Below are 44,706 nucleotides of genomic sequence, written 5' to 3'. Positions count from 1 at the left end.
GCGGCGCTGCGGGCGCTGCCGGGGACGGCGGCCACGCCGGCGGTGTTCATGACCGCCAAGGTGCAGCCGCAGGAGGTGGCGCGCTATCGCGCCCTCGGCGCCGTCGACGTCATTTCCAAGCCCTTCGACCCGATGACGCTGTCGGATGAGATCCGCGCCATCTGGGGCCGGCGCGAAGGGTGGGACACAGGGTCGTGACCCAGGACGCACTGCAGGCCCATCTCGACCGGCTGCGGGCGAAGTTCGCGACCGAGCTGCCGCAGAAGCTGGCCGAGGCCGAGGCGCTGCTGGCGGCGGTGCGGGCCGGCGACGCCGAGGCGCTGAAGGGGCTGCGCTTCATCGTGCACCGGCTGCACGGCACCGGCGGCACCATGGGCTTCGCGGCGCTGTCGACCGCGGCGGCGGCGCTGGAAGCACGGCTCGACACCTGCCTTCAGGCCGGCGGCGCCGGGCCGGACGACATCACGGCGATCGCCGCTGGGCTGGCGGCGCTGAAGGCGGCGGCCTGAGCCGGCTCAGGCGGTCTCGACGACCTCGATCTCGGCGGTGATCTCGGCCACCTTGCCCAGCATGATCGAGGCGGAGCAGTACTTCTCCTTGGACAGCGCCACGGCGCGCTCGACCTTGGCGCGGTCGAGGCCGCGGCCGGAGACGATGTAGCGCAGATGGATTTTGGTGAAGACCTTCGGGTCGGTCTCGGCGCGCTCGGCCTCGACTTCGACCCGGCAGTCCGCCACCGGCTCGCGCGCCTTCTCCAGGATCATCACCACGTCAAAGGCGGTGCAGCCGCCGAGGCCGAGCAGCAGCATCTCCATCGGCCGGACGCCGAGATTGCGTCCGCCGCTCTCCGGCGCGCCGTCCATGACCACGGCATGGCCGCTGCCGGATTCGCCGAGGAAGGTGCGGCCTTCGACCCAGGTGATGCGGGCTTTCATCTGAACTGCTCCAGGAACCGATTCGACGCGGCACCCTAGCAGCGCCTGCCCAGGCCGTCAGCCGGGCGGCATGGTCATCGCCCCCGGCCGCTCGGCGATCTCCAGGATCAGCTTGCGCACCACCGCCTCGGTGAAGCGGGCATCGGCGTCGGCGGTGATGACGAAGGCGCCGGGGCCGCCGATCACCTGGTCGCGGAAGAAGTCCTCCAGCGTGCCACCGGCCCAGCCCGGCCGGCCGCTGCGCGACAGCACGGCGAGGCCGTTGATGGTGATGCCGGCGGCCAGAGCCTCGGCCCGGACCTCCGGCAGCGGCCGGCCGCCGCGCTGGCCGGCATCGGCCGATACGTCGATCACCTTGCGCAGCCCCTCGTGGCCGTTGCCCTCGATCAGCCGCTGCGACAGGTCGATGGCGTTGCTGATCGAGTTCCAGCCGAACGCGCGCCGGGGTGCCGCCGCCAGCGCCGCACCGAAGGCGGCGGCACTGGCCGGCCCGTCGATCACGGTCCAGTCGACGATGACATGCTGCGAGTCCGCCCCACCCCATTCCACAAAGGCGACCGCGATCCGGCCGGTGATGCCGCCGCGGATCGCCTGCTGCACCCGCGGGTCGGCCAGGGCCTTGGCGTAGCCTTCGCGCTGCAGCCGCAGTTCCTCGTCGTCGATCGAGCCGGAGCCGTCGGTGGCGAAGACCAGCTCGACATCGACATCGATCTCCTGCGCCGCGGCGGGGACCGCGCACAGCGCCAGGGCCAGGGCGAGACCGCGATGCAGCACCGGCGCCTCCCGCTTCGATGGGATGCCGCCAGCATTCCGGCTGCGGTCGGGTCTGTCAAACGTCGGTAGGCTGCAATCCGAATCCGGGCTTTGCATCGCTGCCGCTTTGCAGTATGGTCCGCGCCGCTTCGGGTCCTCGGGCCCGAGTCCATGGCCTGCACTCGTAGCTCAGCTGGATAGAGCGCCGCCCTCCGGAGGCGGAGGTCACAGGTTCGAATCCTGTCGAGTGCGCCATCCCTCCCGGATCAATTCGGACTCAGCGGACCAACCGCCAGAGCTGCTCCTCCGTGTCGTTGCGGTGGCGCCGATGGCCGTAGCGGCGGTCGTCGTCGCGATATCGGCGCTGGCTGCACCGATCCCGGCGCCAGTCGCGGCCGCGATTTCATGAGGGGCATCCTGCTGCCTCCGTGGTCCATCCAGAAGACGCACGGGCGAGGGCACGGGCTCCGTCGAAGCCGCTGCCGGCCCTGCACAGGCAGGATCGGAGGTATGACTCGACGACGGCGCAGGAGCACTTGCCGCCGAGTGCCCTACTTCGGCGGGAAGAAGAGGCGCTGCACGTTGTTGTCGCGGTCGTTCCCGCCGCGGTTGCCGCGGTTACTGTCGCCATTGTCCGAGCGGCGGACGTTTTCCGAGTTGTTGCGGTTGCGGTTGTTGTCCGGGCTCCGCCCGTCTTTCCCGAACAGGCGCCAGAAACGATCCTCAGCATCGCCGTCGCGATTGCTGCGCTGCCGGTTTCGGCGCCGGTCATTGTCGTCGTCATCGTCCCGATCGCGGTGCCGATACCGATCGCGGTCACGGTAGCGATATCGGTTATCATCGCGATAGCGGTACCGGCTGCGGTCATAGCCCCAGTCGCGATTGTCGTCATCGTACCAGCTGGAATAGCTGTCGCCGTAGTAGCCGCCACCATAGTAGCTGGGCCCTGTCTGGCACGACGCTACGAGCGGGGCGGACGCTGCGATGGCGACCGCGACCAGCCCCGTGCGGAACAGACCACTGCCATATGCCACGACGCTCTCCCTCGTCGTTCATCTCTCGCCTGATCAACACCTGAGTTTGTGGCGGAATTCCGTCGCGTCGAAAGCCAGGCCCCGGCGCCGGTTGACCCAATCGGGTGATCCCGCGGTTCTGCGACTTCTGTCATACTCGCGTCCATTCAAGACGCGCTTTGCCGATATTTTCCTGGTTCAAAGCCACGATTTGGAGACGCGAGCGGCACCGCGGAAATGCGCCCCGCCCGTCCCGTTCCCTGCGCGGCCGGAAAGCCTGCGGCCGGATTGGTACGCTCAACACAGGCTCCAAGGGGGAAACATCCATGTCCGGCTATTGGAGTCTCAATGCCGAGATCGATCGCTCGACCGGTACCTTCAACATCCTGATCGATTATTACGTCGATCCGTATATCGACCCGGAAACCTCCGAATATTTCGGCAACACTTCCTGGGGAATGACCTATAACCTGGCCGACAGTCCCTCCGCCATCCCCGTGGGGAACGGAGTTGGGACGGAGAACGGTTTGGCCATGGTCGGCCTCGGGCTGGACTCCGGATCGAACGTGACCGCCTATGTCCTCGGCTTCCAGGCGACCAATGATTTCAGTGCCGAGGGGATCGCGGCCACCTGGAACGTGTTCACCGCTGCCTACGCCGCCACGCCGCAATCGGTCCTGGGCTCGGCGATCGACGACATCCTCATCGGCGGCGCCGGAGCCGACGTGCTGCGCGGCTTCGAGGGCGCCGATCTGGTCGACGCCGGGGCCGGCGACGACGTCGTCGACGGCGGCGCCGGCAACGACCGGCTGAACGGCCTCGACGGTGACGACATCCTGATCGGCGGCACCGGCGACGACATCGTCTGGGTCGATGCCAGCGGTGACATCGTGATCGAGCGTGCCGGCGAGGGCTATGATCGGGTGATCGCCCTCACCAGCGTCACGTTGGCCGACAATGTCGAGGAGCTGACTCTCGACGGCCTCGCCAGCCTCAACGGAACCGGCAACGCGGCCAAGAACCTGATCTTCGGCAACGCCGGCGCCAACACACTCACCGGCCTCGACGGCGACGACATCCTGAACGGGAACGGCGGTGACGACGTGCTGCGCGGCGGACAAGGGGCCGACGAGCTCGCCGGCCGGGACAACGGGACCGCGCTGGGCGACACGGCGACCTATACCGACAGCAGCGTCGGCATCGTGGCCGACCTCGCCACCGGCCTCGGATCCGGCGGCGCGGCCCAGGGCGACACCTATATCGAGGTCGAGAATATCGACGGCAGCCAGGGCGCCGACACCCTGGTTGGGAACACGGGCGGCAACAACCTGCGCGGCGTCGGCGGCGACGATGTGCTCCGCGGCGGCGCCGGGGCCGACACGCTCGACGGCGGCGCCGGCACCGATACCGCCAGCTACTACACCGGCTCGGCAGGCGTCTCGGTCAGCCTGGCCACGGGCAGCGGCAGCAACGGCGAGGCCCAGGACGATTCGCTGACCGGGATCGAGAATCTCTCCGGCAGCCAGGGCAATGACAGCCTGGCCGGAAACAGCGGCGCCAATGTGCTGCAGGGCTGGAACGGCGACGACGTGCTCGCCGGCGCCGACGGCAAGGACACGCTGACGGGAGGGGCCGGGGCGGACCGCTTCGCCTACGGCACCGCAGCGCAGAGCGCGGTCGGGGCCAATGCCGACCGGATCACCGATTTCAGCCATGCCCAGGGCGACAAGATCGACCTGGCGGCGATCGACGCCAGCAGCGTCCTCGCCGGCAACCAGGCCTTCAGCTTCATCGGCACCGCGCTGTACAGCGGCATCGCCGGGCAGCTGCGCTACGCCTCCAACGGCACCATCACCACCATCGCCGGCGATCTCAACGGCGACGGCACCTCGGACTTCCACATCCAGCTGACGGGGGCCTATGCCCTGGTGGCCGGCGACTTCGTGCTCTGATCCGGGACCGGGTCAGGCGGCGTGGCGCGGGGCCGCCGCGCCGAACAGACCGGCCACCACCTCGTCGGCGATGGCGAAGCCGGTGCTCATGCCGGTGCCGCTGGTGACCTGGACCACCCGGGTCGCCTCGTCCGGCGCCTCGGCGAAGGCCTCGGCCGGGCCGGAGGGGTAGATCCCGACCCAGCGCTCGGTCACCGCCGGCTGCGGCACGTCCAGCAGCTCGGCCATGTGGCGCAGGATCAACCCTTCCACCGCGTGCGGCGCGAAGGGGTCGGGCGAGTCGTCGTGATGGTGGGAGTCGCCGACCACCAGCGAGCCGTCGGCCGACTGCACCACGATCAGGTGGATGCCGTTGGCCAGCGTCTCCGGCACCTCGGCCGCCAGCCGCGCCTTCAGGGGCGCCGCCTCCGGCAGGTCGGCATAGCCGCGATAGCGGGCGAAGCTGAGGTCGCCCATCACCGCCGCCGGCAGCCGCCAGGCCGGCGGCGCCAAGCGCAGCATCTGCAGCTTGCACAGGGTGGTGCGGCGACGGGCCATGATCTCCGGGAACAGCGACCGCAGGTCCGGTCCGGGGCAGACCACGATGCGGTCGGCCAGGATGGCGCCCTCGCTGGTCTCGACCCGCGGCGCCTGCACCGCGCGGACCTGGACGCCGCGGCGGAAGACGACGCTATAAGCCGCCTCCAGCCAGGCGGCCAGGCGCGGGATCGCCTCGCGCGGCTCGATCCGCAGCTCATACGGGCTCCACAGCCCGCCCACCAGCCCCTCGGCCCGCGCCATCGGCAGACGGGCCGCCATGCCGGCGGCCGGCAGCAGGGTGCAGCGCTCGCCCATCCCGGTGCGGGCGAAGGCCTCCAGCACGCCCATCCCCTCGGGCGTCCGGGCCAGCAGCGCGGTGCCACGATGCAGCACCGGGATGCCGGCCTGCGGCGCCACCTCGGCCCAGACGTCGCGGCTGCGCATCGCCCGGCGCCAGGTCGGGCCGGCCGACTGGCCGGTGACGGTGACGAAGCCGAAATTGCGGATCGAGGCGCCGATGGCGCGCGCCTCGCGGTCGATCACCACCACCCGGTGGCCCCGCCGCGCCGCGGCCAGGGCATGGGCGAGGCCGAGGATGCCGGCGCCGACGACGGCGAGATCATAGCGGTTCACGGCGCGTCCCCGACGGCGATGCACGCCTCGATCCGCTCGATCGCGGCCGGCACGTCGGCGATGCCGTCCACCACCTCATGCGCGCCGGCCGCCCGCAGCCGGTCGGCCGCGACGCGGCGCAGCTGCGCCTGCCGCTCCGCCGGCAGAGACGCCCATTCCGCCTCGGTCAGCCCGACCTCGTTGCCGGTCACGGCCACGGCGATCGTCCACATGCCGGCGTTCAGCCCCTCGGCCACGTCGACCAGCGTGTCGCCGATCTTGACCGCCGCCTGGACCGGATGGATGTCCAACTCGATCAGCGCCTTCAGCGCCATCGCCGGGCCGGGGCGGCCGGATGGGGTCTCGCCGGCGCAGACGATGACCTCGGGCGCATAGCCCTGCCGGGCCGCCTCCGGAATGACAACGTCCATCACCGGACGCGGGAAGCCGGTGGTGGTGCCGATGCGGATGCCGCGGGCCTTGAGCGCCGCCATGGCCTCGACCGTGCCGGGGATCAGCACCGCATGTCGCTGCACCGCCGCGACCTGCAGCGGCAGGAAGCGCTCGTAGACGTCGTCGACATCGGCCGGCACCGGCGGCCGGCCTTGTGCCTGTTCCCAGGCCGCCGCGACCTGCGGCATGTCCAGCAGCGCCCGGATGTGGTCCCACTTGGCCATGCCCATCGGCAGCCGGGCGGTGGCCAGCGGCACCGCGACGCCCATCGCCGCGAAGGCGTCGACCAGCGAGGTGATCGGCGCCTGGCAGCCGAAATCGACCGTGGTGCCGGCCCAGTCGAAGATCGCGGCCCGGATCGGGCCGTCATAGCGGCGGCGTTGGATGAAGCTCATGGCGCGCTCCCCGACATCGTGGATGGCCGGAGAAAGCCAGAGAGTCTAATATTGATCCAATTCATATTCTCCATATGGATCATTGATGAGCTCAACACTGGCCGTCCAGCTGCGCGCCTTCCACGCGGTGGCAGCGGAGGGCAGCTTCACCAAGGCGGCGCGGGCGATCGGCGTGTCGCAATCGACCCTGTCGATCGAGGTCAAGGCGTTGGAGCAGCGTTACGGCGTGCAGCTGTTCCGCCGCTCCGGCCGGACCATCGAGCTGACCCTGCTGGGCGCCGAGCTGATGACCTACACCAACCGCGCCTTCACCGCGCAGGCCGAGGCGGTGGAGCTGCTGCAGGGCACCAGCCGGGTGCCGACCGGCACGCTGCGCCTGGGCGCGGACGGGCCGTTCCACGCCATGCCGCTGATCGCCGCCTTCACCGCCCGGCATGACGGGGCGCGGGTGCGAATGACGGTCGGCAACGCCCAGCGGGTGCTGGCCGACCTGGTCGACATCCGCCTCGACGTGGCGGTGCTGGCGCGGGTGCCGGGCGACCCGCAGCTGCACGCCTTGCCGTTGTGGCACGACCCGGTGCATGTGCTGCTGCCGCGCGATCACGCTTTGGCCCGGATGCGCGTCGTGCCCGCGCATCTGATCGCGCGGGAGCGGCTGGTGATGCGTGAGGCCGGGTCGATGACGCGGGAGACGGTGGAGCGCGCCTTCGCCGCGGTCGACCTGCCGCTGACGCCGTGGATGGAGGTGGAGGGCCGGGAGGCGTCGCGCGAGGCGATCGCCGCCGGCCTGGGCATCGGCTTCATGTCGGCGGGCGAGCTGACGCCCGATCCGCGCTTCGTCAGCCGCCCGATCGGAGGCTGCCGGGTGGAGATGGACGAGTATGTGGTGTGCCTGCGCGAGCGCCAGCGCCTGGCCATCGTCCGCGCCTTCCTCGACATCGCCGCCGAGGCCAGCCGGGCGCGGCGCGAGGCCACGCCCGGGTCCGGTTAGGCCTGCTGGCTGAAATCCGGCGGCGGCGTGCTGAAATCGACCAGCGGCCGCACCTCGACGAAGCCGATCCGGGCCAAGGGGTGCGTGGCGGCAACTTCGGCCGCTTCCTCGATGTCCCGCGCGTCGATCACCACGAAGCCGCCGAGGACCTCCTTGGTTTCCATGAACGGACCATCGACCGCCGAGGCCTTGCCCTCGCGCACCTTCACGGTGCGGGCCCCGTCGGGCAGCTCCAGCGCCTCGCCGGCGACGAAATGGCCGCTGGCCTTCAGCGTCTCGTCATGGGTGGAACAGCCCTCCAGCGCCGCATTGGCCTCAGGGCTGCCGCCGAACAGGGTCTGCGGATCGTAGTAGATGAGGCAGGCATAGCGCATGACCGGTTCCTTCTGCTTGCGCTGTGAATGCCCCTAATCGTCCGTCCCGAACCGGATTCGACAGGCCTCCGATTTTTTCCGCTACGCCAGGTGGCAGGCGACCCTGTGGCCCTCGCCCAGCATGCGCATCTCCGGCACCTCGGCGCGGCAGCGGTCGGTCGCCAGCGGACAGCGGGTGTGGAAGCGGCAGCCGGCCGGCGGGCTGGCCGGGCTGGGCAGCTCGCCCGTCAGCACCGTGCGGTCGCGCGGCGCATCCGGGTCGATCGCCGGGATCGCCGACAGGAGCGCCCTGGTGTAGGGGTGCAGCGGCCGGTCGAACAGCGCGTCGCGGCCGGCGGTCTCGACGATCACGCCGAGATACATCACCGCGATCTCGTCGCAGAGATGCTCGACCACCGCCAGGTCGTGCGAGATGAACAGGAAGGTGACGCCCCGCTGCTCCTTGAGGTCGGCGAACAGGTTGATGATCTGCGCCTGGATCGAGACGTCGAGCGCCGAGACCGGCTCGTCCGCCACGATCAGCTCCGGCTTCAGCGCCAGGGCCCGGGCGATGCCGATGCGCTGGCGCTGGCCGCCGGAGAATTCATGCGGGTAACGAGCATACTGGTAGGGCGCGAGGCCACAGATCCGCATCACCTCCAGCACCGTGTCGCGCAGCTCGGCCCGACGGACCAGGCCGTGGGCCAGGAGGGCCTCGCCGATCGCGTCACCGACCCGCACCCGCGGGTTCAGCGAGCCGTAGGGGTCCTGGAACACCAGCTGCATCTTCGGCCGCAGCGCCTTCAAACCCCGCCGGCCGATGGCGTTGATGTCCCGCCCCTCGAAGCGCACGGTGCCAGCCGTCGGCTCGTACAGCCCCAGCACGGTGCGGCCGAGCGTGGACTTGCCGCTGCCGGATTCGCCGACCAGGCCGAAGCTGGTGCCGCGGCGGATGCGGAGATCGACCCCGTCGACGGCACGGACATGGCCTGTGACCTGGCCGAACACCCCGTCGCGGATCGGGAAATGGGTCTTGAGCCCCTTGACCTCGAGCAGCGGAGTTTCGGTCATATTGCCACCGACTGCGCCAGGAAGCAGGCGGCGCGGTGCGGCGCCCCGGCGGGCTCAAGCGCCGGGATGCCAGTGCGGCAGATATCGGCCGCGGCGAAGCAGCGGTCGGCGAAGGCGCACCAGGCGGGCAGATGCGCCGGGCTGGGCACCTGCCCCGGGATCGAGTCGAGCCGGCGGCGGCGCTGCCCCGGCACCGGGCGCGAGGCCAGCAGCCCGCGGGTGTAGGGATGCTTCGGCCGCAGCAGGATGTCGCGCACCGGCCCGGTCTCGACCACCCGGCCGGCATACATCACCATCACCCGGTCGGCGAGCTCCGCCACCATGCCGAGGTCGTGGGTGATCAGCATCAGCGCCGTGCCCTGCTCGCGCTTCAGCCGGCCCAGCAGCTCCAGGATCTGCGCCTGGATAGTGACGTCGAGCGCGGTGGTCGGCTCGTCCGCGATCAGCAGCTTCGGGCCGCAGCTGAGCGCGATCGCGATCATCACCCGCTGCAGCATCCCGCCCGACAGCTGATGCGGATAGCCCTCGACGATCTGCGTCGCCCGGGCGATGCCGACCCGGTCCAGCAGTGCGATCGCCTCGTCCCAGGCCGCCTTCGGCGTCATGCCGCGATGCTCGACCAGCGGCTCGACGATCTGCTCGCCGATGGTCAGCACCGGGTTCAGCGCGCTCATCGGCTCCTGGAAGATCATGGCGATCTCGTTGCCGCGCAGGCCGCGCATCTCCTCCGGCTTCAGCCCCAGCAGGTCGCGGCCGCGATAGAGGATGCGGCCGCCGGCGACCTTGCCGGCCGGGCGTGGCAGCAGGCCCATCAGCGACAAGGCGGTGACGCTCTTGCCACAGCCGGATTCGCCGACCACGCCGACGGTCTCGCCCTCGGCGATGCCGAAGCTGACCTCGGTCACCGCCCGGGCGACGCCCTCCTCGGTGCGGAACTGGACCGACAGGTCCTGGAACTCGACCAGCATGGCGCTACCGCTTCATCTTCGGGTCGAGCGCGTCGCGCAGCCCGTCGCCGAGGACGTTGATCGCCACCACGGTCAGGAAGATCGCCACGCCCGGCGGCACCCACAGCCAGGGCCGGCGCTGGAAGTCGACGAAGCTGTTGGCGGTGTCCATCATGTTGCCCCAGGACGGGGTCGGCGGCACCACGCCGAGGCCGAGATAGCTGAGATAGGCCTCGTTCAGGATGGCGTCGGCGACGCCGACGGTGGCGACCACGATCAGGATCGGCACGGTGTTCGGCAGCAGGTGGTGAAACAGCCGGCGATACAGCGGCAGACCCAGCACCTCGGTCGCCACCATGAAGTCGCGTTCGCGCAGCGACAGGATCTGCGACCGCACCAGCCGCGCCACCCGGATCCAGTTCGGCAGGCTGAGCATGAGGACGACCAGATAGATCCGCTGGTCCGGCGGCACCTTCAGCTCGGACAGCACGGCGCCGAGAATGATCAAGAGCGGCAGGGTCGGGATCGTCATCACGATGTCGGCGCAGCGCATGATCACGGCGTCCACCAGCCCGCCGAGATAGCCGGCCACCGCGCCGGCGATGTAGCCGACCACCACCGACAGCAGCACCGAGGCGAGACCCACGGTCAGCGAGATCCGGCCGGCCGCCATCAGCCGGGCCAGGATGTCGCGGCCCAGGAAATCGGTGCCCAGCCAGTGCCGCAGGCTGGGGGGGCGGTTGGGGCTGAGCGCGTCGGTCGCGTTCAGGTCCCAGGGGCTGATCCAGGGCCCGACGACGCAGACCAGCACGATCAGCAGCAGCACCGCGGCCGCGACCAAGGCGGTGCGGTTGCGCCTGAGGCGCCACAGCGCGTCGCCGAGCGGCGAGCGGGTCACGGCGAGGCGGCCGGCAAGCTCCGCCAGCTCGGCCTCGCGCGCCCGGCGGCGGCGGAATGGGTTCAGCAGCGACGTGAACGCCATGGCCTAGCGCCGCCGCAGCCGGATGCGCGGGTCGGCCGCGGCATAGGCGATGTCGGCGATCAGGTTGCCGAGGATGGTCAGCGCCGCCAGCGCCATGGTGAAGCCCATCAGCACCGGATAGTCGCGCGCCGCCAGCGTGTCGATCTGGATGTGCCCGGCCCCCGGCCAGTTGAAGATCTTCTCTGTGACGATGGCGCCGGAGAACAGGCCCGGCAGCTCGAAGCCCAGCAGGGTGATGATCGGCAGCAGGGCGTTGCGCAGCGCGTGCTTCAGCACCACCGTGCGCTCCTTCAGCCCCTTGGCCCGGGCGGTGCGGACGAAGTCCATCGCCAGCGATTCCAGCATGCTGGCGCGGATGTAGCGGGTCAGGCTGCCGGCCTGCAGCGCGGTCAGCACCAGCACCGGTAGCACCATGTGGCCGGCGATCTCGACCACCAGCGGCCAGCCGGTCGCCTCGCTGCCGGTGCTGATCATGCCGCCGACCGGCAGCCAGCGCAGGTCGACCGCGAACCATTTGATCAGCAGCAGGCACAGGAAGAAGACCGGAAAGGACATGGCGGCGAACACCGCCAGCGTCACCAGCCGGTCGTACCAGGAATAGGGCTTCACCGCCGCCGTCACCCCGGCCAGCAGCGACAGGGTCCAGTACAGCAGCATCGCCGTGCCGGCCAGCAGGAAGGAATTCCAGACATACTGGTTCAGCAGAGTCCCGACCGGGGTCTGGTACTGCATCGAATAGCCGAGATCGCCGGTCAGCAGCCGGCCCAGCCAGTCGAAATAGCGGTCGAGCACCGGCCGGTCGAGTCCGTAGAGCGACTTCAGCTCCGCCGCCCGCTCGGGCGTCAGGTTGATGTTGCCGTCGATGAAGTCGCCCGGGGTCAGGGCGAAGACGAAGAAGATCAGCGCCGACGCCCCCAGCAGCATCGGCACCGCCAGCAGCAGGCGGCGGATGATGAAGTTCCTCATGCCCCCTCCCGGTGCCGGGAGGGGACACAGACGCCGCGCAGGCTCACTGCACGATCTTCAGGTTCGGCAGGCTGGCGACGATGCCGTTGTAGATGTCCGGCTTGAAGCCTTCGACCCGGGCATCGGTGGCCGACAGGATCTTGCGATAGGCCAGGAAGATCACCGGCGGGTCGTCGGCCAGCGCCTTGTACAGCTGGTGGTAGATCGGCTTGCGCTTCTCCGGGTCCAGCGTGGCGTTGCCCTCCAGGATCAGCCGCTCGACCTCGTCGTTGCGGTAGCCGAGCCGGCCGACATCACCGGTCGACAGGAAGTCCTCCACCCCCTCATGCGGGTCGTTGATGGTCGAGGTGCGGAAGGTGGCGAGGTTGTAGTCGCCGGCCTTGCGCTTGGCCAGGAGGGCGTTGAAGTCCGACACCTCGGGCACCAGGTCGACGCCGATCGCCTTCCAGTTCTCCTGGGCGATCGGGATCAGCGCGTCGTTGAACAGCGACTTGGTGGCCAGGAGGCGCAGCGACAGGCGCTGGCCATCCTTGGTCCGGATGCCGTCCGGCCCGGGCTTCCAGCCGGCCTCGTCCAGTAGCGCCGCGGCCTTGGCCGGGTCGTAGGCATAGGGGTCGACGGCGTCAGCGTCATAGGCCCAGGAGATCGGCGCCACCGGCTGGGTCGCGACCTGGCCATAGCCCTGATAGACCACCGTCACCAGGGTCTGGCGATCGAGGCCGTAGGTCAAAGCGTGCCGCACCCGCGGGTCCTTCAGCAGCGGATCCTTCGGGTTGAACTCGATCATGCTGTAGTCGCTGGAGCCATACAGGTTGATCGTGGCGAAGCCCAGGCTCTGCAGCGCGTCGACATTGTCCTGGCTGACCGTGAAGCCGTCATAGTCGGTCTCGCCGGTCTGGAACAGCTGCAGCTTGGTGGCGTCCGAGGTGATCCGGTATATGAAATGCTCCACCGCCGGCTTGCCGCCGTAGTAGCCCGGGTTGGCGTGGAACCGCACCTCCTGGCCCGGGATGAACTTGTCGAAGACATAGGGGCCGGCGCCCAGCGGGTCGCCACCCAGAGCGCGGATGCCGTCGAGCTGGCCGCGGGCGAACCCTTTGCCGTAATGCGCCTTGGACAGCACCGGGCCGCCGAGCAGGGCCAGCGTCTTGGCCCCGGGCCGGGTGGTGGTGATTTCGATGGTCTGCGGGTCGATCACCTTGATCCCGGAAATGCTGTCGGCCTTACCGGCCTTGTACTCCGCCCCGCCGGCGATCGCCGCCGGCATGATGTCGGTCTCGCTCTCCAGCGTCGGGTCGTGCAGCACGGTCAGGGTGAAGGCCACGTCCTCGGCGGTCAGGGCCGAGCCGTCGCTGAAGGTCAGGCCGGGCCGCAGCCTGATGGTGTAGACGAGGTTGTCCGGGCTGACGGTCCAGGATTCCGCCTGCTCCGGGATCAGCTTGCCCTCGCTGTCATAGTTGATCAGCCGGCCGAAGATCACGTTGGTGACGTTCTCGTCCCAGCCATTGGTGAAGAAGTAGGGGTTGAACACGCCCTGCGGCGCGCTGATCGAGGCGACGACGGTGTCCTTGCGGGCCTTGGCCGTCGCCGGAACCGCGGCCGGATCGGCCGCCGCGGTGATGCCGTCGGGCAGCACGTCCTGGGCCAGGGCGGGCGGGCCGCCTGCGATGGCGAGCCCCAGGGCCAATGCGGCCAGACGGGGTGTGCGATGAGAGCGCATCGAAGGGTGTCCTCCTCGGGCGGGAAGCTTCGGCGTGACAGGCTGTGAAATAAAAGTCAACTACACGCATGTGTAGAAAAATCCGGGCCGGATGGTGCGCGATCAGCCCTTCGGGCCGCGCTCGATCCGCACCAGCCAGCGGGTCCGGCCGGCATCCTCGGGCTCCACCGACAGCACGCGATGGCCGCCTTCCGTCGCCGAGCGCGGAACATTGATCAGCGGCTCACCCGCATTCAGCCGTATTTCCGCCACTTCGCCGGGCTTCATATCTTCCAGCAGCAGCTTGGTTTTGACGAAAGTGAAAGGGCAGACTTCCGCCGTTACATCGAGAGTCCGGACCGGTGGCGCATTGCTCATGACGCTTTCTCGATTTTCATGTCGATTCGTGTTGCAGTCCAGTACTGGGGGACTTATATACCCAACACTCGTGCCGCGGGAGTATGAACATGAGCAATGAAACGCCGTCCAACGATTTGATGAACCTTACGAGCCAAATCGTCGCGGCACATGTAGGAAACAATACCGTTGCGATCTCCGACCTGCCCGGCCTGATCGAGCAAGTCTTTCGCGCGCTCAATGGCCTCGGGACTGAGCCGACCCCGGTCGCCGAGAAGCCGCAGCCGGCGGTTCCGATCAAGAAGTCGGTGACGCCGGACTACATCATCTGTCTCGAGGATGGCAAGCAGCTGAAGATGCTGAAGCGCCATCTGAAGACGGCCTACAACATGTCCCCGGACGAGTATCGCGAGCGCTGGGGCCTGGCGGCCGACTATCCGATGGTGGCGCCGAACTACGCCAAGCAGCGCAGCAAGCTGGCCAAGCAGATCGGCCTCGGCACCCGCGCCCGGCGCGACTGACGCGAATCGCGGCGGTCCGTCGCCCGGCGGACCGCCCGGTTTTCCGGCCCGGCGACGGCGCCGCGGCCCTGTCCACGAAATCAGCGCACATTTGTAACCGTTCTGCTTTATAATTGGGCGAGCGCTTGTGCGGTGACGCAGAATCACCACGGCGCATCGGGGGAATTAGAGCGGACGGATTCAGCATGGCAGTCACAACCTTCGTCGATGACCACGGGTTCAGCCTGCGCGCGGGCAATCTCGAGGTCCGGCTGGCCGAGACGGAGGAGGAGATTTGGGCGGCCCAGGAGCTGCGCTATGCCGTTTTCTACCAGGAAATGGCGGCCCAGCCTTCGGCCGAGATGGCGGCCGCCGGCCGCGACTTCGACACCTATGACGACGTGGCCGACCACCTGCTGGTGATCGATCACGCGCGCGGCAAGGGCCCCCAGGGCGTGGTCGGCACCTACCGGCTGATCCAGCGCGACGGGGCGGCCAGGATCGGCGCCTTCTACTCCGCCAGCGAATATGACATCGCCAAGATCGAGGCCCATCCGGGCCGGATCCTGGAGCTCGGGCGATCCTGCGTCGCCGGCCCCTACCGCTCCGGCGGCACCATGCAGCTGCTGTGGCGCGGCATCGCCGCCTATCTGTTCCAGCACGACATCGAGATCATGTTCGGCTGCGCCAGCCTGCCCGGGACCGACCCGGAAGCGCTGAAGCTGCCGCTGTCCTACCTGTATCACTATCACCTGGCGCCGCCGGCGCTGCGGCCCAAGGCCCTGCCCGAGCGCTACACCGACATGCGGCTGCTGCCGCTGACGGAGATCGACCAGCGCGAGGCGATCGCGGCGCTGCCGCCGCTGATCAAGGGCTATCTCCGCCTCGGCGGCCATGTCGGCGACGGCGCGGTGATCGACCAGCAGTTCGGCACCACCGACGTGGCCATCATCGTCAAGACCGACCTGGTGACCGAGAAGTACTTCAAGCACTACGAGCTGAAGCGCGAGCAGCGGCCGATCCTGGCCTTCCGCAAGGACTGACCGGCGCGATGGCGGGCACCCGTCTCGGGTCGAAGCTCCGGGCCGTGGCCCGGCTTGCCGTCTACGTGCCCTGGACCGTCATGCTGATGCCGGTGCAGGCCCTGGCCGTGCGCTTCGGCTGGCGGCTGCAGACCAGCCTGCCGGTATTCTATCACCGGACCTGCTGCCGCATCCTCGGCCTCGACGTCGAGGTTCGCGGCGCCCAATCGGCCGCGGCGCCGACGCTGTTCGTCTCCAACCACCTGTCCTATCTCGACATTGAGGTGCTGGGGTCGCTGATCCCCGGCAGCTTCGTCGCCAAGACCGAGGTCGGCACCTGGCCCTTCTTCGGCGCCCTGGCGCGGCTGCAGCGCACCGTCTTCGTCGACCGGGGCAAGCGCGGCTCGGCCGACATCCAGCGCGACAGCCTGCAGGCCCGGCTCGAGGCCGGCGACAACCTGGTGCTGTTCCCCGAGGGCACGTCGAGCGACGGCAACCGCACCCTGCCGTTCAAGAGCGCGCTGTTCGCCGCCGCCGGGCTGCGCATCGACGGCAAGCCGCTGACGGTGCAGCCGGTGTCGCTGGCCTGCACCACGCTGGACGGCATCCCGCTCGGCCGCCGGCTGCGCCCGATCTACGCCTGGTACGGCGACATGGACCTGCTGCCGCATCTGTGGAATGTGGTGAAGCAGGGGCAGCTCACCATCACCGTGATCTTCCACCCGCCGGTGACGCTGGAGGATGTCCGGTCGCGCAAGGCGCTGGCGGACCATTGCTGGCGCGCCATCGCCGCCGGCGTCTCCGACGCCAATGCCGGCCGGCTGACGGGTGCGGCGGACGACGACATGGCCGATCAGCGCCGCGCCGCATGAGCCAAGGCTTGATTTCCGCGGGCATCGCCGTGATCTATCATCGCAATTCCATCGAGATGTGGACCAGACCGGACCCGCGCGCGTGAAGACCGCAGCCAGCAAGAAGCTGTTCATCAAGACCTGGGGCTGCCAGATGAACGTCTACGACAGCGGTCGTATGGCGGACATCTTGGCGCCGCTCGGCTATGCCCTGGCCGACAGCCCGGAGGAGGCCGACATGGTCATCCTCAACACCTGCCACATCCGCGAGAAGGCGACGGAGAAGGTGTTCTCCGACCTCGGCCGGCTGCGCCCGCACAAGCAGGCGAAGGCTGGTGAGGACCCGATGATCGTCGCCGTCGCCGGCTGCGTCGCCCAGGCCGAGGGCGAGGAGATCGCCCGCCGCGCGCCCTGGGTCGACATGGTGTTCGGGCCGCAGACCTACCACCAGCTGCCGGAGATGGTGGCCCGCGCCCACCGCCAGGCCGGCAAGCCCCTGGTCAACACCGACTTCCCGGTGGAAAGCAAGTTCGACCACCTGCCCGGCGAGCTCGGCGTCCAGGGCGCCTCGGCCTTCCTGTCGGTGCAGGAGGGCTGCGACAAGTTCTGCACCTTCTGCGTCGTGCCCTACACCCGCGGCGCCGAATATTCGCGCGACGTCGCCGGCATCCTGGCCGAGGCGCGCCGCCTGGTCACCGCCGGCGCCCGCGAGATCACCCTGCTGGGCCAGAACGTCAACGCCTTCCATGGTGACGGGCCGGACGGATCGGTCTGGGGCCTGGGCCGGCTGATCCGCGCCCTGGCCGAGATCGACGGCCTGGACCGCATCCGCTACACCACCAGCCATCCACGGGACGTCGACGACGATCTGGTGGCGGCGCATCGCGACGTGCCGCAGCTGATGCCGTTCCTGCACCTGCCGGTGCAGAGCGGGTCGGACCGCATCCTGGCGGCGATGAACCGCAAGCACGACGCCGACATGTACCGCCGCATCGTCGACCGGCTGCGCGCGGCGCGGCCGGACCTGGCGCTGTCCTCCGACTTCATCGTCGGCTTCCCGGGCGAGACCGACCGCGACTTCGCCGACACGCTGAAGCTGGTCACCGAGACCGGCTTCGCCCAGGCCTACAGCTTCAAGTACAGCAGCCGTCCCGGCACCCCGGCCGCGGCGCTGGAGGACCAGCTGCCCGAGGCGGCGAAGGACGAGCGGCTGCAGGCGCTGCAGCAGCTGCTGTGGGCGCAGCAGGCCGCCTTCAACCAGGGCATGGCCGGGCGCGTGGTGCCGGTGCTGCTGGACCGCCAGGGCCGCCGGCCAGGACAGCTGCACGGCCGCAGCCCGTGGATGCAGTCGGTGCATCTCGACGCGCCGGCCCGCCTGCTCGGCACCGTCCAGCCCGTCCGCATCACCGAGGGCAAGCTGTTGAGCCTGGCCGGGACCGTCGTGCTGGCGGATGCGGAGGAGGCGGCGTGACCGCCCGCGGCTCCGAGGGGCCCGGCGTGATGCCGGCCCGGCCAAAGCCCGCGACCCAGCGCGCCGAGATCAGCTTCGACGACAACCGGCTGCTGCCGCTGCTGTATGGCGAGCACGACACCCATCTGCTGCGGATCGAGCATCAGCTCGGCGTCTTGCTGGCCTCGCGCGGCAACACCGTCACCATCAAGGGTTCGGCCGAGCCGGTGGAGCAGGCCCGGCTGGTGCTCGAAACGTTGTGGCAGCGCCTGTCCCAGGGCCAGGGCGTCACCGGCGCCGACATCGACGGCGTGATCCGGCTGGTGCGCGACGCACCGGCCGGCGACGGATCGGCGCTGCGCAGCGACCTGCTGAAATCCGACGGCGCCATCGTCACCAGGCGCAAGCGCATCGGCCCACGCTCGCCGACCCAGGCGGAGTACATCGAGGCGCTGGCGCAGAGCGAGATGGTGTTCGGCGTCGGCCCTGCCGGCACCGGCAAGACCTATCTCGCCGTCGCCCAGGCGGTGTCGATGCTGATCGCCGGCCGGGTCGACCGCATTGTGCTGTCGCGCCCGGCGGTCGAGGCCGGGGAGCGGCTGGGCTTCCTGCCCGGCGACATGAAGGAAAAGGTCGACCCCTATCTCCGCCCGCTCTACGACGCCCTCTACGACCTGCTGCCGGCCGAGCAGGTGGCCAAGCACATGGAGACCGGCGTGATCGAGATCGCGCCGCTGGCCTTCATGCGCGGCCGCACCCTGGCCCATTCCTTCGTCATCCTCGATGAGGCGCAGAACACCACGGTGATGCAGATGCGCATGGCGCTGACCCGCATGGGCGAGGCCAGCCGCATGGTGATCACCGGCGACATCAGCCAGATCGACCTGCGCCCCGGCGACAAATCCGGCCTGGTCGACGCGCTGGAGATCCTGGACGGGACCGAGGGCATCCGCATCGTCCGCTTCACCGACCGCGACGTGGTGCGCCATCCGCTGGTGGCCCGGATCGTGCGCGCCTATGAGGCGGCGGACCGCGCCCGGAAGCCGCAGCCGTGATCGACCTCGCCGTCTGCATCGACGCGCCCGGCTGGTCGGCGCTCGGCCCCGAGTTCACCGACGAGATTTCACTGGCCGCGGCCCTCGAGCCCCTGGTCGAGGCCACCGTCTCCGCCGGGGCGGGTCCGGGCGCCGCGATCGAGCCCGGCCGCCCGGCCGAGCTGTCGATCGTGTTCGCCGACGACGCGACGGTGCAGCGGCTGAACCGCGACTATCGCGGCAAGGACGCCCCGACCAACGTGCTGTCCTTCGCCCTGACCGAGGCGGAGGAGCCGGATTTCCCAGGCGCTCCGCTGGTGCTGGGCGACGTCGTGCTGGCGCTGGAGACGGTGCTGGCAGAGGCTGCCCGGGACAACAAGGCCGCCGTCGACCATGCCCGGCACCTGGTGGTTCATGGTATCCTGCATCTGCTCGGCCACGACCACATGACCGACGCCGAGGCCGAGGCCATGGAGCGGGTCGAGACCGTGGTCCTGGCCCGCTTCGGCATCGCCGATCCCTATTCCGATTCGCCCGACTCGCTGCCCCACCCTGCCTGAGGCCATGTCCGACACCTCTTCCGGTCGACCTTCCCGCTCCTCCGACGCGACCCCGTTGCGCAGCTGGCTGCGCAGCCTGCTGCGCGGCAAGAGCGAGGATGCCTGGCGCGAGACCATCGAGGAGCTGATCGAGGACGGCGACGAAGGCGAGGACGAGGCCTCGATCGCGCGCCACGAGCGCGTGCTGCTGGGCAACATCCTGCGGCTGCGCGGCCGCACCGCCATCGACGTGATGGTGCCGCGGGCCGACATCGTCGGGGTCGAGGTCGACACGCCCCTGCCCGGCGTGCTCGACATCCTGGCGCGCGAGGCGCACAGCCGGATGCCGGTCTATCGCGACAACCTGGACGACGCGCTGGGCATGATCCACGTCAAGGACGTGGTCGCGGCGCTGAGCCGGACCCGGGCCGGCGACATCGACGCACCGAAGTCGCTGACCGATATCCTGCGCCCGGTCCAGATCGTCGCACCGTCGATGCCGGTGCTCGACCTCCTGCTGCAGATGCGCGAGAAGCGCCAGCACATGGCGCTGGTGATCGACGAGTTCGGCGGCATCGACGGGCTGATCACGATCGAGGATCTGGTCGAGGAGATCGTCGGCGAGATCGAGGACGAGCACGACATCGACGAGCCGCCGCAGCTGGTCGAGAAGCCGGACGGCACGTTGATCGCCGATGCCCGCCTGCCGATCGAGGCCTTCGAGGCCAAGGTCGGCGCGGTGCTGGAGGAGGATGAGCGCGACGACATCGACACGCTCGGCGGCCTCGTCTTCGCGCTCGCCGGCCGGATCCCGGCGCGGGGCGAGCTGTTGACCCACCCCAAGGGGTTCGAGTTCGAGGTGATCGATGCCGATCCGCGCCGGATCAAACGCCTCCGCATCCGCCGCAAGGACGGCGCCGACGCTGCGTGAGGCGACAGCCGGGCCGCTGCCCGGCCACGGGATCGAACGCCTCGCCGCCCGCATTGGCGGGCTCGGCCGCTGGCGGCGCTTCGGGGCTGCCGTCGGCCTCGGGGTGCTGGCCAGCCTGTCGGTGCCGCCGCTCTATGCCGCGCCGGTGCTGTGGCTGGCCTTTCCCGGCCTGTTCTGGCTCTTGGCCGGCGCCCGCGGCGGCTGGTCCGCCTTCCTGACCGGCTGGGCCTTCGGCTTCGGCTTCTTCGTGCCCGGCCTGTACTGGGTGTCCTGGGCGCTGACCGTCGAGCCGCGCTTCTTCTGGATGATCCCCTTCGCCATGGCCGGGCTGCCGGCGCTGCTGGGGATCTTCACCGGCTTGGCCGGCCTCGCCTTCCACTGGCTGCGCCGCGCCGGCTGGGGCGGTCCCCTGGCCCTGGCGGTTGTCTGGGGCCTGGCGGAATGGCTGCGCGGCCACGTCCTGACCGGCTTCCCCTGGAACCTGATCGGCTACACCTGGGTCGGCTGGCTGCCGGTGCTGCAGGGCGTCTCGGTGATCGGCATCTACGGGCTGAGCGTCCTGACCGTGGCCGCCGCCACCCTGCCGGCGACGCTGGCGGGGCCGAGACGGCAGGGCTGGGCCGCCACCGCCGCCGGCATCGCCCTGTTCGCGGCGATCGCCGGCTGGGGCGCCTGGCGCCTGTCCGGCGACGACAGCGCCATGGTGCCCGGGGTCACCCTGCGCCTGGTGCAGCCGAACATCTCCCAGGCCGACAAATGGTCCGGCGACAAGCGGATCGAGAACTTCAACAAGCAGCTGGCGATGTCGGCCGCGCCGGGGATCGAGCGCGTCAGCGCGGTGATCTGGTCCGAGACCGCGGTGCCCTTCACCCTGTCCTGGGAGCCGGAGGCGCAGAAGGCGCTCGGCGCGATCCTGCCGCAAGGCGCCCTGGCCCTGGTCGGCGCCACCCGGGCCACGCCCTACGGCACCGAGCCGCTGGAGGCCTGGAACAGCGTCTACGCGGTCGACCGCGCCGGCACCATCCTGGCGACCTACGACAAGGCGCATCTGGTGCCGTTCGGCGAATACGTGCCGCTGCGCAGCCTGCTGGCGCCCTTCGGCATCGAGAAGATCACCGCCGGGTCGGTCGACTTCTCGCCCGGGCCGGGGCCGCGCACCATCGACCTGCCCGGCCTGCCGCCGGTCAGCCCGCTGATCTGCTATGAGGCGATCTTCCCCGGCGCCGTGCTGGACCCCGCAGGGGCCCGGCCGGGGTGGCTGCTGAACGTCACCAATGATGGCTGGTACGGGCTGACCACCGGGCCGCACCAGCATTTCGCCATCGCCCGCACCCGGGCGGTCGAGGAAGGGCTGCCGCTGGTGCGCGCCGCCAACACCGGCATCAGCGGCGTGGTCGATTCCTACGGCCGGGTCAAGGGCGAGATCGCCCTGGGCGAGGCCGGCATCCTCGACGCCGCCCTGCCGGCGGCGTTGGCGGAGACGCCCTATGCACGCTGGGGCGAGGCCGGCTTCTGGCTGCTGCTGCTGCTCGGGCTGCTGGCCGGCCGCATCGGCCGGCCGGCTGCATCGATCGTGCGCCCAGCCACCGCCAGACTTCCTTGATGTTGCCCGGCTTCGCGCATTAGGATGCGCGCCTCGCGAAACGATCGCACCCGGCCCCTTGCGAATTGCTGCGGAGTAGTGCGTGGCCGCACCCGACGCCCCGAAACGGCCCCGCGGTCGTCCCCGGAATGACGAACCCAGCCCGCTCGACATGCATATCGGCGGCCGCATCCGCCTGCGGCGAACCCTGCTGGGATACAGCCAGGCCAAGCTGGCGACGGCGATCGGGCTGACCTTCCAGCAGATCCAGAAATACGAGCACGGCTCGAATCGCATCGGCGCCAGCCGCCTGCACCAGCTCAGCCGGGTGCTGGAGGTGTCGGTCGACTTCTTCTTCGAGAACGCGCCACCACCCGCCGACGCGTCGGCGCAAGGCCTGGCCGAGGAGGCCGAGCCCTACGACGCCGGGCCCGACCCGATGCAGCGCCGCGAGACGCTGGAGCTGATCCGCGCCTATTATCGGGTCGAGGACCAGTCGACCCGGCGGCGCGTGCTGGACCTGCTGAAGGCCATGTCGGGTGCCCGCGCCGACGAGGCCGGCGGCGAGGAAGGCTGATCCCGAATCGCCTGCACTTGACCGCGCCCGTGGCCCCTGCGAAAAGACCCGGTCGCCGCCGCACGGTGTTTTCACTCCCATCATTCATGGCAGCCAGGGGTTCGACGTGGCCAAAGGCAACTACATCTTCACCAGCGAATCGGTCTCGGAAGGACACCCCGACAAGGTTTGCGACCGGATTTCGGATTCCATCGTCGATCTCTATCTCGGCGCCGATCCCCAGGCCCGCGTGGCCGTCGAGACCTTGGCCACCACCAACCGGGTGGTGATCGCCGGTGAGGTCCGTGGCCCGGCCTCGATCACCCCCGACCTGCTGGAGAACGCGGCCCGCCAGGCGGTGCGTGACATCGGCTACGAGCAGGACGGCTTCCACTGGCGCAACGCCCAGGTCGACGTGCTGGTGCACCAGCAGTCGGCCGACATCGCCGTCGGCGTCGACGCGGCCGGCAACAAGGACGAGGGTGCCGGCGACCAGGGCATCATGTTCGGCTATGCCTGCCGCGAGACCGAGGCGCTGATGCCGGCGCCGATCCAGTTCTCGCACCAGATCCTGAAGAGCCTGGCCGACGCCCGCCATTCCGGCAAGGCGCCCCAGTTCGGCCCCGACGCCAAGGCCCAGGTGTCGCTGCGCTACGAGAACGGCAAGCCGGTCGCCGCGACCTCGGTCGTGGTCTCGACCCAGCATGCCGACGGCCTGGACCAGAACGAGGTGCGCGAGATCGTCCGCCCCTATGTGCTGGCGGTCCTGCCCGAGGGCTGGATGTGCGACGAGCCGCATTTCTACGTCAACCCGACCGGCCGCTTCGTCATCGGCGGCCCGGACGGCGATGCCGGCCTGACCGGCCGCAAGATCATCGTCGACACCTATGGCGGCGCGGCCCCGCATGGCGGCGGCGCCTTCTCCGGCAAGGACCCGACCAAGGTCGACCGCTCGGCCGCCTATGCCGCGCGCTACCTGGCCAAGAACGTGGTCGCGGCCGAGCTGGCCGACCGCTGCGTGATCCAGCTCAGCTACGCCATCGGCGTCGCCCACCCGCTGTCGGTCTACATCGACACCCAGGGCACCGGCCGGGTCGATGAGGACAAGCTGTCCGACGTGCTGCAGCAGCTGGTCAACCTCAGCCCGCGCGGCATCCGCACCCATCTCGGCCTGAACCGGCCGATCTATGCCCGCACCTCCTCCTACGGCCATTTCGGCCGGGCGCCGGAGGCCGATGGCGGCTTCTCGTGGGAGCGGACCGACCTGGTGGACGATCTGCGCGGCGCCTTCTGATCCGATGACCGAACCGGACGGCGGCGCTGAGAGGCGCCGCCACTTCCACGGCCGGCGCCAGGGGCGAAAGCTCCGCGCCGGCCGCGCTGCTTTGATCGAGACCCTGCTGCCGCAGCTGACGGTGGCGCTGCCCGAGCAGGGCGGCGCGCTGGACCCGGCCGCCCTGTTCCCGCGCCCGCCGCGCGAGCTGTGGGTCGAGATCGGCTTCGGCGCCGGCGAGCACCTGGCCTGGCAGGCGGCGTATCACCCCGATATCGGCTTCATCGGCTGCGAGCCCTTCATCAACGGCATGTCGACGCTGCTGGCAGCGGTGGAGCGCGACGGCCTGGACATGGTCCGGGTCTGGCCCGACGACGCGCGTCCGCTGCTGGACCGGCTGCCGGACGGCTCGGTCGGCCGCCTCTTCCTGCTGTTTGCCGACCCCTGGCCGAAGCTGCGCCACCACAACCGCCGCTTCATCCAGGACGACACCGTGGCCGACCTGGCGCGCCTGCTGAAGGATGGCGGCGAGCTGCGCATCGCCACCGACGATGCACCGCTGCTGGACTGGTCGCTGGAGCGTGTCCGCCGCAACCCGGCCTTCGCCTGGACCGCCGAGGGCCCGGCCGACTGGCGCGAGCGGCCAGCCGACTGGCCGCCGACCCGCTACGAGGAAAAGGCCCTGCACGGCCGGCCCTACTATCTGCGCTTCCAGCGCCGGCCGAGAGGCTGAGCGCTACTCCTTCGTCGCGCCCGCCATCATGCCGCTCATGAAAAAGCGTTGCAGGGCGATGAACAGGGCCAGGATCGGCAGGCTGGACAGCACCGCCATCGCCAGCAGCCGCGGCCAGTCGATGTCCCACTGGCCGACATAGTTGGCCAGCGCCAGCTGCACGGTCCAGCGCGACTGGTCGTTCACCACCAGGAACGGCCACAGATAGTCGTTCCAGCGCCAGACGAAGGTGAAGGCAGCCAGCGTCGCGATCGCCGGCTTGCACAGCGGCACCACGATGCGCCACAGGATGCGCCATTCGCTGGTGCCGTCGATCCGTGCCGCCTCCAAGAGGGTGTCCGGGATGCCGCGCATGTATTGCCGCATCAGGAACACGCCGGTCGGCGTCGCCGCGGGCGGGATAATCAGCCCCCACAGGCTGTCCAGCAGCCCGAGCCCCTTCAGCACCATGAACATCGGGATCAGCACGACCTGCAGCGGGATCATCATGGTCGCCATGATCAGCATGAAACACAGCCCGTCGCCCGGGAACCGGTACTTGGACAGGGCGAAGCCGGCCATGATGCTGATCACCACCGACAGGATGCTGGACCCGACCGCGACCACCGCCGAGTTGGTGAAGAACAGGTCGAACCGCGCGGCGCCGAGGGCGCTGGCGAAGTTGTCGAGCGTCCAGTGCTGCGGCAGCAGCGTCGGCGGCCAGGCGAAGATCTCCATCGGCGGCTTCAGCGAGCTCGCCACGATCCACAGCGGCGGGAACAGGAAGAACAGCAGGACCAGGGCGACCAGGCTGCCCCTCAGGCTTTTCGCGCCCATGCTCACCGCTCCTTCGCCATGCGCAGCTGCAGCACCGTCAAGGCCATCAGAATGGCGAACAGCGCCATCGACTGGGCGGCGGCGAAGCCGGCCGAGGCCGGCTTGGTGAAGCCGGTCTCGTAGATCGCCTGGATCAGGTAGACCGTCGCCCGGCCGGGGCCGCCATGGGTCAGCGACACCACCACCTCATACACCTTGAACGCCTCGACCGAGGCCAGGACCAGGGCGATCAGCATGGTCGGGCGCAACAGCGGCAGGGTGATGCGGCGGAACATCCGCCAGGGCGACGCGGCGTCGATCGCCGCCGCCTCGTAGTAGTCGCCGGGGATCATCATCAGCCCGGCGATGAAGATCATCATGTAGAAGCCGGCATTGGCCCAGACCCAGACGAAGACCAGCGCCGCCTGGGCCAGCAGCGCGTTCTCCAGCCACGGCACCGGGGCCATGCCGGCGAGGTCGAGGATGAAGTTGATCAGGCCGGAATTGTAGCCGAGCAGCCATTTCCAGACGATGCCGACGATCAGCAGGCTGGTCATATAGGGGAAGAACACCACGGCGCGGATGGCGCCGACGCCGCGGAACGGCCGGGCCAGCAGCAAAGCGAGGGCGAGCGACACCACGATCACCAGCGGCACCGCCACGCAGACGAAGCCGACGGTCTTGATCAGGGTGCCGGTGAATTCCGGGTCGCTCGCCAGCGCCAGGTAGTTGTCGAGCCCGACGAAGACCGGATGGGTGGACGGCGCGCGCGGCGCCACCACCAGCCCGCGCTTGAAGAAGGAGGTCCAGAAGCCCTGGACCAGCGGAAACAGCGTGAACACGGCGAGCAGCAGCAGGGTCGGCGCGACCAGCGCATAGGGGAACAGCCGCGCCCCCAGGCCCCGGCCCGCCGCACCGTCCCGGTCGGGGCGCGCCACGCCCCGATCCTTCGTCCCGATACCGCCGAGCAGGCTGGTCATTGCTCCGCCTTCAGCGAGTCCTCGGCAGCCTTGACGATGATGTCCATCGCCTCGGCCGAGCTGATCTGCCCGGCCACGCGCTGGATCAGCGCCTGCTTCATCGGGTCCCAGACATACTGCATCGCCGGGTTGCCCTGGTCGGTACCGGCATAGACCGGGCTGGCCGCCAGCTCCTTCTGCAGCGCCGCCAGCGCGGCGCTGGCCTCGGCGTCGCCGTAGTCGATCGGGCCGGTCTTCAGGCTGGCCGGGATCATCATCAGCGGCCCGGCGAATCTCGCCTGCACCTCCGGCGTCGAGAACCAGCGCAGCACCTGCAGCGCCTCGTCGACATGCTCGCCGGTGTTGAAGGCGACGATGTAGTCGCCGCCGACGACGCTGGAGGCCACCTCGCCATGCGGCGTCGGCCCGGCCTGCCAGGCGAAGCCGGCATCCGTGACCAGGCTGCCGATCTGCCAGCTGCCCGACATCCAGGCCACGGCTTGGCCGTGCAGGAAGATCTGCTTCGGGTTGTCCGCGCTGGATCCCTTCCACAGCCCCGGCGGCATGTAGCCTTCAGTGATCTTGACGAAGCCGTCGAGGATCTCGGCGCCGCGTGCCTTGTCCAGCACCACCTTGTAGGGCGGCGCTTCGCTGAAGACGTGCTGGCCGTTGTGGTAGAGATAGGTGATCCAGCGGCTGGGCGAGACGTCCCAGACCAGCGGATAGCGGACCCCGGCCTTCTCCGACACGGTCTTGGTCGCGGCCAGGAACTCGTCCCAGGTCCAGCCCTTGGCCGGGTCCGGAATCGCGACCCCGGCCTTCTGAAAGGCCTCGGCGTTGAGGAAGATGCCGGTGGCGGTGACGTCGAGCGGCGCCGCGATGATCTGGTCGCCCAGCTGCGCGCCGGTGGCCCAGGCCTTCACGAACTGATCGAGATAATCCTTGCCGAAATCCGGGGCGAGGTCGGTCAGGAAGGGCCGGATCACCGGCCGCATGCTGGTGGTCTTGGCGAGGTCCGGCGCGGTGCCGGAGGCCGCCCCCTGGGCCAGCTTCTGGTCATAGCCGTCATAGGGGACAAGCTGCAGCTTGAAGGTGGTGTCCGGGTGCTGCGCCGTGTACTCGGCCAGCAGGCCGCGCAGCACCTGCTCCTCCTTGTCGCTGTTGGTGGTCCACATCACCGACAGCTCCGCCGCCATGGCCGAACCGGCCAGGCCTGCGAACGCGGCGCCGGCCAGAAGCGCGGTACGGATGGATCGCGTCATGTCGAAAGCCTCCCGTTGCGGCCGGTTCACGGCCTTTGGTGATCCCCCGCCTGTCCGGCGAGGATCTGCGATGCGAATTCCAGCGCCACCCCGGCGGGCAGGCCGCTCCAGCCCTGCAGCAGCGAGCCGCGGCCGAAGGGCGGGCTGAAATATTCGACGGCGCCGAGCCAGCCATTCTCCAGGCAGCTCTCCCACCAGCGCAGCAGCGGGTAGCGCCAGCCCGGCAGGCCGCGGCGCAGCAGCTCGCGCGCCAGCACGCCGTCCCAGTAGGGCCAGTCGGAGCCGTTGTGATAGCGGAAGGCGAAGGCCGATTTGGCCCGGGTGTCGCGCCGCCGCTTGTAGGGCGGGAAGGCGCACAGCACGCCCCAGTCGCCATAGGGCTGGTCGGCATTGGCGCCGCTGTAGAGCCAGCGCTGCATTGACTTCAGCGTCGCCTCGGCCCGGTCCGGCGGCAGCGCGTCGGAGCGCAGCAGGGTCAGGCTGTCGATGGCCAGATGGTCTTCGGTGAAGCCGTCGTCGTTGCGGTATTCGGCGCACCAGCCGCGGTCGGCCAGCCACAGGCGACGGCCGACCGCCTCGCGCGCCCGGACGGCCACGCCTGCGGCCTCGGCGGCCAGCTCCGGGTCGCGGCCGCGGCCGAGCCGGGCGATGGCGTCGAGCGCGCCGACCCACAGGCCGAGATCATAGGCGACCAAGCCCTGGCGATAGACGTTGTCGGCCCAGTCGCGCTCGTGGTTCGGCTTCACCGGCAGCCCGTCGCCGGCCGCGTCGAAGCCGCGATAGCGCCGGTAGATGGTGCGGATCATCGGCCAGTGCCGCTCCGCCGGACCGGTGTCGCCGGTGGCGCGGACATAGTCGGCGATCATCAGGATGAAGAACAGCGGGCTGTCGAAATGGTCGCTCCACCAGTCGCCCGGTCGCAGATGCTCCTTCGAGATGAAGGGGTCGGTGCGGCGGAACACCTCCCAGGCGACGGATTGCTGCGGCCCGGACAGGATCACGGCGCTCGGCGCCTCGCCATCCGGCTGGATCCCCGCCGCGAGCATGTCGATCTCGTCGCGCACCGCCTCCGGCGCCAGGGCCAGCAGCGGCTGCACGGTCCAGTAGCCGTCGCGATAATAGGTCCGGGCCGGGGCGGAATAGGCCTGGCCGGCGGCGAGGCCGGCGAACCGCCCGGCCGGGTCGCGGCGGATGCTGGACAGCGCGGCATGCGCCCCCTGTTGCACCATGCTGCGCAGCACCGGATCCGCCGCGGGCAGCCGGTCGGTGGCGCGGATATGGGCTTCGGCCTCGGCCATGATCGCCGCGGCCGAAAGCGCCAGCGCCGCCTCGGCTTCCGCCCGGTCGGTGCCGGCGGCGACGACCAGGTCGCCGCCCCGCGGCTGCAGCACTACGCAGCCCCAGGGCAGGTCGACGATGCGGCGCCCGTTCTCGCGCCGGACCGTCCCCGGCCGGCCGGCATCGCGGTGCCACCAGGCGCAGCGCGGCGCCGGCGTCACCCGTGCCGCATCGGGCACGCCGCGCAGCAGCAGCGCCGGCGCGCTCTGCGCCACGTGCAGCGACCAGCCGGCGCCCTCTGCCCGGTTCGGGCCGTAGGTCACCGGCCCCGGCGGGGCGCCGAGCGACAGCGTGGCGAGATGGCCGGCACCCCAGATCGACACGCTCAGCCGGCCGTCAGGGAGGAGATCACCCTGCAGCCGCGGGGCCATGAAGGGCAGGTGCACCGGCGCCTTGGCGCGTATCAGGCCGCTGGCGAGCGGCGCGAGGGGCCTGGCCGGACGATCGAGCTCGACAGCCGCCATGATCAAGCCGACTCCGCCAGCGGGGCGAGCGCCCGGCCGTCATCCTCGCGGAAGACGTGGCAGCGCCCGGGCGGCAGGGACAGCGGCAGCACCGAACCGATGGCGACCGAGAGCTGGTCCGGCACATGCAGGACGACGCTCTCGGCAGCACCCTCGACCGCGCCGTAGACATAGGTCTCGGTGCCGACATTCTCGCTGTGCTGGACCAGCATCCGCACCGGCCCGTCATCGCCGAGGCGCAGATGCGACGGCCGGATCCCGACCGAGACTGCGGCGCCCGGCGCCAGCCCGCCGGCATCGACCGGCAGCGCCACGATGCCGAGGCCCGGCGCGTCGATCACCGCCCCCGTCTCCGTCCGCCCCGCCAGCGTGCCCGCGAACATGTTGATCCGCGGCGAGCCGATGAAGCCAGCGACGAATTTGTTGGCCGGGCGGTTGAACAGCTCCAGCGGCGGGCCGAACTGCTCCAGCCGCCCGTCGCGCAGCACGGCGATGCGCCCGGCCATGGTCATCGCCTCGACCTGGTCGTGGGTGACGTAGATCATGGTGGTGCCCAGCTCGCGGTGCAGCTTGCTGATCTCGGCCCGGGTCTGCACCCGCAGCGCGGCGTCGAGGTTGGACAGCGGCTCGTCGAACAGGAACAGCGACGGGTTGCGCACGATCGACCGGCCGATGGCGACGCGCTGGCGCTGGCCGCCCGACAGCTCCTTCGGCCGGCGGTCGAGATAGGGCTCGATCGCCAGCATCTTCGCCGCCGCCAGGATGCGCCGCTCGATCTCGGCCCGCGCCATGCGCAGGTTCTCCAGCCCGAAGGACAGGTTCTGGCGCACCGTCATATGCGGGTAGAGCGCGTAGGACTGGAACACCATGGCGATCTCGCGCGCCGCCGGGCTGGCCGCGGTGACGTCCTTGCCGCCGATGCGGATGGTGCCCTCGGTCGGCGTCTCCAGCCCCGCGATCAGCCGCAGCAGGGTGGACTTGCCGCAGCCCGAGGGGCCGACGAAGACCACGAACTCGCCGTCGCGGATCTCGAGGTCCATGCCGTGGATCACCGGGACCGGGCCGAAGGTCTTCTTGATGCGGTCGAGGGTCAGGGACGCCATTCCGTCAGCTCCGGCTGTCAGGGGCCAGGTCGGGTGTGTGGGTGACGTGCCGCAGCACCATCGCCGTCCGGTTCCAGCCGGACGGCATCAGCGTCGGCCGCCGCAGCCGGATCTGGGCCAGGCCGAGATCGTCGACATGCCGGGCGTAGAGCGCCGGCATCCCGCCTTCGTAGGGCACCAGCCCGACGATCCGGCCGTCGGCGCCGCGCACCCAGGCGTTCTTGCGGCCCTCCTGCCCCGGCTGGGGCGCCAGGTCCGCGGTGGTCGGGCGCAGGTCGTAATGGCCGACCGGGTCCAGGCGTCCCACCACCTGCCGCAGGTCGATATTGGCGAGGGTGACCGGGCCGACCGGGCGGTCGGGCAGGCCGACCAGCACCACCGCGCCCTGGGCCCGCCCGGACAGGCCGTCGATCACCACGTCGCGCACCGCGCCGGGCTCGACCCCCGGATGGCGGCGGGCGATGGTGATCGTTACCGGCTCACCGCAGCCCCAGAAGCCCTCCGGCGTCTGGTGGCAGTCGACCGTCACCCCGCTCACGCGGATACGCTCGATCACGCCGCCGTCGCGCGAGAAGATGCCGAAGGCGCGGTTCGAGGCGGCGACCACGCAATCGGCGAAGACAACGTCGCGGATGTCGGCCCAGGTCTCGGTGCCGATCTTCAGCGCGCAGCTCTCGCTCTCGATCACGCAGCCGGTGACCACGATCCGCTCGCAGTGGCGCAGCCGGGCCGGGTCGCGGCGGGTGGTCTTCAGGCAGATGCCGTCATCCGCGGCGCTGATGAAGCAGCCCTCGATCCGGGCATCGCAGCAGCCGTCGAGGTTGATGCCGTCGGTGTTGGGCATGCGCTTGTCGTTGCGGATTTCGACATTGCGCACCACCGCCCGGCGGCAGCCGACCAGATGGATCGTCCACATCGGCGAATCCTCGATGCCGATATCGGCGATCTCGACCCGCTCGCAATCCTCGAACACCACCATGCGCGGCCGGCGGTCGACCGGCAGATGCGTGCCCAGGCTGCCGGCGCCGGCGACGCGCCAATGCCGGCTGTCGCCGACCAGCAGGCCGGGACCGGTGATGCCGATGTCGCGTGCGCCTGCGGCGGTGATGAAGCCGCGGTCGGAGTCCTCGGCGATGCTGTCGACTGCGGTGTCGACATAGCGATCCCAGCCCGGCGCCGCCGCCAGCCGGGCACCCGCCGACAGATGCAGCCGCACCCCGTCGAGCAGGCGCAGCCCGCCGCTGGTCCAGTCGCCCGGCGGCACCATCACCACGCCGCCGCCCCGGGCATGCACCGCGGCGATGGCGGCGCTGATCGCCTCCGTCAGGTCGTTCCCGGTCCCGGGGAGGGCGATGGCGACGGGATCAGGCGGCATCGGTCAGCATCCTCAGGGTGACGGGCAACGGCAGCTCGCCCGGCAGGTCGTTGGCACCGAACAGCGCGTTGTGCAGCCGGTTTAGCCCGACCGCGAGCGAACCGATCAGGGTGGCGCGGTTTCCCAGGCTGCTGCATTCGACCGGCGGCGGGTCGATCAGGCAGCGGCGGAGCTCCGGCTCGATCAGGTCCCGCATCTCCGGCCGGATGCCGATGCTGCCGCCCAGCACCACCCGCTCCGGATCGACCACGGCGCAGATCGCGGCGATGGCCAGGGCCAGCAGCCGCGCGGTCTCCGCAAGCGTGTTGCGGGCCGGCGCCTCGCCCACGGCGGCGCGATCGAAGATGTCGCGCACCGTGAGCCCGGGCTCTCCGCCCGCCGCCTCGTAGCGGGCGACGATGCCGCTGGCGGCAGCGGCGGCCTCGAACACGCCTTTGGCCCGCAGCTCCGGATCGAAGGGGTCGCCGCCGAGCGGCAGGTAGGAGACCTCGCCCGCCGCGCCGCGGGCGCCGCGCAGCAGCTTGCCGTCGACCAGCACCCCGGCACCGATGCCGGTGCCGATGGCCATGAACACCAAAGAGGCGGCGTCCCGGCCACGGCCCTGCCAATGCTCGCCGATGACGCCGAGATTGACGTCGTTCTCGACCCGGACCGGGCAGCCCAGCGCCGTCTCCAGCGCGCCGCGCACGTCGAAGCCGTCGAAATCCGGGATGTTGGGGGCGAGGCGGATGCTGCCGGAGGCCGGGTCGAGCACGCCGGGGCTGCCCAGCACCGCGACCTTGATCCGGCTGCCGTCGATGCCGCTGCGGGCGATCAGCCGGTCCCGCAGCGCCACGATCTGGGCCAGGATGGCCTGGCCGCCGGTCAGGTCGGTCGGCTCCACCGCCTCGTCGACGATGCTGCAGGCCAGATCGGCCAGGGCGACGATCACCTTGCTGCCGCCGAGATCGATGCCGAGGACGAAGGCGGCGTCGGGCCGGACCTCGTAGGTTACCGCCGTCCGGCCGATCGCGCCGTGCGTCCGGCCGGTCTCGCGCACCCAGCCCGCCTCCTCCAGCACCCGCATGACCTCGGAGATCGTCTGCTTCGACAGGCCCGTCTCCCGCGCGATCTGCGACCGCGAGATCGGCCCGCGATGGAGGACGGTCTCCATCACGGCGCGGAGGCTGAGCTGGCGCATCAGCGGCACGGGGTTGTCGAGGCGCTGCATCATCCCCATTTGTTCGGCAGGTTGACGAACTAAGCCTGACGCAAAAAAACCGACGCTGTCAACGATCGAATCGTGCCAGGCGAGACGCCTGGTCCGGCCTGCCGCAACGGCCATACCGAACCAGGCCGCGACCGGCGGGGGCGAATCAGGTTGCGTATCTGTGGCGGATGGCTATATATCAGCGCCGTTACCCATAGCGTTCGGCTTGACTATGGTTCAGTCGGACGATTGAGAGGGTGGGCTGCGGCCCGCCTTTTTTCGTTGTGGTGACGGCTTTCCAAGGCTCTGGACGCGGGGAATGCCGGAGAGGATGACGCAAGTGGATCAGGTGCGCGCGATCGTGGCGCCGTCGCTGGAGGCGATGGGCTATGAGGTCGTGCGCGTTCTCATGACCGGCGGCGAGCACAAGCCGCAGCTTCAGATCATGGCCGAGCGGATCGACCGCCGCGGCATGACCGTGGACGACTGCGCCGAGATCAGCCGCGCGGTGTCGGCGATCCTCGATGTCGAGGATCCGATCCCGACGGCCTACATGCTCGAGGTCTCCTCCCCCGGCATCGACCGCCCGCTGACCCGGCCCGTCGACTATGAGCGCTTCCTCGGCCACGAGGCGCGGCTCGAGACGCGGGTCCCGGTCGACGGCCGCAAGCGCTTCCGCGGTGTCCTCGCCGGGCTTGAGGGCGAGACGGTGCTGCTGCGGTCCGAGGAGATCGGGGAGGAGCCGGTGCGGCTGCCCTTCGCCGAGATCCAGCGGGCCAAGCTGATCCTCACCGACGCCCTGATCGAAGCCGCCTCCGCAGAGGTCGAGCAGGCCGAGGCCGCGGCCGCAGCCGCTGCCCCCCAGCCCGACGCCCAAGACGCATAGGAACGCCCAAGGCTATGGAACTGCTGCACGTTGCCGATGTCGTGGCCCGCGAGAAGAGCATCGATCGCGACGAGGTGCTGACCGCGATGGAGCAGGCCATCCAGAAGGCCGGCCGCTCCAAATACGGCCACGAGCACGACATCCGCGCCTATATCAACCGCAAGTCGGGCGATATCGAGCTGCGCCGCTACCGCCAGATCGTCGAGACGGTCGAGGACGAGGCCACGCAGCTGGACGCCAAGGACGCGGCCAGGCGCTGGCCGGACAAGAAGGTCGGCGACTTCGTCATCGACGACCTGCCGCCGATCGATTTCGGCCGCATCGCCGCCCAGACGGCGAAACAGGTGATCGTGCAGAAGGTGCGCGAGGCCGAGCGTCATCGCCAGTTCGAGGAATACAAGGACCGCGTCGACGAGATCGTCAACGGCTCGGTCAAGCGCGTGGAATACGGCAACGTCACGGTCGACCTGGGCCGTGCCGAGGGCGTCATCCGCCGCGACGAGTTGCTGCCGCGCGAGCATTTCAAGGTCGGCGACCGCGTCCGGGCCTTCATCTACGACGTGCGCGAGGAGCCGCGCGGGCCGCAGATCTTCCTGTCCCGCGCCCATGGCCAGTTCATGGCCAAGCTGTTCGCCATGGAGGTGCCGGAGATCTATGACGGCATCATCGAGATCAAGTCGGTGGCCCGCGACCCGGGCAGCCGCGCCAAGATCGCGGTGCTCTCGAAGGACAGCTCGATCGACCCGGTCGGCGCCTGCGTCGGCATGCGCGGCAGCCGCGTCCAGGCCGTGGTCGGCGAGCTGCAGGGCGAGAAGATCGACATCATCCCCTGGTCCTCGGACGCCGCCACCTTCGTGGTCAACGCCCTGGCCCCGGCCGAGGTGGCCAAGGTGGTGCTGGACGACACCCAGAACCGGATCGAGGTGGTGGTGCCGGACGACCAGCTGTCGCTGGCGATCGGCCGCCGCGGCCAGAACGTCCGCCTCGCCTCGATGCTGACCGGCTGGGACATCGACATCCTGACCGAGGCCGAGGAGAGCGAGCGCCGCCAGGAAGAGACCAAGCAGCGCAGCGAATTGTTCATGGAGGCCCTGGACGTCGACGACGTCATCGCCCATCTCCTGGTGGCCGAAGGCTTCCGTCAGGTCGAGGAGATCGGCTATACGCCGCTCGACGAGCTGGCGGAGATCGAGGGCTTCGACGAGGGCGTGGCCGGCGAGCTGCAGCAACGCGCGCTGCGCTGGCTCGCGGAGCGCGACCGGCTGCTGACGGAGCGATATAAGGAACTCGGCGTCGCCGACGACCTGGCGGCGCTGGAGGCGTTGACTCCGGCGATCCTGGTCAAGCTCGGCGAGACCGGGGTCAAGACCCTGGACGATTTGGCGGATCTGGCCGGCGACGAGCTGGTCGAGATTCTCGGCGAAAAGACGATTTCTCTCGACGATGCCAACGCCCTGATCATGCAGGCGCGGGCGCATTGGTTCGAGGACGAGGAGAAGAAGGCCTGAGCGACCCGACCGCCATTTTCCCCGAGGACGCGGACCTGCCCGAGGCCGAAGGGCCCGAGCGGCGCTGCATCGCGACCGGAGCCGTGCGGCCGAAGGCGGAGCTGATTCGCTTCGTCGTCGGCCCTGACGGTCAGGTCGTGCCCGATCTGGCGGAACGGCTGCCGGGCCGTGGCCTGTGGGTGTCCGCCGAGCGCGAGGCCCTGCTTCGGGCCCAGGCCAAGGGTCTGTTCGCCAAGGCGGCGCGCCGGACGGTCCGCGCGCCCGACGATCTGGTCGATCGGGTCGAAGCGCTCTTGCACAGGAGCTGCATCGATCTTATCGGGATGGCACGCCGGGCGGGACAGGCGGTGGCCGGATATGAGAAAGTGCATGCGTTGCTGGCCGAGGGCCGCGTCGGGGTGCTGCTCGCAGCATCGGACGGCGCGGCGGACGGGCGAGCCAAGCTGGCGGCCCTGGCCGCCGCGGTCCGGCCGGTGCCGGCGCTTGTAGAGATCTTCTCCGCCGACGCGCTCGGGATGGCCTTTGCCCGGGACCGGATGGTACACGCTGCGGTGACCCGCGGTGGATTGGCGGAGCGGCTGGTCGCGGAAGCGGCGCGGCTGGACGGAATTCGTGGTCGAGCCGACCGGGTCGGACCGGCTGGACGTGGTGTGGTCGACGAGGCATCCGATGCCGCGCCGGCCTTCTCTGTACAGGGATAGCGGCGGATCACGCTGGACGATATGACGGATAGCAAGGAACAGGATCGCAAGACGCTGTCGCTGGGTAGTGCGAAGCCCAAGCTCACCCTCGGTGGGAAGCCGGCCGATTCATCGGGCCAGGTGCGCCAGCAATTCAGCCACGGCCGTTCGAAGGCGGTGACCGTCGAGGTCAAGCGCCAGCGCGGCGGCACCAACACGGCTCTCGCCGATGGCGGCGCGGCGGCACGGCGGGCGGCCGAAGGCCAGCCCGGCCGCAGCGCCCGCGGTGGTGGCGGCGGCGGCATGCTGGGCGGACGGGTTCTCTCGCAGGCCGAGCGCGAGGCGCGGCAGCGCGCCCTGCAGGGGGCCCTGCGCGAGGAGGAGGCCCGCCGGCTCCTGCCGGAACCGGCCGAGCCCGAGGCGCTGCTGGAGACCGAGGTCGTCGAGGCTGCGCCGCCGGAGCCGGCCATGCCGCTCGATCCCGAGGCGCTGCGCCGGCGCGAGCTCGACGAGCTCAACGCCATCGAGAACGAGGCCAAGCGCAAGATCGACGAGGAGCGCTTCCTGCTCGAGGAAGAGCAGAAGCGCCGCGACGCCGAGCGTGCCGCCGAGGACGCCCGCCGCAAGGCGGTCGCCGACCGCTCCGGCCAGGCCGCCGCGGCCCGGGCCCCGGCCGAGCCGGCCGGTCTGCGCGGCGTCCCGGCCACGGCCGATGATGAAGAGGACAGCCGCCGTCGCGGCGGCGGCGCTCCCGGTCGCGGTGCGCCCGGCCGTGGCGCCGCGCTGCCTGGCCGCGGCGCCCCTGCGAGCCCGCCGCGGCGCGCCCCCGGCCCCGGCAAGTCCGAGCCGAAGCGCCGTTCCGGCAAGATGACCGTGGTGCAGGCCCTCAGCGACGACGGCGAGACCCGCGGCCGCAGCCTGGCGGCGATGCGCCGGGCCCGCGAGCGCGAGCGTCTGGCCCAGCTGAGCCAGAACCAGGAGAAGATCGCCCGCGAGGTGGTCGTCCCCGAGGTCATCACCGTGCAGGAGCTGGCCAACCGCATGGCCGAGCGCGGCGGCGACGTGGTCAAGTCGCTGATGCGCATGGGCGTGATGGCGACGATCACCCAGTCGATCGATGCCGACACCGCCGAGCTGGTGGTGGCGGAGTTCGGCCACAAGGTGAAGCGCGTGGCCGAATCCGACGTCGAGATCGGCATGCGTGGCGACGAGGACGCGGCAGAGAACCTGCAGCCGCGGCCCCCGGTCGTCACCATCATGGGCCATGTCGACCACGGCAAGACCTCGTTGCTCGACGCGCTGCGCCACACCAACGTGGTGTCCGGCGAGGCCGGCGGCATCACTCAGCACATCGGCGCCTATCAGGTGCAGGTCGCATCCGGCCAGCGCGTCACCTTCATCGACACGCCGGGCCACGCCGCCTTCACCGAGATGCGGGCCCGCGGCGCCAACACCACCGACATCGTCGTGCTGGTGGTGGCCGCGAATGACGGTGTCATGCCGCAGACGGTCGAGGCGATCCGCCATGCCCGTGCCGCGGGCGTGCCGATCATCGTCGCGATCAACAAGATCGACCTGCCTGACGCCAAGCCGGAGCGCGTGCGCACCGAGCTGCTGCAGCACGAGATCGTGGTCGAGGAGATGGGCGGCGAGACGCTCGACGTCCCGGTGTCGGCCAAGACCGGCGCCGGCCTCGACAAGCTGGTCGAGACCATCCTGCTGCAGGCCGAGGTGCTCGACCTCAAGGCCAACCCGGATCGTCCGGCCGAAGGCTCGGTGATCGAGGCGAAGCTGGAGCGCGGCCGCGGTTCGGTCGCGACCGTCCTGGTCCAGCGCGGCACCGTCAAGGTCGGCGACATCTTCGTCACCGGCGGCGAATGGGGCCGCGTGCGCGCCCTGCTCGACGATCGCGGCCAGAACTTGAAATCGGCAGGCCCGGCCCAGCCGGTCGAGGTCCTGGGCCTCAACGGCACGCCGCTCGCCGGCGACGACTTCGTGGTCGTCGACAGCGAAAGCCGGGCCCGCGAGATCACCGAGTTCCGCACCCGCAAGCGCCGCGAGGCCTCTCACGTCGCCACTGCGCGCGGCTCGCTCGAGCAGATGTTCGAGAAGATCCGCGAGGGCGAGGCCAAGGAGCTGCCGGTCATCATCAAGGGTGACGTGCAGGGTTCGGTCGAAGCCATCGCCGGGTCGCTGGAGAAGGCCGCGGGCGACAATGTCGAGGTCAAGGTGCGGGTGCTGCACTCCGCGGTCGGCGCCATCACCGAGAGCGACGTCACCCTCGCCGCCTCGACCGGCGCCATGCTGATCGGCTTCAACGTCCGCGCCAATCCGCAGGCGCGGGAGATGGCCAAGCGCGACGGTGTCGAGATCCGCTACTACTCGATCATCTACAACGTGATCGACGACGTGAAGGCGGCCCTGACCGGCCTGCTGGCGCCGAAGATGCGCGAGAACTACATCGGCAATGCCGAGATCCGCGAGGTCTTCAACATCACCAAGGTCGGCAAGGTCGCCGGCTGCATGATCACCAACGGCGTGGTCAAGCGCGGTGCCGGCGTCCGCCTGTTGCGCGACAACGTCGTCATGCACGAAGGCACGCTGAAGACCCTGAAGCGCTTCAAGGACGAAGTCCGCGAGGTCCGCGAGGGCTACGAATGCGGCATGGCCTTCGAGAATTACGACGACATGCGGGTCGGCGACGTGATCGAGTGCTTCGAGCTGGTCGAGGAAGTCCGCCAGCTGTAAGGCCGGCTTCCTGATTTCCTGCACCATCGCCGCCGATCGGGACTATCCTGATCGGCGGCGGATGGATCCTTCCCCCGGTCCGGCCCAAGCCGGACCGCGGCGTTTTGAGAACGACCCCATGCGACACACCACTGCCAACGGCCCGAGCCAACGCCAGCTGCGCGTCGGCGAGGAGCTGCGACATTCCCTGGCCGCGATCCTGCTGCGCGGCGAGCTGCACGACCCCGACCTCGCCGGCGTCTCGATCACCGTGTCCGAGGTCCGGCCGAGCCCGGACATGAAGCACGCCACCGTCTTCGTCACCACGCTGAACGGCGACAAGATGGACGTCGTGCTGCCGGCGCTGCGCCGGGCCGCATCCTTCCTGCGCGGCCAGGTTGCGAAAGCCGTCCGGCTGCGCCACACGCCCCAGCTCAGCTTCCAGGCCGACACCTCGTTCGACTATGCACAGAAGATCAACACGCTGCTGCATCAGGACGTGATCGCCCGCGACCTGTCCGACGACGAGGAAGATCCGTCGGACGGCAAGGCGGACGACGCCGATGGCGCGTAAAAAACGCGGCCGCCCGGTTCATGGCTGGGTGGTGGTCGACAAGCCGGTCGGCGTCACTTCGACCCAGGTGGTCGGCCGCATCCGCCGGATCTTCGATGCAGAGAAGGCTGGCCATGCCGGCACGCTGGACCCCTTGGCAAGCGGCATCCTGCCGATCGCGCTGGGCGAGGCGACCAAGACCGTGCCCTATGCCATGGACGGCGAGAAGACCTACCGCTTCACCGTCCGCTGGGGCGAGGCGCGCGACACCGACGACACCGAGGGACAGGTCACCGCGACCAGCGACGTCCGGCCCGATCCGGAAGCCATCGCCGCGGTGGTGCCACGCTTCATCGGCGAGATCAGCCAGGTGCCGCCGGCCTTCTCCGCGATCAAGGTCGATGGCGAGCGCGCCTATGACCTGGCCCGGGCCGGCGAGGCGGTGCAGCTGGCGCCGCGGCTGATCCGGATAGACGACCTGCGCCTGGCCGAGATCCCCGACCGCGACCACGCCACCTTCGACGTGCAGTCCGGCAAGGGCGCCTATATGCGCGGCCTGGCCCGCGACATTGCCGTCGCCCTTGGCACGGTGGGACACATCGTCGCATTGCGCCGCACGCGAGTCGGGCCCTTCGGCCTTGACGACGCGGTCCCCTTGGAGCATATCGACGCGCTAGCCAAGCAGCCGGGGGCCGAGCAATCGGCCCTCGACGGCATTCTGCTTCCGGTCGAGACCCCGCTGGACGACATCCCGGCGGTGGCCCTGACGGAAGCTGAAGCGCATCGGATGCGGCACGGCCAGTCGGTCGCGCTGCTGCGGCGCTCGGATCGGGAGCGGATCGCCGCCCTCGATCTCGATCCGGACAACCCGGACGCCATCGTTCTGGCCACCTGCGGGGATGCTCCCGTGGCCCTGGCCCGTATCGACGGCGGCGAGATCCGGCCGGTGCGCCTCCTCAACCTCTGATTCAGGAGACCACGATGTCGATTACGCCGGAGCGCAAGCAGGAAGTCATTGGCACCTACGCCCCGAAGGCCGGGGACACCGGTTCGCCGGAGGTGCAGGTCGCGATCCTGTCCGAGCGCATTGCCAACCTGACCGAACACCTGAAGACCCACTCGAAGGACTTCCACAGCCGTCGGGGTCTTCTGATCATGGTCGGCCGCCGCCGCCGCCTGCTGGATTATCTCAAGCGCAAGAGCGTCGCGCGCTATGACGAGATCATCAAGCGCCTCGGCCTGCGCCGCTGACCAAGCGTATGCACCCTCCTCACTTCCATGTCGTCATTCCCGCGCCAGCGGGAATCCCGAGCCGGTGCGTATGTGACGAGATCCCAGCTTTCGCTGGGATGACGATGGGAAGAGAGACTCTGGTTTCGTGACATCAGCGCCGCCGGCACCCGTGCCGGCGGCGCTTGTCGTATTTCGCCCCCGGGCCCGGCGTGGAGCGGCCCGACCCCGATAGGCCCATGAAGGCACGGGGTGTCCGATGAAGGAAAAGCGATGTTCAACATCTATCGCAAAGAGATCAACTGGGGCGGCCGCAAGCTCGTCCTCGAGACCGGCAAGATCGCCCGCCAGGCCGACGGCGCCGTGCTCGTCACCTATGGCGAGAGCGTCGTGCTCTGCACCGCGGTCGGGTCGAAGCAGAAGTCGAAGTTCGACTTCTTCCCGCTGACCGTGAACTACCAGGAGAAGGCGTTCGCCGCCGGCAAGATCCCAGGCGGCTTCTTCAAGCGCGAAGGCCGCCCGTCCGAGAACGAGACGCTGGTCAGCCGCCTGATCGACCGCCCGATCCGCCCGCTGTTCCACCCGAGCTACCGCAACGAGACCCAGGTCGTCGCCACGGTGCTGAGCCACGATCTGGAGAATGACCCGGACATCGCGGCCCTGGTCGGCGCCTCCGCCGCCCTGACCATCTCGGGCATCCCGTTCCTGGGCCCGATCGGCGCCGCCCGCGTCGGCTACATCGACGGCCAGTACGTGCTGAACCCGACGATCGCCCAGACCGGCGAGAGCCAGCTCGACCTCGTGGTCGCCGGCACCGACGAAGGCGTGCTGATGGTCGAGTCCGAGGCGCATGAGCTGACCGAGGAGATCATGCTCGGCGCCGTCGCCTTCGGCCATGCCGCCGCCAAGCAGGTGATCCAGGCGATCATCGAGCTGGCCGAGCTGTGCGCCAAGGAGCCCTGGGCCCTGACCGAGGAGCCGGCCGAGGTCGCCGCCGTCCGCGGCAAGTTCCAGGCCGTCGCCGGCGAGCTGCGCGACGCCTACAAGATCGTGCGCAAGCAGGACCGCTACGCCGCGGTCGACGCGGTGAAGGAGAAGGCGCTGGCCCTGCTCGAGGGCAACGAGGCCGAGCTGGCCGTCGGCGCCAAGGTGTTCAAGGATTTCGAGAGCGACATCGTCCGCGGCAACGTGCTGGACACCGGCCTGCGCATCGACGGCCGCGACACCCGGACGGTCCGCCCGATCGTCGCCGAAGTCGGCGTGCTGAAGCGGGCCCATGGTTCGGCCCTGTTCACCCGCGGCGAGACCCAGGCGCTGGTGGTCACCACGCTGGGCACCGGCCAGGACGAGCAGATCATCGATGCGCTCGAGGGCGAGTACCGCGAGAACTTCATGCTGCACTACAACTTCCCGCCCTATTCGGTCGGTGAAGCGGGGCGCATGGGCAGCCCGGGCCGCCGCGAGATCGGCCACGGCAAGCTGGCCTGGCGGTCGATCCACCCGGTGCTGCCATCGAAGGAGCAGTTCCCCTACACCATCCGCGTGGTGTCGGAGATCACCGAGTCGAATGGCTCGTCCTCGATGGCCACGGTCTGCGGCTCGTCGCTGGCGCTGATGGACAGCGGCGTGCCGCTGGGCAGCCCGGTGGCCGGCATCGCCATGGGCCTGATCAAGGAAGGCGACCGTTTCGCCGTCCTGACCGACATCCTGGGCGACGAGGACCATCTCGGCGACATGGACTTCAAGGTGGCCGGCACCGAACGCGGCATCACCAGCCTGCAGATGGACATCAAGATCACCTCGATCACCGAGGAGATCATGAAGATCGCGCTGGAGCAGGCGCGCGAAGGCCGCGTCCACATCCTGGGCGAGATGTCCAAGGCGCTGTCGGCGGCCCGTGGCGAGGTCAACAAGAACGCGCCGCGCATCACCACCTTCTCGATCCCGAAGGACAAGATCCGCGAAGTGATCGGCACCGGCGGCAAGGTGATCCGCGAGATCACCGAAACCACCGGCGCCAAGATCGACATCGAGGACGACGGCACCATCAAGGTGGCGGCGGTCGACGAGAGCGCGGCCGAGGCGGCGATCAACTGGATCAAGGGCATCGTCGCCGAGCCCGAGGTCGGCAAGATCTATAGCGGCAAGGTGGTGAAGGCGGTCGATTTCGGCGCCTTCGTCAACTTCCTGGGCAGCCGCGACGGCCTGGTCCACATCTCGGAGATGCGGCCCGGCCGCGTCGCCAAGGTGGCGGACGTCGTCAAGGTCGGCGACGAGGTCAAGGTCAAGGTCCTGGGCTTCGACGACCGCGGCAAGATCAAGCTGTCGATGAAGTTCATCGACCAGCAGACCGGCGCCGAGCTGCCGCGCGAAGAGGCGCAGCGCCAGAACGACGTGGCCAACTGAGATCGGCGGAACACTCTCCCTGTCATTGCCGGGCTTGACCCGGCAATCCAGGAGGTGTCGACCGTCTCTGGATGCCCGGGTCAAGCCCGGGCATGACAGATAATTGCAAAGGGGCAGCCGGCAAGGGCTGCCCCTTTCTGTTGCCGTCCTCCGTCAAGCCGCCCGCGTGAAGCCGGCGGTGTCGATCGGCAGTTTCCGCACCCGCTTGCCGGTGGCGGCGAAGACGGCGTTGCACAGCGCCGGGATCACCGGCGGCAGCGCCGGCTCGCCCAGGCCGGTCGGCGGGAAGTCGCTCCGCACGAACTCGACCGCGATGTCCGGCGTGCCCGGGATCCGCGGCAGCGGGTAGGTGTCGAAATTCTCCTGCTCGATCCGCCCGCCGGTCAGCTTGATCGACAGGCCGCCCAGCGCCTGGCCGAGCCCGTCGACCACCGATCCGCGAACCTGGTTCCCGGCGCCCGACGGGTTGACGATCTGGCTGCCGATGTCGCCGGCCACCCAGACCCGGGGCACCCGCACAGTGCCGTCCTGCGCCACCGCCGCCTCCACCACCTCGGCGAAATAGCCGAGATGGCAGAAATAGAAGGCGAAGCCCTTGGCGCTGCCGGCCGCCGGCTTGACCGGCCAGCTCGACATCGCCAGCACCTTCTCGATCACGCCGCGGGCCCGGCCGGTATGGAACTGCACCTGCGACCCCTGCCGTGCCGGCAGCGCCCGCGGCTCGCCGAGCAGCCCGAGCAGCAGCGTCGGCAGGTCGGTGCCGGCCGCCAGCGCCACCTCGTCCAGGAAGGACTGGTAGGCCCAGGCCAGGCCATTCGACCGCGGCGCCCGCATCGGCCCCGTCGGCACCACGCTGTCGATGCCGGACTGGGCGAACAGCAGGTTTGGCGTCAGCAGCGCCGGCAGCTCCTGGAAGTCGAACTCGCCGCCCGACACCGGCTTGCCGCCCCGGGTCAGAGTGACGAAGTGGCCGGTGAAGACAGTCGGCTTGCCGGCCGCGTCGAAGCCGGCGGTGAAGCGGTGCCAGCCGGCCGGGCGGTAGAAGTCGTGCTGGATGTCCTCGGTCCGGGTCCACACCAGCTTGACCGGCGTGCCCGGCACCTGGCGCGCGATCGCCGCCGCCTGCACGACATAGTCGTTCATCAGCCGCCGGCCGAAGCCGCCGCCGATGCGCGGCATATGCATGGTGATCGCCTCGGGCTTCAGCCCCAGCGCCTCGGCCACGAGCCCGCGGCCGCGCTCCGGCATCTGGGATGGCGCCCACAGCTCCAGCGCGCCGTCCCCGCGGTAGAGCGCGGTGCAGTTCTGCGGCTCCAGCGGCGCGTGCGACAGATACGGATAGGCGTAATCCGCCGTGATCCGCTTCGCGGCGCCGGCCAGCGCGCCGGCGACATCGCCGGCGCGGAACAGCTCGGCCTGCGGCGTGCCGTCGAACAGGGCCTTGGCCTGGGCGTCGTAGGCCTCGGTGCTCTGCGCCGCGCCCGGCCCATCGTCCCATTCGACCTTCAGCGCCTGCCGCGCCTGGTTGGCCAGCCACCAGTTGCTCGCCAGCACCGCGACGCCGTCGACCAGGCTTTCCGGCCGGCCGTTGCCCTTGACCGTGAACACCTGGCGCACGCCGGGCTGGCTGCGGGCAGCGTCGAGATCGGCCGATCTCAGCGTGCCGCCGAACACCGGGCAGCGCTCGAACACCGCGTACAGCATGCCTGGCAGCCGGGTGTCGATGCCAAAGATCGGCTCGCCCCGCACCACCTTCGGGCTG

General features: G+C 69.9%; 42 protein-coding genes, 1 tRNA gene and 1 pseudogene. 24 read left to right on the top strand and 20 right to left on the bottom strand.

Going from position 1 to position 44,706, the window contains the following annotated elements; all coding sequences use genetic code 11:
* Window positions 1-198 (top strand): annotated as a pseudogene (locus tag FFK22_RS29385) (response regulator); the annotation flags it as partial.
* Window positions 195-509 (top strand): Hpt domain-containing protein, encoded by a 315-nt coding sequence (locus FFK22_RS29380; protein ID WP_186002719.1) that lies wholly within the window; start codon window positions 195-197, stop codon window positions 507-509. The pseudogene FFK22_RS29385 and the gene FFK22_RS29380, both read left to right, overlap by 4 nt.
* Window positions 510-515: 6 nt before the next feature.
* Here FFK22_RS29380 and FFK22_RS29375 read toward each other — a convergent pair whose 3' ends face one another.
* On the bottom strand, window positions 516-935 hold the full coding sequence (locus tag FFK22_RS29375; protein WP_138885752.1) for an OsmC family protein: 420 nt from the start codon (window positions 933-935) through the stop codon (window positions 516-518).
* A gap of 57 nt (window positions 936-992) precedes the next feature.
* Window positions 993-1,709: a DUF1194 domain-containing protein gene (locus FFK22_RS29370; RefSeq protein ID WP_221938952.1), complete on the bottom strand. Its 717-nt coding sequence runs from the start codon at window positions 1,707-1,709 to the stop codon at window positions 993-995.
* Between the two features lie 157 nt (window positions 1,710-1,866).
* On the opposite strand from FFK22_RS29370, the gene FFK22_RS29365 reads away from it, so the two are divergent.
* Window positions 1,867-1,943 (top strand) — tRNA-Arg (locus tag FFK22_RS29365).
* Window positions 1,944-2,239: 296 nt separating this feature from the next.
* Here the strand turns inward: FFK22_RS29365 and FFK22_RS29360 are convergent.
* The gene (locus FFK22_RS29360) at window positions 2,240-2,722 is read right to left on the bottom strand and encodes a hypothetical protein (RefSeq protein ID WP_138885754.1); all 483 of its coding nucleotides are present in this window, start codon (window positions 2,720-2,722) and stop codon (window positions 2,240-2,242) included.
* A 305-nt stretch (window positions 2,723-3,027) separates the two neighbouring features.
* On the opposite strand from FFK22_RS29360, the gene FFK22_RS29355 reads away from it, so the two are divergent.
* On the top strand, window positions 3,028-4,653 hold the full coding sequence (locus FFK22_RS29355; RefSeq protein ID WP_138885755.1) for a calcium-binding protein: 1,626 nt from the start codon (window positions 3,028-3,030) through the stop codon (window positions 4,651-4,653).
* A 12-nt stretch (window positions 4,654-4,665) separates the two neighbouring features.
* Here the strand turns inward: FFK22_RS29355 and FFK22_RS29350 are convergent, their stop codons facing one another.
* Both FFK22_RS29350 and phnX read right to left on the bottom strand, forming a co-directional pair.
* Window positions 4,666-5,805, bottom strand: coding sequence for a TIGR03364 family FAD-dependent oxidoreductase (locus FFK22_RS29350; protein ID WP_138885756.1), 1,140 nt, complete (start codon window positions 5,803-5,805; stop codon window positions 4,666-4,668).
* A complete protein-coding gene (gene phnX / locus FFK22_RS29345) occupies window positions 5,802-6,632 on the bottom strand; it encodes a phosphonoacetaldehyde hydrolase (protein WP_138885757.1) in 831 nt (276 codons plus the stop codon). Before phnX ends, FFK22_RS29350 begins: the two co-directional genes overlap by 4 nt.
* Window positions 6,633-6,717: 85 nt before the next feature.
* Here phnX and FFK22_RS29340 point away from each other — a divergent pair, with 85 nt between their 5' ends.
* Window positions 6,718-7,623, top strand: coding sequence for a LysR substrate-binding domain-containing protein (locus FFK22_RS29340; protein WP_138885758.1), 906 nt, complete (start codon window positions 6,718-6,720; stop codon window positions 7,621-7,623).
* On the opposite strand, the gene FFK22_RS29335 is transcribed toward FFK22_RS29340, so the two are convergent.
* The 7 genes from FFK22_RS29335 to FFK22_RS29305 form a co-directional block, all read right to left on the bottom strand.
* A complete protein-coding gene (locus FFK22_RS29335; RefSeq protein WP_138885759.1) occupies window positions 7,620-7,997 on the bottom strand; it encodes a YciI family protein in 378 nt (125 codons plus the stop codon). The two genes, FFK22_RS29340 and FFK22_RS29335, sit on opposite strands and share 4 nt — an antisense overlap.
* A gap of 81 nt (window positions 7,998-8,078) precedes the next feature.
* Window positions 8,079-9,047 carry an ABC transporter ATP-binding protein gene (locus FFK22_RS29330; protein WP_138885760.1) on the bottom strand — a complete coding sequence of 323 codons (969 nt, stop codon included), beginning with the start codon at window positions 9,045-9,047 and terminating at the stop codon, window positions 8,079-8,081.
* Window positions 9,044-10,015, bottom strand: coding sequence for an ABC transporter ATP-binding protein (locus FFK22_RS29325; protein ID WP_138885761.1), 972 nt, complete (start codon window positions 10,013-10,015; stop codon window positions 9,044-9,046). The genes FFK22_RS29330 and FFK22_RS29325 overlap by 4 nt, the downstream gene beginning before the upstream one ends.
* A gap of 4 nt (window positions 10,016-10,019) precedes the next feature.
* On the bottom strand, window positions 10,020-10,976 hold the full coding sequence (locus FFK22_RS29320) for an ABC transporter permease (protein ID WP_138885762.1): 957 nt from the start codon (window positions 10,974-10,976) through the stop codon (window positions 10,020-10,022).
* A gap of 3 nt (window positions 10,977-10,979) precedes the next feature.
* On the bottom strand, window positions 10,980-11,942 hold the full coding sequence (locus FFK22_RS29315) for an ABC transporter permease (protein WP_138885763.1): 963 nt from the start codon (window positions 11,940-11,942) through the stop codon (window positions 10,980-10,982).
* Window positions 11,943-11,985: 43 nt separating this feature from the next.
* Window positions 11,986-13,662: an ABC transporter substrate-binding protein gene (locus tag FFK22_RS29310; RefSeq protein WP_138885764.1), complete on the bottom strand. Its 1,677-nt coding sequence runs from the start codon at window positions 13,660-13,662 to the stop codon at window positions 11,986-11,988.
* Window positions 13,663-13,764: 102 nt separating this feature from the next.
* A complete protein-coding gene (locus FFK22_RS29305) occupies window positions 13,765-14,019 on the bottom strand; it encodes a sulfurtransferase TusA family protein (RefSeq protein WP_138885765.1) in 255 nt (84 codons plus the stop codon).
* An 89-nt stretch (window positions 14,020-14,108) separates the two neighbouring features.
* Between FFK22_RS29305 and FFK22_RS29300 the strand changes: the two genes are divergently transcribed.
* From FFK22_RS29300 to FFK22_RS29250, 11 genes are all read left to right on the top strand, one after another.
* Window positions 14,109-14,519: a MucR family transcriptional regulator gene (locus tag FFK22_RS29300; RefSeq protein ID WP_138885911.1), complete on the top strand. Its 411-nt coding sequence runs from the start codon at window positions 14,109-14,111 to the stop codon at window positions 14,517-14,519.
* Window positions 14,520-14,704: 185 nt separating this feature from the next.
* Window positions 14,705-15,541, top strand: a complete 837-nt coding sequence (locus tag FFK22_RS29295; RefSeq protein WP_138885766.1) for a GNAT family N-acetyltransferase — start codon at window positions 14,705-14,707, stop codon at window positions 15,539-15,541.
* A gap of 8 nt (window positions 15,542-15,549) precedes the next feature.
* Window positions 15,550-16,392: a 1-acyl-sn-glycerol-3-phosphate acyltransferase gene (locus tag FFK22_RS29290; protein ID WP_138885767.1), complete on the top strand. Its 843-nt coding sequence runs from the start codon at window positions 15,550-15,552 to the stop codon at window positions 16,390-16,392.
* 82 nt (window positions 16,393-16,474) lie between these two features.
* Window positions 16,475-17,842 (top strand): tRNA (N6-isopentenyl adenosine(37)-C2)-methylthiotransferase MiaB, encoded by a 1,368-nt coding sequence (gene miaB, locus FFK22_RS29285; protein ID WP_221938951.1) that lies wholly within the window; start codon window positions 16,475-16,477, stop codon window positions 17,840-17,842.
* Window positions 17,839-18,876 carry a PhoH family protein gene (locus tag FFK22_RS29280; protein WP_306770190.1) on the top strand — a complete coding sequence of 346 codons (1,038 nt, stop codon included), beginning with the start codon at window positions 17,839-17,841 and terminating at the stop codon, window positions 18,874-18,876. Before miaB ends, FFK22_RS29280 begins: the two co-directional genes overlap by 4 nt.
* Window positions 18,873-19,415, top strand: coding sequence for an rRNA maturation RNase YbeY (gene ybeY, locus FFK22_RS29275; protein ID WP_221938950.1), 543 nt, complete (start codon window positions 18,873-18,875; stop codon window positions 19,413-19,415). Before FFK22_RS29280 ends, ybeY begins: the two co-directional genes overlap by 4 nt.
* Before the next feature lie 4 nt (window positions 19,416-19,419).
* Entirely contained in the window at window positions 19,420-20,325 is a 906-nt protein-coding gene (locus tag FFK22_RS29270) for a hemolysin family protein (protein ID WP_138885768.1), read from the top strand.
* The gene (lnt, locus tag FFK22_RS29265; RefSeq protein WP_221938949.1) at window positions 20,261-21,928 is read left to right on the top strand and encodes an apolipoprotein N-acyltransferase; all 1,668 of its coding nucleotides are present in this window, start codon (window positions 20,261-20,263) and stop codon (window positions 21,926-21,928) included. Before FFK22_RS29270 ends, lnt begins: the two co-directional genes overlap by 65 nt.
* Window positions 21,929-22,010: 82 nt before the next feature.
* Window positions 22,011-22,484, top strand: a complete 474-nt coding sequence (locus tag FFK22_RS29260; protein WP_221938948.1) for a helix-turn-helix domain-containing protein — start codon at window positions 22,011-22,013, stop codon at window positions 22,482-22,484.
* A 106-nt stretch (window positions 22,485-22,590) separates the two neighbouring features.
* On the top strand, window positions 22,591-23,757 hold the full coding sequence (gene metK, locus FFK22_RS29255) for a methionine adenosyltransferase (protein WP_138885769.1): 1,167 nt from the start codon (window positions 22,591-22,593) through the stop codon (window positions 23,755-23,757).
* 4 nt (window positions 23,758-23,761) lie between these two features.
* Window positions 23,762-24,469: a tRNA (guanosine(46)-N(7))-methyltransferase TrmB gene (locus tag FFK22_RS29250; RefSeq protein ID WP_138885770.1), complete on the top strand. Its 708-nt coding sequence runs from the start codon at window positions 23,762-23,764 to the stop codon at window positions 24,467-24,469.
* 3 nt (window positions 24,470-24,472) lie between these two features.
* Here FFK22_RS29250 and FFK22_RS29245 read toward each other — a convergent pair whose 3' ends face one another.
* From FFK22_RS29245 to FFK22_RS29215, 7 genes are read right to left on the bottom strand one after another with little or no spacing between them, the layout of a single operon-like run.
* Entirely contained in the window at window positions 24,473-25,285 is an 813-nt protein-coding gene (locus tag FFK22_RS29245) for a carbohydrate ABC transporter permease (RefSeq protein ID WP_138885771.1), read from the bottom strand.
* A gap of 2 nt (window positions 25,286-25,287) precedes the next feature.
* Complete coding sequence (locus FFK22_RS29240) at window positions 25,288-26,244, bottom strand: carbohydrate ABC transporter permease (protein WP_138885772.1); 957 nt, start codon at window positions 26,242-26,244, stop codon at window positions 25,288-25,290.
* Window positions 26,241-27,485, bottom strand: coding sequence for an ABC transporter substrate-binding protein (locus tag FFK22_RS29235; RefSeq protein WP_138885773.1), 1,245 nt, complete (start codon window positions 27,483-27,485; stop codon window positions 26,241-26,243). The genes FFK22_RS29240 and FFK22_RS29235 overlap by 4 nt, the downstream gene beginning before the upstream one ends.
* A 26-nt stretch (window positions 27,486-27,511) precedes the next feature.
* Entirely contained in the window at window positions 27,512-29,287 is a 1,776-nt protein-coding gene (locus tag FFK22_RS29230; RefSeq protein WP_138885774.1) for a GH116 family glycosyl hydrolase, read from the bottom strand.
* A 2-nt stretch (window positions 29,288-29,289) separates the two neighbouring features.
* Window positions 29,290-30,390, bottom strand: coding sequence for an ABC transporter ATP-binding protein (locus FFK22_RS29225; protein WP_138885775.1), 1,101 nt, complete (start codon window positions 30,388-30,390; stop codon window positions 29,290-29,292).
* Between the two features lie 4 nt (window positions 30,391-30,394).
* Window positions 30,395-31,765, bottom strand: coding sequence for a glycoside hydrolase family 28 protein (locus tag FFK22_RS29220; protein ID WP_138885776.1), 1,371 nt, complete (start codon window positions 31,763-31,765; stop codon window positions 30,395-30,397).
* A complete protein-coding gene (locus tag FFK22_RS29215) occupies window positions 31,755-32,978 on the bottom strand; it encodes an ROK family transcriptional regulator (protein ID WP_221938947.1) in 1,224 nt (407 codons plus the stop codon). Before FFK22_RS29215 ends, FFK22_RS29220 begins: the two co-directional genes overlap by 11 nt.
* 316 nt (window positions 32,979-33,294) lie before the next feature.
* Between FFK22_RS29215 and rimP the strand changes: the two genes are divergently transcribed.
* From rimP to pnp, 8 genes are all read left to right on the top strand, one after another.
* The gene (gene rimP, locus FFK22_RS29210) at window positions 33,295-33,840 is read left to right on the top strand and encodes a ribosome maturation factor RimP (protein WP_221938946.1); all 546 of its coding nucleotides are present in this window, start codon (window positions 33,295-33,297) and stop codon (window positions 33,838-33,840) included.
* A gap of 14 nt (window positions 33,841-33,854) precedes the next feature.
* Window positions 33,855-35,348 (top strand): transcription termination factor NusA, encoded by a 1,494-nt coding sequence (gene nusA, locus FFK22_RS29205; protein ID WP_138885778.1) that lies wholly within the window; start codon window positions 33,855-33,857, stop codon window positions 35,346-35,348.
* A complete protein-coding gene (locus FFK22_RS29200) occupies window positions 35,318-36,049 on the top strand; it encodes an RNA-binding protein (protein ID WP_221938945.1) in 732 nt (243 codons plus the stop codon). Before nusA ends, FFK22_RS29200 begins: the two co-directional genes overlap by 31 nt.
* 21 nt (window positions 36,050-36,070) lie before the next feature.
* The gene (gene infB / locus FFK22_RS29195) at window positions 36,071-38,776 is read left to right on the top strand and encodes a translation initiation factor IF-2 (RefSeq protein WP_138885779.1); all 2,706 of its coding nucleotides are present in this window, start codon (window positions 36,071-36,073) and stop codon (window positions 38,774-38,776) included.
* Between the two features lie 118 nt (window positions 38,777-38,894).
* Window positions 38,895-39,329, top strand: coding sequence for a 30S ribosome-binding factor RbfA (gene rbfA / locus FFK22_RS29190; RefSeq protein ID WP_138885780.1), 435 nt, complete (start codon window positions 38,895-38,897; stop codon window positions 39,327-39,329).
* The gene (truB, locus tag FFK22_RS29185) at window positions 39,319-40,275 is read left to right on the top strand and encodes a tRNA pseudouridine(55) synthase TruB (protein ID WP_138885781.1); all 957 of its coding nucleotides are present in this window, start codon (window positions 39,319-39,321) and stop codon (window positions 40,273-40,275) included. The genes rbfA and truB overlap by 11 nt, the downstream gene beginning before the upstream one ends.
* A gap of 14 nt (window positions 40,276-40,289) precedes the next feature.
* Window positions 40,290-40,559: a 30S ribosomal protein S15 gene (rpsO, locus tag FFK22_RS29180; protein WP_138885782.1), complete on the top strand. Its 270-nt coding sequence runs from the start codon at window positions 40,290-40,292 to the stop codon at window positions 40,557-40,559.
* Window positions 40,560-40,811: 252 nt separating this feature from the next.
* Window positions 40,812-42,944, top strand: coding sequence for a polyribonucleotide nucleotidyltransferase (gene pnp, locus FFK22_RS29175; protein WP_138885783.1), 2,133 nt, complete (start codon window positions 40,812-40,814; stop codon window positions 42,942-42,944).
* Between the two features lie 153 nt (window positions 42,945-43,097).
* Here the strand turns inward: pnp and FFK22_RS29170 are convergent.
* The coding region (locus FFK22_RS29170; protein WP_143956888.1) for a xanthine dehydrogenase family protein molybdopterin-binding subunit at window positions 43,098-44,706 on the bottom strand (1,609 nt) is incomplete at its 5' end.

The organism is Mycobacterium sp. KBS0706, from assembly GCF_005938675.2.
Taxonomy (GTDB): domain Bacteria; phylum Pseudomonadota; class Alphaproteobacteria; order DSM-16000; family Inquilinaceae; genus Inquilinus.
Note: the sequence above shows the minus strand (reverse complement) of the source record. Positions and strands in the feature narration are given on the sequence as shown.

Bases quoted from the DNA above. Each gene is read 5' to 3' on its own strand.
- FFK22_RS29375 (WP_138885752.1), bottom strand. From the start codon at position 935: ATGAAAGCCCGCATCACCTGGGTCGAAGGCCGCACCTTCCTCGGCGAA.
- FFK22_RS29355 (WP_138885755.1), top strand. From the start codon at position 3,028: ATGTCCGGCTATTGGAGTCTCAATGCCGAGATCGATCGCTCGACCGGT.
- phnX (WP_138885757.1), bottom strand. From the start codon at position 6,632: ATGAGCTTCATCCAACGCCGCCGCTATGACGGCCCGATCCGGGCCGCG.
- FFK22_RS29340 (WP_138885758.1), top strand. From the start codon at position 6,718: ATGAGCTCAACACTGGCCGTCCAGCTGCGCGCCTTCCACGCGGTGGCA.
- FFK22_RS29335 (WP_138885759.1), bottom strand. From the start codon at position 7,997: ATGCGCTATGCCTGCCTCATCTACTACGATCCGCAGACCCTGTTCGGC.
- FFK22_RS29330 (WP_138885760.1), bottom strand. From the start codon at position 9,047: ATGACCGAAACTCCGCTGCTCGAGGTCAAGGGGCTCAAGACCCATTTC.
- FFK22_RS29325 (WP_138885761.1), bottom strand. From the start codon at position 10,015: ATGCTGGTCGAGTTCCAGGACCTGTCGGTCCAGTTCCGCACCGAGGAG.
- FFK22_RS29320 (WP_138885762.1), bottom strand. From the start codon at position 10,976: ATGGCGTTCACGTCGCTGCTGAACCCATTCCGCCGCCGCCGGGCGCGC.
- FFK22_RS29315 (WP_138885763.1), bottom strand. From the start codon at position 11,942: ATGAGGAACTTCATCATCCGCCGCCTGCTGCTGGCGGTGCCGATGCTG.
- FFK22_RS29310 (WP_138885764.1), bottom strand. From the start codon at position 13,662: ATGCGCTCTCATCGCACACCCCGTCTGGCCGCATTGGCCCTGGGGCTC.
- FFK22_RS29305 (WP_138885765.1), bottom strand. From the start codon at position 14,019: ATGAGCAATGCGCCACCGGTCCGGACTCTCGATGTAACGGCGGAAGTC.
- FFK22_RS29300 (WP_138885911.1), top strand. From the start codon at position 14,109: ATGAGCAATGAAACGCCGTCCAACGATTTGATGAACCTTACGAGCCAA.
- FFK22_RS29295 (WP_138885766.1), top strand. From the start codon at position 14,705: ATGGCAGTCACAACCTTCGTCGATGACCACGGGTTCAGCCTGCGCGCG.
- FFK22_RS29290 (WP_138885767.1), top strand. From the start codon at position 15,550: ATGGCGGGCACCCGTCTCGGGTCGAAGCTCCGGGCCGTGGCCCGGCTT.
- FFK22_RS29270 (WP_138885768.1), top strand. From the start codon at position 19,420: ATGTCCGACACCTCTTCCGGTCGACCTTCCCGCTCCTCCGACGCGACC.
- lnt (WP_221938949.1), top strand. From the start codon at position 20,261: ATGCCGATCCGCGCCGGATCAAACGCCTCCGCATCCGCCGCAAGGACG.
- FFK22_RS29250 (WP_138885770.1), top strand. From the start codon at position 23,762: ATGACCGAACCGGACGGCGGCGCTGAGAGGCGCCGCCACTTCCACGGC.
- FFK22_RS29245 (WP_138885771.1), bottom strand. From the start codon at position 25,285: ATGGGCGCGAAAAGCCTGAGGGGCAGCCTGGTCGCCCTGGTCCTGCTG.
- FFK22_RS29240 (WP_138885772.1), bottom strand. From the start codon at position 26,244: ATGACCAGCCTGCTCGGCGGTATCGGGACGAAGGATCGGGGCGTGGCG.
- FFK22_RS29235 (WP_138885773.1), bottom strand. From the start codon at position 27,485: ATGACGCGATCCATCCGTACCGCGCTTCTGGCCGGCGCCGCGTTCGCA.
- FFK22_RS29230 (WP_138885774.1), bottom strand. From the start codon at position 29,287: ATGGCGGCTGTCGAGCTCGATCGTCCGGCCAGGCCCCTCGCGCCGCTC.
- FFK22_RS29225 (WP_138885775.1), bottom strand. From the start codon at position 30,390: ATGGCGTCCCTGACCCTCGACCGCATCAAGAAGACCTTCGGCCCGGTC.
- FFK22_RS29220 (WP_138885776.1), bottom strand. From the start codon at position 31,765: ATGCCGCCTGATCCCGTCGCCATCGCCCTCCCCGGGACCGGGAACGAC.
- FFK22_RS29215 (WP_221938947.1), bottom strand. From the start codon at position 32,978: ATGATGCAGCGCCTCGACAACCCCGTGCCGCTGATGCGCCAGCTCAGC.
- nusA (WP_138885778.1), top strand. From the start codon at position 33,855: ATGGAACTGCTGCACGTTGCCGATGTCGTGGCCCGCGAGAAGAGCATC.
- infB (WP_138885779.1), top strand. From the start codon at position 36,071: ATGACGGATAGCAAGGAACAGGATCGCAAGACGCTGTCGCTGGGTAGT.
- rbfA (WP_138885780.1), top strand. From the start codon at position 38,895: ATGCGACACACCACTGCCAACGGCCCGAGCCAACGCCAGCTGCGCGTC.
- truB (WP_138885781.1), top strand. From the start codon at position 39,319: ATGGCGCGTAAAAAACGCGGCCGCCCGGTTCATGGCTGGGTGGTGGTC.
- rpsO (WP_138885782.1), top strand. From the start codon at position 40,290: ATGTCGATTACGCCGGAGCGCAAGCAGGAAGTCATTGGCACCTACGCC.
- pnp (WP_138885783.1), top strand. From the start codon at position 40,812: ATGTTCAACATCTATCGCAAAGAGATCAACTGGGGCGGCCGCAAGCTC.